The sequence below is a fragment of the Rhizobium sp. CCGE 510 genome (assembly GCF_000292525.1).
In the GTDB taxonomy this organism is placed as follows: Bacteria; Pseudomonadota; Alphaproteobacteria; order Rhizobiales; family Rhizobiaceae; genus Rhizobium.
This window is the reverse complement of the sequence record NZ_AEYF01000018.1, coordinates 1-55103: the sequence shown is the minus strand read 5'-3', so window position 1 is coordinate 55103 and position 55103 is coordinate 1. Positions and strand designations below refer to the sequence as shown.

Here is a 55103-nt window from a genome sequence, read left to right as displayed (position 1 = left end):
AGGGAGTGGCGCCACCGGAGCCGGCTGGACGCCTGGCGGTGTCGGCGTGCCCACAGGCACTTGCTGCACCGTGCGGGCCGCGTCGTTCACCGGCGGCTGCGGCTGCTGGTCCTTCATCAGAACCTCGACATCGGTGTTCCTGCCGGCGACGACGGTAAAATCGCGCTGGTAGATCTTGTCCTTGTTTCGGGCGACGGCGGAATATCCGCCTTCGGCGAGAACCATGGTCGGGAAGGCGCTGACGCTTTCGCCGACGCTGTCGCCGGCCGCCGTCAGGATCGACCATGCGGTATCGGCGATCGCCTCGCCGCCGGCATCGGAGACCAGCTTGAAAGTAACCTGCGCGGCGCGATGCTGGATCGTCGCTTCGGTCAGCTTGCCGGCCTCGACCTGGATGTCGGCTCGGATGACGGCATTGACGCTGCCATATTCGGAAACGATGTGATAGGTGCCGGCATTCAGGCGGACGACGGTATTCGGCGAGACATCGGCCATGACGAGGCCGCGCTCACCGTCTTCGCGCACTTCCGAGGAATAGATCGAAAAGCTCAACTGGTCGGGGCGGATGCGGGCATCGGTGCCGGAGACGGCATTGAGCAGCAGGCCGCCGGCATCGAGCACCATCACCTGCTTGTCGACCTCGCCGTCGGTGGGCACGGTCAGTTTCTTGGTGACGCCGGCGCGGCCGAAGGAGACATTGACGAAATAATCGCCGGGAGCGAGCTGGAAGGCAGCGGGTCCGCCCTTGGCGCTGGCGATCAGCGGCAACTTGCCGTCGGCTCCGGCGATCGGGCTGAAGACGTACCAGGAGAGACCCTCCTCGACCGGCGTGCCGTCCGCCGTCAGCTTGGCTTCCATCGCGACATCGCGCAGCTTGACCCCTTCGGGCGCCGTGCCGGGCGCGATGAAGGCATCGAGCTTCGGCATCTTCGGCGTCGATTCAAGTTGCTTGAACTCCTTGAAGGCATCCTGAGCGCCGGCGCCTGGAGGCGTCAGTATCATCAGGACGATGGCAAGGCCGATGCGTGCAAGAGGCGAAATGCCAAACATCTGTTTCGTGAACCGATTGACTTCTGAAATCGCAAAGGCCACTTCAAGACCAACGCGATGGCAAATTCAAGACCCGCCCTTTGCAGCAGCATAAAAATGAGAGTTTCTCCCGCATGAAATCCGATATCAAGCTGATCGACTATCTCGCCGTGCGTCGCTCCATCCCTGCTTTCCAGATGTGCGAACCAGGCCCCGAGAAGGCCGAGATCGAGGAAATCCTGCGCCTTGCCTCGCGTGTTCCCGATCACGGCAAGATCGCGCCATGGCGCTTCATCGTCTATCGCGGAGAGCAGCGCGTGCGTCTCGGTGAGGAGCTTCTAAAGCTGGCACTCGCGGTGAAGCCCGAGCTTTCCGAAGAGATGATCCTGGTCGAGCGCGCCCGTTTCACCCGCGCGCCCGTGGTCGTTGCCGTCGTCAGCAAGGCGGGGCCGCACATCAAGATCCCGGAATGGGAGCAGTTGATGTCTGCCGGCGCGCTTTGCCTCAACCTCATCCTGGCCGCCAATGCCAGCGGTTATGTCGCCAACTGGCTGACCGAGTGGTTTGCCTATGACGAACGTGCCTATCCTCTGCTCGGCGTCGGCCCGGATGAAAAGGTGGCGGGTTTCATTCATATCGGCTCGACGACATTTCCGGCGATCGAACGGCCGCGGCCGGAGCTTACCGATACGGTGACCTGGGTCGGCGGAGAGGACTGATGTTTTACACCACCGACATCAACCGGCATGGGCTGGCGCACGATCCGTTCAAGGCGATCGTGTCGCCGCGGCCGATCGGCTGGATCGGCAGCAAGGGCAGGGACGGCTCGATCAATCTCGCCCCCTATTCCTTCTTCAATGCCGTTTCCGACCGGCCGAAACTGGTGATGTTTTCCTCCAGCGGGCGCAAGGACAGCCAGCGCAATGCGGCCGAGACCGGTGTCTTCACCTGCAATTTCGTCAGCCGAAATCTCGCTGAGAAGATGAACCTTTCCTCGGCGGCGCTGCCCTACGGCAACAGCGAATTCGATTTCGCCGGCCTGACTCCGAAGCCGGCCGAACTGATCGACGCGCCCTATGTCGGCGAAGCTTTCGCGGTGCTCGAATGCAGGGTCACCGAGATCATCGAGCCTAAGACGCTGTCGGGCGCACCGTCCGAAAACGTCGTCATCTTCGGTGAGGTGGTCGGCATCCGCATCGACGAGGCGATCGTCAGGGATGGCCGCCTCGACATGTCGATCGCTCGGCCTCTCGCGCGTCTGGGCTATATGGACTACAGCGAAGCCAGCGAGGTCTTCGAAATGTTCCGACCGAAGCCACAGCAGGGATGAGCCGAACCCGCAAGGCGCACAAAGACTTAAGAAATATGGTGAACCAATCTTAAACCTTTTGTCGCTACGGTCGCAGCATTGAATGAAACGCGCGGGAATCGCGTTCAAGTACTGGGGCGTCGTGTGATCGTAGAAGCTTTCCTTCGTTGGATCGAAACGGCCAAGACCGGTGACCGGGCCCGGGCCGCAAACGCGCTCGGGCGAGCCTATCTTCAGTCCGAGATGACGGTGGAGGAGCGGGCGGCAGCCGAGATGGCGATGACCTTTCTGCTCGACGATCCGTCGCCGCGTGTGCGGTTGGCACTTGCCGAGGCGATCGCCTGGTCGCCCGATGCGCCGCGCAGCCTGATCCTTTCGCTTGCCGAGGACCAGCCGGAGGTTGCCTGCCATGCGGTGACCTGTTCACCGCTGTTGAGCGACGCCGATCTCGTCGATCTTGCCGCGCGCGGCAACGGCGCCACCCGCATGCTGATCGCGGTGAGGGCGCTTGTGACGCGCCCGGTTTGCGCAGCGCTTGCGGAGGTCGGCGACGAGGAAGAACTGCTTTGCCTGCTTGAGAACGATGGCGCGGCGATCTCCAGCCAATCCCTGAAACGCATCGCCGAACGGCTTGGCGACTGCTGCGACATCCGCAACCTGCTTCTCGACCGCAGCGATCTTCCCGCCGATGCCCGACAGCTGCTCACCCAGCACGTCAGCAATGCGCTGGTCGGGTTGCCTCTTGCACAGGCGGCCATCGGCCTGCAGCGGCTCCAGCGCATCAGCCGCGAGGCGACCGAGGCTGCCATCGTTTCGATCGCCGGCGACATCGCGCCGCGCGAGATACCCGATCTCGTCCAGCATCTGCGGCTCAACGGCCGGCTGACGCCGTCCTTCCTGATGCATGCGCTCTGCGCCGGCAAGGTGGATTTCTTTGCGGGCGCGATCGTCGAATTGACGGGCTGCGGCGAGCGCCGGGTGAGGTCGATCCTGGCAACAGGGCGCATGCATGCGGTGCGCGCGCTCTACGAATCCGCTGGTCTGCCCAGGGACATCAGCGTCATCTTCGTCGAGGCGACGCTTCTATGGCGTGAAGCAGCGAGAAAGGCGCCGGGCAGCGTGCTCGGCAATGTCTGCGGCCGTCTTCTCGAAAAATTCCGCCATCACGACGCGCACGGCGCGATCGGTGAGCTACTCGACATGGTGGAAAAGCTTGGCGTCACCGAACAGCGGCAATCGGCCCGCGTCTATGCGGCGCTGGCGGCCGCGTAGAACAGGACGCCATCAAGAACCGCTCACATTGTTCGGCATCCTGCTCTGGATAAGACTAATCCTGGCTGGAATATGTCATTCAATTGCATTACATTGAAGCATATCCAAGGAGACCCGGCATGGCATCAAACGCGCTCGTACAAACTCGCATAGATGCTGCCGTCAAAGATCGCGCTACGGCTGTTCTGGAAGATATGGGCCTGACAGTCTCGGATGTCGTTCGCATTTTATTGACCCGCACCGCGAATGAAGGGGCTCTGCCGCTCGAGCTTATCAGCAACAGCGACGCTTATGACGCATGGTTTCGGGGAAGGGTCCTTGAAGCTCTCAATGACACGCGAGCGGATGTCGATGATGCTGAGGTCGAGGCAGGCTTTGAGAAGAGACGCGCGGCAGCAATGCGGAAGAGCCAGGTAGCTGGATCGTGAGGCTTGTCTGGGCCAGGTACGCCTTATCCGACCGAGACAATATATTCACCTACATTGAGATCGAGAATCCAAGGGCGGCAGTTCATGTCGACCAGAAAATCGTTTTCGCCGTTCCCGCCTCGTCGAATTCCCGGAAAGCGGAAGACCGGGACGGATCGCAGGCACTCGGGAGTTGGTAATCCCAAGCACGCCCTATATCGCCGCATACGTCGTGCAGGAAGACCGAATCCGGATCCTTCGTATCCTCCACGGCGCCCAGGTTTGGCCCGACGACATTTCGACTGAATGAGTTTGCGACCACGCTCTGCTCAATCGGCCAGCCGCGTCACCACCCAGGAATAGCTGGCGGAGACGAAATGCACCGGTTTGGAAAGCGTGTCCTTGACGCTCCTGCCGGTGGGCAGATGGTCGCGGACCTGTCCGGCAATGTCGTCGGCAAAGCCAAGCAGTCCCTGCGGGCGCTGTTCGGCCGCTTCGGGGACAGCCGTCGGCACGGGCGCCGGCTTCGGCGGTTCGGCGGCAGCGACGGCTTTCGGCGCTTCGCAGACTGCGATCACCGAGGGATAGCTGACATTGGCATAGGTTTTCAGCCGACGCTCGGCTTCGGCATCGCAGGCGGCAACCGTCTCCCAGCGTTTGTCGACCGTCGCGACATAGCTGCACTGGCTGATGGAATCGTCGCAACCGAGAATGGTCATCGCGATCAGCACCGCTTGCATATTTTGCCTCCTTGGCTATTGAGCATGTCATCGTCTTTAAGGGCGCAATTCCAACCGAATGAAGGCAAGAGCATTAACTCTTGATCATCTCGGGAAAAGTTGTGCCCTGCAGCAGAAAGAGGCAGCATGTCCGTCACCATCGCCCTGGAGCCGCCGCGTCAGGACGGCGTCATCCGCCTTCTCGATCTGTCCGATGCCTATGCGCAGTCGCTCTATCCCGCCGAGAGCAACCATCTGGTCGACCTCTCCCTGCTGGAGAAGCCTTCGGTAAGCTTCCTGGTCGCGCGCAACGGTGATGCGATCGTCGGCTGTTGCGCGCTGGTCGCGGCCGGCGACGGCACGGCGGAGATCAAGCGCATGTTCGTCGATCCCGAGGCGAGGGGACTGAGGATTGCCAGCGGCCTGATGAACGCGCTCGAAGCGATCGCCAGGGAAAAGCGGCTGTCGGCTATCCGGCTGGAAACCGGGATCTACCAGCCCGAGGCGATCGCGCTCTACCGCAAATACGGATATGGGGACATCGAGCCTTTCGGCAGCTATCTGCCGGACCCGCTCAGCCTGTTCATGGAAAAGCGGCTGGGATGACGGGCTGCCAAGGCCGGTTCAGCCTTCGGCAACAAAACTTTTTCAGCCTTGGGCAACAAGGCCTTTTCAGCCTTCGGCAACGCGGGGGATCGCTTTCGGCGATCCGGGGATTGCCGGCGGGGCTTGCTCGTCGATCAGGACCTGCGGTCCCGTCTCGCTCTTGTCGGCGTTGCGGGCCTCGTGGATCCATTCGCGCCAGATGGCGACGATCAGCGCCATCAACACAGGGCCGATGAAGAGGCCGAGGAAACCCATCGTCTTGACGCCGCCGACAAGGCCGAAGAAGGTCGGCAGGAAGGGCAGCTTGATCGGGCCGCCGACGAGCTTCGGCCGCAGCGTCTTGTCGACGATGAAGAGTTCGACCGCCCCCCAGACGAAGAGACCGATGCCGGCCACGTGCGAGCCGCTTGCCAGCAGATAGATCGACACCAGCGTGAAGGAGAGAGGTGCACCACCTGGGATCAGCGCCATCACGCCTGTGATCACGCCGAGGGTCACCGGCGACGGCACACCGGCAATCCAATAGGCAAGGCCGAGCACGATGCCTTCGCCGATCGCAATCAGGGTCATACCCATGACGGTCGAGCTGATCGTCGCCGGCACGACACGGGAAATGCGCTCCCAGCGGTTCGGCAGGATGCGTTCGCCGAGCATGTCGATCTGCTTGGAGAATGAAAAACCATCGCGATAGACGAAGAACAGCGCGATCAGCATGAAGAGCAGCGTCAGCAGGAGGTGGAAGGCGCCGCCGCCGGCGGCAAGCACCGCCCGGTAGATGTTGCCGATATTGGCGCCGCTGACCGCCTGGATGACCTCGCCCAGGGCGCCCGGGCTGCCGATATATCTGGTCCAGACTTCATCGAGATAGGTCCCCGCCAAGGGCAGCGCGACAATCCAGGCCGGCGTCGGGGCGCCGGCGCGATTGGCGTGGATTGCCCAGGCAACCCAAGTGCGCACTTCACCCGTCGTATAGGTGACGGCAAGGCCGATCGGGATGACCAGGAAAGTGATGATCATGATGATGGCGATGGTCGCGGCGATCGTCGTATTGCCGCCGACGCGGGCAAGAAGCTTGCGGTAGAGCGGCCAGCTGGCGAAGCCGATGACCAGGGATGCCAGCACCGGCACGAGGAAGCCGTAGAAAAAGTAGACGCCGGCCGCGACGATCAGAACAAGCAGCCAGCGGGCCGCCGAGATGGAGGGGATCAGCGGCGTGCGTGTCGGCGCCGACGACCCGAGCCATCGCGGTTCATGATTGCTTTTCTGACGGTCGAACACACCCACACGCGCCTCTTCTTTTTCTTGTCCTCTGGTTATGGGCCATCGACCCGGCGGTTTCAAGGTCCGCACCCCGAAAGCGTATACAAAGCGTCGCTATTCGGCCGTCAGACCGAGCGTCTTACTGCTGCGGACGCCTGACAACCTTGAAGGCGTAGAATTGCGTCTTCTGGCCGGTCGAGAAATTGTTGTCGGAACCGAGAATGAGCACGTCGGTGCCGTCTTTGGCCTTGCCCAGTGACATGGCCTCGATATTGTCGGGGACGAGCCCGATTGCCCGCAGATCAAGGACTTGGCTCTTGTGGGCGGGGACGACGCGCTGATCGGTTTTGGCGAGCGAAGCGATGGCTGACACATCCGTGGCATCGGCCAGATCCATCATCATGATCTTTACGGTTCTTCGTCAGTTCCGTGAAATCGCGGATGCTAAAATGCGCCGTGCCGAACCACGTCTATCCCGCTCGCATATGTTTTAAATATCGAGGTTTTCGGCGAAGGCGGCGCGATCCTGGATGAAGCGGAAGCGGGCTTCCGGCTTGGTGCCCATCAGATCGTCGACGGCGCTGCGGGTGCCCTCGAAATCCACCTCGTCGATCAGCACCTTGAGCAGGGTGCGCTTGGACGGATCCATCGTGGTTTCCTTGAGCTGGGCGGGCATCATCTCGCCGAGGCCTTTGAAGCGGCTGATCTCGACCTTGGCCTTGCCCTTGAATTCCGTCTGCATCAGCTCGGCGCGATGATTGTCGTCGCGGGCATAGGCGGATTTCGAGCCTTGGGTGATCTTGTAGAGCGGCGGCACTGCGAGGAAGAGATGGCCGCCGCGCACCAGCTCAGGCATCTCCTGGTAGAAGAAGGTGATGAGCAGCGAGGCGATGTGGGCGCCGTCGACGTCGGCATCGGTCATGACGATGATACGCTCGTAACGCAGGTCTTCGTCGCGGTATTTCGAGCGGGTGCCGCAGCCGAGCGCCTGAATGAGATCGGCGAGCTGCTGGTTGGCGCCGAGTTTTTCACGGCCGGCGCTGGCAACGTTGAGGATCTTGCCGCGCAGCGGCAGAATTGCCTGATTGGCGCGGTTGCGCGCCTGCTTGGCCGAACCACCTGCCGAGTCACCCTCGACGATGAAGAGTTCGGCGCCCTCGGCGGTATTCTGCGAGCAGTCGGCGAGCTTGCCGGGCAGGCGCAGCTTGCGTACCGCCGTCTTGCGGTTGACTTCCTTTTCCTTGCGGCGGCGCAGGCGCTCCTCGGCGCGCTCGATCACCCATTCGAGCAGCTTGGCCGAACCGTTCGGATTGTCCGCCAGGTAATGGTCGAAAGGATCGCGCAACGCGTTCTCGACGATGCGCTGGGCCTCGACGGTTGCGAGCTTGTCCTTGGTCTGGCCGACGAATTCCGGCTCCCGGATGAAGATCGACAGCATGCCGACAGCCGAGATCATCACGTCATCGGTGGTGATCTGCGCGGCGCGCTTGTTCTGCGTCAGCTCGGCATAGGCCTTCAGGCCCTTGGTCAGCGCGATGCGCAGGCCCGCCTCGTGCGTGCCGCCTTCGGGTGTCGGGATGGTGTTGCAATAGGAATGAACCTGCGGATCGCCGCCGTACCAGGTGATCGCCCATTCCATCGAGCCATGGCCGCTGGTCTTCTCGGTCTTGCCGGCGAAGATCTCCCGGGTGACGGTGAACTCCTTGCCCATCGTCGCCTGGAGATAGTCCTTCAGGCCGCCGGGGAAGTGGAAGACGGCCTTGTCAGGCACCTCGGACCCTTCGGGCAAAACGCCGGCCTCGCAGCTCCAGCGGATCTCGACGCCGCCGAACAGATAGGCCTTCGAGCGCGCCATGCGAAAGACGCGAGCGGCATCGAACTTCATGTGATCCCCAAAGATCTGGGGGTCGGGATGGAAACGCACGCGGGTGCCGCGGCGATTGTGGACGTCGCCCAACTCTTCGAGGCCACCCTGCGGCAGGCCGCGGGAGAAGCGCTGGCGGTAGAGCTTACGGTTGCGCGCCACCTCGACTTCGAGGTCGTCAGAGAGCGCGTTGACGACCGAGACGCCGACGCCGTGCAGGCCGCCTGAGGTCTCGTAGGCCTTGCCATCGAATTTGCCGCCGGCATGCAGCTTGGTCATGATGACTTCGAGTGTCGACTTGCCGGGCACCTGCGGATGGTTCTCGACCGGGATGCCGCGGCCGTTATCGGAGACCGTCAGATATCCTTCGAGATCAAGATAGACCTCGATGAAATTGGCATGTCCGGCGACCGCCTCGTCCATGGCGTTGTCGATGACTTCGGCAAAGAGGTGATGCAGTGCCTTTTCATCGGTGCCGCCGATATACATGCCCGGTCGCATGCGCACCGGCTCGAGGCCTTCGAGGACGCGGATCGACGAGGCGCCGTATTCGTCCGAGTTCGACGCAGCGGGTGCCGGGCGGGCTGATGCTCCGGCAGCAGGCGGGGCTGCGGCAGCAGGTGGAGCAGCGGTGGGCGCAGCCGTGACCGGCGGCCGCTCGGCTGGAGCGGCAGGCTTCTGCGCCTCCTCGCGTTTTTCAGAGAGGGGCATTCCGGAAAAGAGGTCGTTGCTATCGTCCATGGATCCGTTCAGATCTTCATCCTGTCTTGGGCGAGCATCGCCGCCGACCCAAAATCACCGCATTTCATGCCACGTTTGCGAATCAGGCAGATTTTGCCAGAAAGCACCTCTATACGCGACACCGCCTGACTTGGCGGGCTTTTCCCAAATGATTTGCGTTGCCGGGCGCAGAATGGCAAGCGGCGGCAGGCCTCAGGAACCATCCGAATGCGAATGTCCACAAGTCATTGCACCATCATCACCGCAATTGCGGCGTTTTTCTTGTCCGCGGCCATTCTGTCTGCTGTCGGGCCGGCGCGGGCGGCCGATGCGCTGCCGCCGTTCAAAGACGATCTGTTTTCGAAGCAGGCCGTGCTGGAGACAGGCGATGACGGTGCCCTCGAGATCATCGATTATGATGAGATGCGCGATATCAACGGCCGCGACCAGATCCCGCAAAAGCGAGTGCAGCAGAAATATGTGGCGCTCGGCATCCGCAAGGCCCAGGTCGACGAGACCCTGTCTCTTGATGGTGTCAAGCTCGATGTCACCAGGGTGGGACCGGCCGCGAATGCTGGCTTCACGGTGATTTTCATCCATGGCCGCGACGGCGACCGCCGGCTCGGCGCCAACGACTACAGCTTCGGCGGCAATTTCAACCGGCTGAAGAACCTCGTCGCCGGCAATGGCGGCGTTTATTATTCACCGACGGTCAGGGGTTTCGACAGCAACGGCGTTGCGGCAATCGCTGGTCTCATCCGCTATGCCAGCGCCCAATCGCCCGGCCGGCCGGTGATCCTTTCTTGCGCCTCGATGGGCAGCCAGGTCTGCTGGGGCATTGCGCGTAACAGTGACAGCGTCAAGCGGCTGAAAGGCATGCTTGTTATGAGCGGCGTCGCCGATCCCGATTTCACCAGGAGCGCCTTCTACAAGGCGAAGCTGCCGCTCTGGTTCGCCCATGGCAGCCGCGACCCCGTCTATGCCGCCAGCGACCAGCAGGCGCTGTTCGAAAGTCTGCACAAGGCAAAATATCCGACGCGCTTCACGCTGTTTGAGACCGGAAATCACGGCACGCCGATCCGGATGATCGACTGGCGCCGGGTGTTGAACTGGATTCTCGCCGGCTGAGGTGGGCTGACTGGCGCTTTTCGGCAAAAATATAGGCGGGATCGCCGAGATTCCCCTTAGGTCAAGGGCATGATGCTTTTCTTTGCCGCGCGCTTTTGATATTGCCCAAGGCATATGCAGAATTTGGAAGGCTGGCATGACACCTGACGTGCGCCCGCTCGTGGCGGGAAACTGGAAAATGAATGGCATGCGTGCCTCCCTGGATCAGATCAAGACGATCGCTGAGGGTGTTTCCTCGCCGCTCGCCGACAAGGTCGAAGCGCTGATCTGCCCGCCGACGACGCTGCTTTACGTGGCGACGGCGCTCTGCACCGACAGCCCGCTGGCGATCGGCGCCCAGGACTGCCATCAGAACCCGTCGGGCGCGCATACCGGCGATATCTCGGCCGAGATGATTGCCGATTGTTTCGGCACTTATGTCATCGTCGGCCACTCCGAGCGGCGCACCGACCATGCCGAGACGGATCATCTGGTCCGCGCCAAGGCGGAGGCTGCCTTCGCCGCCGGGCTGACGGCGATCATCTGCATCGGCGAGACAGCGGATGAACGCCGGACAGGCCAGGCGCTCGACGTTATCAAGCGTCAACTTTCCGCCTCGGTTCCGGACGGCGCCACCGCCGAGAGCACGGTCATCGCCTACGAGCCGATCTGGGCGATCGGCACCGGTGTGACGCCGACATCAGGCGATGTCGAAAAGGCGCATGCCTTCATGCGCGCCGAACTCGTGGCCCGCTTCGGCAACGAGGGCCGCAAGATGCGTCTTCTCTACGGCGGCTCGGTCAAGCCGGCCAATGCCGGAGAACTGATGGGCATCGCCAATGTCGATGGCGCGCTGATCGGCGGAGCGAGCTTGAAAGCCGCCGACTTCCTCGCCATCTACCGGGCTTATGAGGCGCTGCTCGCCTGAGGCATTGTGAATTCCCAAGTTTATTCCGAGCCGAAGGGCTTGGAATAGACGAAAGCCTCATGTAAAGAGCCGCCAGAATTCTTAACTTTGTCCGTCTCCAGGCGGGCAGGACTGGACCCATGCAGACCGTATTGATTGTCATTCATCTCATGATCGTGCTCGCCCTTGTCGGCGTCGTGCTCATTCAGCGCTCGGAAGGCGGCGGCCTCGGCATCGGCGGCGGTTCGGGCTTCATGTCGGCCCGCGGCACCGCCAATGCGCTGACGCGCACCACCGCAATCCTGGCGACGCTGTTCTTCCTGACCTCGCTCGGCCTCGGCATACTGACGCGTTACCAAGGCCGTCCGAGCGACATTCTCGACCGCATTCCGGCAACGGGCGGGCAGGGCAACGGCATTCTCGATTCGCTCGGCGGCGGTGCGCAGGCGCCGGCAGGTCAGCCGGCCGGCAATGGCGTTCCGAGCAGCGGCGCGGCTACACCCGCACCGCAGGCTCCGGCAACGACAGCTCCGGCGGCTACCGCACCTTCGACGACGGCTCCGGCCGCAAGCGCTCCGGCGACGACTGCTCCGGCAACGCCCGCGGCTCCGGCCGCACCGGCTCAACCCGCCGGCGTCCCGACGGGACAGTAAACCGGTCTTCGACATAAACCGCCGGCAGGCCCTTGGGTCTGCCGGTTTTCTTTTGTTCAGATTCCTTCGCCACGCTCCGAAAATTCCGGAAAAGAATTTTTGGGGCTGGTGGAATCGTTTTTGAAAAGGTATCCGGTGAATCCCATGGCGCGATACGTATTCATCACTGGCGGCGTGGTTTCTTCTCTCGGAAAAGGAATTGCGGCCGCGGCTCTCGGAGCGTTGCTGCAGGCCCGTGGATATCGGGTCCGGCTTCGCAAGCTCGACCCCTATCTGAACGTGGACCCGGGCACCATGAGCCCGACCCAGCACGGCGAGGTCTTCGTCACCGACGACGGCGCGGAAACCGATCTCGATCTCGGCCACTATGAACGCTTCACGGGGCGTTCGGCGACCAAGACCGACAACATCACCACCGGCCGCATCTACAAGAACATCATCGACAAGGAACGGCGCGGCGACTATCTCGGCGCGACGGTGCAGGTCATCCCGCACGTCACCAACGAGATCAAGGATTTCGTCATCGAGGGCAATGACGACTACGACTTCGTCATCTGCGAGATCGGCGGCACGGTCGGCGATATCGAGGCGATGCCGTTCATGGAGGCGATCCGCCAGCTCGGCAACGACCTGCCGCGCGGCACCGCCGTCTACGTCCACCTGACGCTGATGCCCTACATTCCGGCGGCCGGCGAACTCAAGACCAAGCCGACCCAGCATTCGGTCAAGGAACTACAGGCGCTCGGCATTCATCCGGATATCCTGCTGGTGCGCGCCGACCGCGAAATTCCGGAAGCCGAGCGCCGCAAGCTGTCGCTGTTCTGCAACGTGCGCCCGTCCGCCGTCATTCAGGCGCTCGACGTCGCCAACATCTACGATGTGCCGATCGCCTACCACAAGGAAGGCCTGGACGACGAAGTGCTGGCTGCCTTCGGCATTGAGCCGGCGCCGAAGCCGCGTCTCGACCCCTGGGAAGAGGTCTGCAACCGCATCCGCACGCCGGAGGGCGAGGTGACGATCGCGATCGTCGGCAAATATACCGGCCTCAAGGATGCCTATAAATCGCTGATCGAGGCGCTGCATCACGGCGGCATCGCCAATCGCGTCAAGGTCAAGCTCGAATGGATCGAATCCGAGGTCTTCGAAAAGGAAGATCCGGCGCCCTATCTCGAAAAGGTGCATGGCATCCTCGTGCCGGGCGGCTTCGGCGAGCGCGGTTCGGAAGGCAAGATCCACGCCGCCCGCTTCGCCCGCGAGCGCAAGGTGCCGTATTTCGGCATCTGCTTCGGCATGCAGATGGCCGTCATCGAGGCGGCGCGCAATCTCGCCGACGTGTCCGGCGCGTCCTCGACCGAATTCGGTCCGTCCAAGGAGCCTGTGGTCGGCCTGATGACCGAATGGGTCAAGGGCAACGAGTTGCAGAAGCGCACGGCGGCCGGCGATCTCGGCGGCACGATGCGCCTTGGCGCCTACAAGGCGGCGCTTAAGAAGGGCACGAAGATCGCGGATATCTACGGTTCGACCGATATTTCCGAGCGTCATCGCCACCGCTACGAGGTTAATGTCGACTACAAGGACCGGCTCGAGAGCTGCGGCCTCGTGTTCTCCGGCATGTCGCCGGATGGTGTGCTGCCGGAGACGATCGAATATGCCGATCATCCCTGGTTCATCGGTGTGCAGTATCACCCGGAACTGAAGAGCCGGCCGCTCGACCCGCATCCGCTGTTTGCCAGCTTCATCGAAGCGGCGACGGAACAGAGCCGTCTCGTCTAACGAATGCAGGCACCAGATCGCGCGATTTCAAGCGCGATCTGGATCGAATTTGTTTTCAAGCAGCGGCCGGCAGCGGGCCAATATAAACTGAGCGTGGGCGAATCAGCCGGCCGTCGAGCGCCTGTTCGCGGGCATGCGCCAGCCATCCGACCGTGCGGCCGATCGCGAAGACGCCGGTGAAAGCCTGCCGCGGGAAGCCGAGCGTTTCCAGCAGCAGCGCGGTATAAAATTCGACATTGACGTCGAGCGGCCGGTTCGGCTTACGCAGCTTCAGGATTGCCAAAGCAGCAGCTTCCACGGCCTCCGCCAACGCGCCGCGGGCGCTGTCGACCTGTCCGATTGATATCAGCGGCTTCAGGGCGCCCTTCAGCGCATCGGCGCGCGGATCGCGGACGCGGTAGATGCGGTGGCCGAAGCCCATCAGCCGTTCGCCGCGATCAAGTGCTTCGCTGAGCCATGGCCCGGCATTCTCGGCCGTTCCGATCGCGTCCAGCATGTCGAGCACCGGACCGGGCGCGCCGCCATGCAGCGGTCCCTTCAGCGCGCTCAGTGCTGCCAGCACCGAAGAGGTGAGCCCGGCTTGAGTCGAGGCGATGACCCGCGAGGCGAAGGTCGAGGCATTGAGGCCATGGTCCGATATCGTCAGGAGGTAGGTGTCGAGTGCCGCCGTCTGCTCCCTGGTGGGCAGTTTATCGGTCAGCATGCGCAGGATATCGGCGGCCTGCGGCAGGGAGGCGTCGGGCGCGATCGGTTTTTCGCCGCGCTGCAGGCGCAGGACCGCCGGCAGGAAGACTGCGGGCGCGGCCAGAAGGCTGAGCGCGGTATCGAAATCCTCGCCGTCAGGCAGCCGCGCGAGCAGCGCTCGCATCGCATCGACCGGGGGCAGGGCGAGCAGGGCGGCATCAGTCGCCTTGATATGATCGAACACTTCAGTTCGCGCTTTCGCCAGCAAGCCGCGCAATTCGGTTTCGTCAAAGCTTCGTTCCATCAATCCGTTGAGCAATAATGCGGCGACGCCTTCATAGGTCCCGTCTGCGACCAGATGATCCAGCGATACGCCGCGGATGATCAGTCGTCCCGCTTCGCCATCGACATCCGAAAGCTGCGTTTCGGCGGCAATGACATCTTCCAAGCCGTTTTTCATATCGTTTTCTCCTTTACGGCTTGAATGATCCGACCTACTCTCATTGACGTCAATCTTGACGTAAATGATCAATATGAGGCTCCGATGTGGCTGACCGCCGAGGAGGCGTTGCGGGCGCTGAAGACCAAGCCGCAGACGCTCTACGCCAATGTCAGCCGCGGTCGCATCCGTGCCAAGGCCGATCCCGCCGACCCACGCCGCAGCCTCTACCAAGCGACCGACGTGCAGCGGCTTGCCGCGCGCCATGCCGGCCGCCGCAAGACCGAAACCGTTGCCGCCGAGGCAATCCGATGGGGCGATCCGGTTCTCTCTTCGGCAATCTCCACCATCATTGATGGACGGCTTTTCTATCGCGGACGAGATGCGGCCGATTTAGCCGAGGCAGCGACGCTGGAGCAGACGGCGGCACTGCTTTGGAACGGTGCGGAAGCGGTGTTCTCCGGCGCCGGCTATGACGCTCCGTCGCTTCAGGCTGCGTTCCTGGCACTGGCAGGGCGGGTAACATCGGATCTGCCGTCGCTCGGCCGATCGCCGGCAGCGCTTCGCCGCGAGGCGCAAGCAGTCCTCTCGACCTTCGCCGGTGCGCTGGCGCCGGGGCGATCGGATCGGCCGCTGCATCTGCGGCTTGCGGAAAGCTGGCAGCGGCCGGATGCTGCCGATTGCCTGCGCCGGGCGCTGGTGCTGCTTGCCGATCACGAACTCAACGCCTCGACCTTCGCGGCGCGGGTCACGGTATCGGCGGGCGCGGCTCTTTCGGCCGCCGTACTTTCCGGTCTGGCGACGCTGACAGGGCCGTTGCATGGCGCCGCCTGGCAGGGCGTCGACGCCTTGATCGAGGCCGCGGCCGCCCTTGGGGCCGAGCCGGCGATCCGCCGCACGCTTGCCCAGGGCCATCGCCTGTCGGCCTTCGGCCATCCGCTTTATCCCGATGGCGATATCAGGGCGCTGGCGCTGCTTTCGCATTTTCCGCTGTCACAGCAGTTTGCCGAAGTGCGGGAAACCGGCGAGGAGATGGTCGGCGAGAAGGTCAATGTCGATTTCGCGCTTGCCGCTATGGCGGCCGCTTTCGATCTTCCAAAGGAGGCGCCGATCATCATTTTTTCGCTCGCGCGCTCCGCCGGTTGGCTTGCGCACGCCATGGAGCAGATCGACAGCGGCGAATTGATCCGGCCGCGGGCGCGTTATGCCGGACCAGCGCCCGAAACCGGCACCAGCCGCTAAGAATCGGCTTGCGATTGTGGCGGTGTGTTTTTTTGCCTAGGGAAATATCCGAATTCGGCTATCATGCCTGCCATGGAAGAAGACGGTTGGCGGGCGCTTTCGCAAAAGCTGTCCGCACGGTCATGGGGGCTTTCCATGAATAAGACACTTCGCAGCATGTTTGCCGCCGCACTCGCTGTCGGCCTCATTCCACATGAGGCAGCTTTTGCGCAGTCTGCCGGCTGCACGATCGCGCGCGACGCCAGCGCCCGCCAGGTTTTTACGTGTCCCGGCGGGGTGAAGATCACGGCGGAGGCCGGCGCTTCCTTCCGGCTTGCCGACCGCAACCGTGACGGCAGCCCCGATTCGGCGTCGCTGAGGCGCAAGGCCATCCTTGTCGATGTCGACAGCAGCCAGCATACGGGCGGTTTTCAAGTGGTGACACCGCAGGCGATCGCTGCCGTGCGCGGCACCCAATGGGCCGTCGACGTCGCAAGCGGCAAGACCTCGGTGCTGGTGGTCAGAGGCAGTGTCGCGGTCCGCCGGCCGGCCGGCGAGCAAGTGGTGCTGTCGCCGGGCGAGGGCGTCGACGTCACGGGCGGAACGGAACCGCTCGTCGTGCGTCGCTGGCCAGCGCCGCGCGCCGCCGCCCTTCTTGCCCGCCTCGGCCAATAAATCCTATGAACCATCGCCTGCAGACTGTGGTCGCGCTGGTGCTCGCCGGTCTTTGGGGGGCGGCGCTCGGCTATGCCAATCTCAATGGCGGAAGCGGCCTTCTGGACCGGGTGGAAGCCACGCTTGCCGATATCCGCAGCGTCATCGTCGGCGCGAAGACACCGCCGCCCGTCGTCTCGATCGTCGCCATCGACGACCGCACTGCCGCCACCCACGGTTATCCGCTCGACCGGGCGACGCTTGCGCGCCTTGTCGGCGCGATCACCGCCTTGAAACCGAAGGCCCTGGCGCTCGACATTCTGCTGGTCGATCCCGGGCCGGAGGAGGGCGATGCGGCGCTGGCTAGTGCCCTTGCCCAAGGGCCGAGCGTGATTGCGGCCGCGGCCACTTTTCCCAGGAGCAGCCAGCAGGTCACCAATGCGACCAACGATCCGCTTGCCGCCATCCCCGAGGCAGGTCAGCTTCTGTTGCCGCTTCCCCGCTTTGCCGAGGCAGCCGCCGTCGGCATCGTCAATGTCGCAACCGATCAGACCGGCACGCCGCGCTACATTCCGCTGATCTCACGCGCCGCGGATCGGCTGGATCCGGCCTTCCCACTGCGTGCCGCATCGGTGGCCCTCGGCGTCGATCCCAGCATCGAACCCGATGCCATTATGCTCGGAAAACTGCGTGTTCCCACCGATATCGGCCAGCGGCTGCCGGTGACTTTCTATGGCGGGCGCGGCAGCATCGCCACCTTCAGCGCTGCCGATGCGCTGGACGGCAAGCTGTCGGCGGATGCGGTTGCCGGCCGCATCGTCGTCATCGGCTCGACGGTCACCGGCGGCGGCGACGTCTTCCCGACGCCGTTCGATCCAGTCATGCCCGGCGTCGAGGTGATGTCGACGGCGATCACCCATCTCGTTACCGGTGACGGCATGGTGCGCGACCACAGGATACGCCTGATCGATGCCGGCATCGCCATCGGGCTGCCGCTTCTGCTGGTTTCGCTGGTCGCCTGGCGGCGAAGTGCCGCAGGCTATCTCATCATCGTTCTGGCGCTGATCGTCTGGGCGATGCTCAATCTGTCGGCCTTTGCGCACGGCTACTGGTTGAGCGCGGCGCTGCCGATCGCCGCAGCGCTGCCGCCGGCGCTGATCTTCGGAGCGGCCGAACTGTGGCTCGACCGCGGTCGAGCCCGCCATTTTGCCGAGCAGAGCGCGTTGCTGCAGCGCATCGAGGCACCCGGCCTCGGCGAGTGGCTGGCGCGCGATCCAAATTTCCTCGCCGCACCGGTGCGCCAGAACGCTGCCGTGATCTTTATCGATCTCTCGGGTTTCACCGGTCTCAGCGAAAACCTCGGGCCGGTCAAGGTCAGCGAGGTACTGAGCGGATTCTTCGAAGTGATCGACGAAGAGGCGCGGGCCCATGGTGGCGCCATCACCAGCTTCATGGGCGACGGGGCGATGATCCTGTTCGGCCTGCCGGAGCCTGCCGATGACGATGCCGCCCGGGCCGCCGCCTGCGCCGTCAGCCTGTGCGAGCGCACCCGGGCCTGGCTTCAAGCGCATGCGGGCTTTGCTGAGAAGAAGATCGGCTTCAAGGTCGGCGCTCATTGCGGCCCGATCGTCGCCTCGCGCCTTGGGACCGGCGACCGGCAGCAGATCACCGCGGCAGGCGACACCATCAATGTCGGCAGTCGCTTGATGGAGGTCGCCGCCCGCCACGGCGTCGAGCTGGCGCTTAGCGCCGAAATCGTCCGCGCCGCCGGCCCCGACAGCGTGCTGCTGCAGGCCGGTCGGATGGAGGGTCCGTTGGAAACGGCGCTGCGCGGCCGGGCAAGCCATATCGACACCTGGCTGTGGCGCAGCCGCACACTTTGACAATCGCCGCGGGAGCGGCTAGGAACGGCGCAAATACCCCGCCGGCTGGATCCGGCCATGGCGCAGTAACGCGCCTGACAGCTCCGAAAGATCGAACTCATGACAGAATTCAACGGCGTCGTTCCGGCGATCGCCAAGGCGTTGCAGAAGCGCGGTTACGCCGAACTCACCCCGGTGCAGAAGGCGATGCTCGATCCGGCGCTTGCCGTTTCCGACGCGCTGGTCTCGGCCCAGACCGGTTCTGGCAAGACCGTCGCCTTCGGGCTGGCGCTGGCGCCGACCCTGCTTGAGGGCAGTGAGCGCTTCGGCAATGCCGGCGCGCCGCTCGCCCTCGTCATCGCCCCGACGCGTGAGCTTGCCCTGCAGGTGAAGCGCGAGCTCGAATGGCTGTTTGAGATGACCGGCGCGGTGATCGTCAGTTGCGTCGGCGGCATGGATATCCGCAGTGAGCGCCGGTCGCTCGAACGCGGCGCCCATATCGTCGTCGGCACGCCGGGCCGGCTCTGCGACCATATTCGCCGCAGGGCGCTCGATATGTCGGAACTGAAGGCCGCCGTCCTCGACGAGGCCGACGAGATGCTCGATCTCGGCTTCCGCGAGGACCTGGAATTCATTCTCGATGCGGCGCCGGATGAACGCCGGACGCTGATGTTTTCGGCAACGGTGCCGGCGGCGATCGCCAAGCTTGCCAAGAGCTACCAGCGCAATGCCGTACGCATCAGCACCGCAGCCGAGGAAAAGCAGCATATCGACATCGAATATCGGGCGCTGATGGTGGCCCCGAGCGACCGCGAGAATGCGATCATCAACGTGCTGCGTTATTACGAGGCGACCAACGCCATCGTCTTCTGCTCGACGCGCGCCGCCGTCAATCATCTGACCGCGCGCTTCAACAACCGCAATTTCGCTGTGGTGGCGCTGTCCGGTGAGCTGACGCAGAACGAACGCACCCATGCGCTGCAGGCGATGCGCGACGGGCGCGCCCGCGTCTGCATCGCGACCGACGTCGCCGCGCGCGGCATCGATCTGCCCGGCCTCGACCTTGTCATCCATGCCGATCTGCCGACCAATCCGGATACGCTACTGCACCGCAGCGGCCGCACCGGCCGGGCCGGACGCAAGGGCATCAGCGCGATGATCGTGCCGCTGAATGCACGACGCAAGGCGGAGCGCCTGCTCGAGAATGCCGGTATTTCGGCCGCCTGGGCGCGCCCGCCGTCGGCCGAGGAGGTCAGCGAGCGCGACGACCAGCGGCTGCTCGCCGATCCGATCTTCAGCGAGGCGCCGCAGGAAGATGAACAGGGGCTGGTACAGCAGCTGCTCGCCAGCCACGGCGCTGAAAAGCTCGCTGCCGCCTTCCTGCGCCTCTACCGCACCAATCATTCGGCGCCGGAAGACCTCCTCGAGGTTACCGTGCAGGACGGGGGCAGCCGCAAGCGCCGCGACAATGCCGAGCCGTTCGAGCCGGCACAGAGGGGACCGCGCGAGGATTTCGGCGACAGCGTCTGGTTCTCCGTTTCGGTCGGCCGCAAGCAGAATGCCGAGCCGCGCTGGCTGATTCCGATGCTCTGCCGCAACGGCAATGTGACGAAGCGCGAGATCGGTGCGATCAAGATGCAGTCTGAGGAAACCTTTGTGGAGATCGCAGCAGCCAGTGCCGAAAGCTTCCTGGCAGCGATCGGACCGAACAAGGCGCTCGAGCGCGGCATCCGTGTGACCAAGCTTTCCGGCACGCCGGATTTCAGCCGGGCGCCGTCGCCGAAGCCCTATGCCGGCAAGTCGTCGCGTGACGAGCGGCCGGGTGACACGTTCCGCGAGGAACGCCCGAACAACAAATTCGCTAAGGCTCCGGGCGCCGGATATGCTGCCGCCGACAATAGCGGCCAGCAAAGACAGGACACCAAGCCCTGGAGCAAGAAACCGGGCAAGCCCGGCTTCGACGGTCCGAGATCCGATAAGCCGAAGTTCGACAAGCCTAAGTACGACAAGCCGAAATTCGAAGGCGGGAAATCCGAAGGCGCCAAATCTGAACGCCCGAAATACGAGGGCAAGGGCGGCGCCGGGCCGAAGAACAAGTTTTCGAAGAAAAAGCCCGGCTGATTTAGCCGCAGCCCTTCGCCGGTCCAGGCGGAGGGCTTTATCTGACGATTGGCCGACAAGCGGAATTTCTCGACGGCGGCATGCCCCATCTCGCCATGAAGAACTATTGAAACTTTAGTTTTATAGCGGCCGGGAGCAGGACGACGATGAAACGCTCCGGCATGCCGCATCCCGATCCGGCCGCCTTCATCCAGGCCAATCTGCCGATCTCACCCGTTCCGGCCGTTCCTGAAATCCTGCTCCATACGGCAGGCCCTGCAAGCGGGCTCTGGCGGCTTGCCGGCCGAGGAGAAACCGATCCTCCGCCCTACTGGGCCTATCCTTGGGCTGGCGGTGCCGTTCTTGCCCGCCATCTTCTTGACCGGCCTGAAACAGTCGCCGGCCGCCGCGTCCTTGATCTCGGCGCCGGCTCCGGGCTCGTCGCCATCGCGGCGGTGAAGGCCGGAGCTGCTACGGTCACGGCGGTTGATGTCGATGCCAATGCCATTGCCGCAATCGGTCTCAACGCGGCACTCAACGGCGTGAAGATCGTAGCCGTCGCCGCCGATATCATCGAAGCGCCACCGCCGAACACAGATCTCATCGTGGTCGGCGACCTCTTCTACGATCCCGCGCTTGCCGTGCGGGTGATGAGTTTCCTGCAGCGCTGCCAGGCGGGCGGTATTGAGGTGCTGATCGGCGATCCCGAGCGCGCTCACCTACCGCAAAGACAACTTAAGCGAATCGCGACCCATCCTGTTGCAGATTTCGGCGGAGGTACCGGGGGCAAGGCGGTACAGGCGGGGATCTTTTCGCTTGCCGGAGCCGGCTGAAGGGCTTCGACTATGCCAGAAGATCCGGCCGCAACAGCATGACCGGGCAGGGCGCTCCGGCCGGTAGCTCCGGCGCATGCGGTGGGCGGATGATGAGGCAATCGGCTTGGGCAAACACCTTCATCATCGACGAATCCTGTTTGCCGGAGGGTTCGGCGAGCCAGTTCCCGGCAGCCGATTTCGCAAGTTTCGCCCGGATATAGTCCTGGCGGTGGTCATTGGCGCGCAACGGGACGGCTGCCTCCATCATTGCCTCGCGCCGCACCGGCGGCAGGGAGGCGAGCTTGCGGATCAGCGGCTCCAGGAAGAGCAGCGAGCAGACGAGGCTCGAGACCGGATTGCCGGGCAAGCCGAGCACATGGGTCTCGCCGAAGCTGCCGACCATCAGCGGTTTGCCGGGACGCATGGCGATGCGCCAGAAATCGAGCTGCATGCCGGACTCGATCAGCGTCGCCTGCACCAGATCGTGGTCGCCGACCGAAGCGCCGCCGAGCGTGACGATGACATCGGCCTTGGCGTCCCGCGCCGTGTCGATCGCCGCCGTGATTTTAGCCTTATCGTCCGGCACGATGCCGAGATCGAGCACCTCGGCGCCGGCCTTGCGGGCAAGGGCTGCAATACCAAACGTATTGGAGGCGATGATCTGCGAAGGGCCGGGCGTGCTGCCGGGCGGCAGCAGTTCGTCGCCGGTTGCGAGGATGGCGACCAGCGGGCGTTTGAGGACCTCGACATCGGGCCGGTTCATGCCGGCAGCGACCGTCAACCGGGAAAAATCAAGCACCGTACCGGCCGACAGCACGGCTTCGCCTTCGGCAAAATCCTGGCCGCGGGGACGCACATGCTGGCCCTGTCGCACAGGAAAATTGGTTCGGATGCCGCCTTCGATTTTCTCCGCATCCTCCTGCAGCAGGACGCTGTCGGCGCCTGCTGGAACGGGCGCGCCGGTGAAGATGCGGACGGTCTCGCCTTTGCCGACCTCGCCGTCGAAGGCGTGGCCGGCGGCAGCGGTGCCGATCAGCTTCAGCACGGCTCCGGGCTCGTGGGCGTCCTCGCGGCGTAGGGCGTAGCCATCCATGGCGGACGAATCGAAGGGCGGCTGCGTCAGCCTTGCCGTCAGATCGCCGGCAAGGACGCGGCCCTCGGCCTTGGCAAGGTCAAGCGTTTCAGAGGTTTCGATGGGTTTGGCGCTGGACAGAAGACGGTTCTGCGCCTCATTGACCGGGAGGAGGTTCATCTCGCCTCCGGATGGCGGAAATTGCCCGACTTGCCGCCGGATTTTTCCAGCAGCCTGACGCCGCCGATCTCCATTGCCTTGTCGGCGGCCTTGGCCATGTCGTAGATCGTAAGACAGGCGACCGAGACGGCGGTCAACGCCTCCATCTCGACCCCGGTCTTGCCGGTCAACTTGGCGGTTGCCGTGACGCGCAGACCGGGCAGGGCGGCGTCTTCCTCGATCTCGACCGTGACCTTGGTCAGCATCAGCGGATGGCAGAGCGGGATGAGATCGGCGGTGCGTTTTGCGGCCATGATGCCGGCAAGGCGCGCCGTGCCGATCACATCGCCCTTCTTGGCATTGCCCTGCCGAATGAGCGCAAGCGTTTCCGGCGCCATCTTCACATGGCCCTCGGCGGTGGCGATGCGCACCGTCTCGGCTTTGTCGGAGACGTCGACCATATGCGCCTCGCCGGAGGCATCGATATGCGTGAGGCCGGGCTTTTCGCCGCTCATCTCATTCGGCCGCGATGGCGGCTTCGCCAAAGAGCAGCGCGTGGGTGGCGGCCGTCACGTCGTCTTTTCGCATCAGGCTTTCGCCGACCAGGAAGGTGTTGATATCGACGGCCTGCAAGCGCTTGCAATCGGCATGGGTGAAGATGCCGCTTTCGCCGATGAGCAGCCTGTCTGCCGGAACCATTGAAGCAAGCGTCTCGCTGACCGTCAGGCTGACCTCGAAGGTCCGCAGATTGCGGTTGTTGATGCCGATAAGCGGCGAGGACAGTTTTAGCGCCCGCTCCATCTCCTCGGCGTCGTGGACCTCGACAAGCACGTCCATGCCGAGCGAGGAAGCTTCGTCCTGCAGACGCTCGGCCTCGTCATCTGTAAGCGAGGCCATGATCAACAGGATGCAATCGGCCCCCCAGGCGCGCGCCTCATGCACCTGATAGGTCTCGAACATGAAATCCTTGCGCAGGGCCGGCAGAGCGCAGGCGGCCCGCGCGGCCGTCAGGAATTCCGGCGCACCCTGAAAGCTCGGCCTATCGGTCAGCACGGAAAGGCAGGCCGCGCCACCGGCTTCATAGGCCTTTGCCAGCGCCGGCGGATCGAAGTCCGGACGGATCAGCCCCTTCGACGGGCTCGCCTTTTTGATCTCGGCGATCAGACCGAAATTGCCGGCGTCACGCTTGGCAGTCAGCGCGCGATGGAAGCCACGCGGGGCGGACTGGCCGGCCTGCATTGCCTTCAGATCGGCAAGCGACACCGCAGCCTTGGCGGCGGCGATCTCCTCGCGTTTATAATGTTCGATCTTCTTCAGGATATCGGTCATCGGGGCAATCCTAGTCGATATCGTTGGAAACGGCGATGAGTTTGTCGAGCGCGAGCGCGGTAGCGCCGGTATCGAGCGACTGCGCGGCGAGTGACATGCCGTCGCGAATCGTTTCGACCTTGCCGGCGATCACCAGCGAGGCGGCGGCATTGGCGAGCGAAATATCGCGATAGGCGTTCTTGGCGCCGCTGAGGACCTCGCGAAGCGCTGCAGCGTTGGCGACACCATCGCCGCCCTTGATGTCGGCAAGCACGCTGGGGCTGACGCCGAAATCGGCGGGCGACAACTCGAAGGTGCGGATCTTACCGTCTTCAAGTGCGGCAACCTTGGTGATGCCGGTCGTCGTGATTTCGTCGAGGCCGTCGCCATGAACGACCCAGACGCATTCGGAGCCGAGGTCACGCATGACTTCGGCAAGCGGCACCAGCCATTGCGGCGAGAAGACGCCGAGCAGCTGGCGGCGCACACCGGCCGGACTGGAGAGCGGGCCCAACAGGTTGAAGATGGTGCGGGTGCCGAGTTCGACCCGGGAGGGGCCGACATGGCGCATGGCGGAATGATGAAGCTGCGCGAACATGAAGCCGACGCCGGCCTCGGCAATGCAGCGGGAAATGATCTCGGGACCGACGTCGAGCTTGACGCCGAGTGCGGCCAGATTGTCCGCCGCGCCCGATTTCGAGCTCAGCGCCCGGTTGCCGTGTTTTGCGACGGGAACACCGGCGCCGGCCACGATCAGCGCCGCCAGCGTCGAGATATTGTAGGTGCCGCTGGCATCGCCGCCAGTGCCGACGATATCGATCGCATCGGCCGGCGCTTCGACGGTCAGCATCTTCGAGCGCATCGCGGTGACGGCGCCGACGATCTCGTCGACGGTTTCGCCGCGCACGCGCAATGCCATCAGGAAGCCGCCGATCTGCGAAGGTGTCGCCTGGCCCGACATCAGTATGTCGAAGGCGGCACGGGCCTCGTCACGCGTCAGCGGCTCGCGGCTTGCGGCCTTGGCCAGGAACGGCTTCAGATCGGTCATAAAACCTCCTAACGAAGCGTCGCCTGTTCGGCGAGCGTCTGGTTGATCTGCGCGCCGTACTGCGTCTGCAGCAGGTTGACCATCTGATCGAGAATATCGTCGCCGGCGGCATTGGCCATGGCGGTGATCTGGGCATCGCGGTTGTTCAGCGCGTCGCTGGTCGGCTCGCTGTTGACCTCGGTGACCTTCATCAGGATCTGCGTCGAGGGATCGGCGCCGACAGCGCTTGCGACCGTATCGATGGGACCGGAGAAGGCGGCGGTGACGCCGGCGCGGCCAAGCACCGGATCATCGGTGGAGCGGGTGACGCCGCTCTTGCTTTCGACGGCGATGCCGAGCGGCGTTGCGATATCGGCAAGCGCGGTGCCCTTGGCTGCCGCGGCCTTCAATTCGTCGGCCTTCTTGGCGAGTTCGGCTTTCTGCTGTTCCGCCGTCCAGTCCTCGACCGCCTTTTCGCGCACCTCGGCGACCGGGCGTTCGCGGGTCGGGGTGATTTCGCGGACGTTGAACCAGACATAGCCGTCATTGCCGATCGGGAGCGGCGGCGCATCGACGGCGACCTCGGTCTTGAAGGCTTCGCCGAGCAACTGCTGCTTGACGGGAATATCCTTGACCTCTTTGCCGTCCTTGTCGGCGCCGGTCATATCGACGGCGTCGACGGCCACGGCCGTCAGCTTCAACTGGCCGGCGATATCCTCGAGCGTGGCGCCACCGGCGCGCAGATCCTCGATGCGGTCATGAACGTTGATTACTTCCTGGGAGGCATTGGAAAGCGCCAGCTGCTTGCGGATGTCCTCCTTCACCTCGTCGAAATTCTTGGTCGTTTCCGGCTTAATGTTGGTGATGCGCAGGATGACGGAGCCGAAGGAGCCCTCGACGACAGGTGTCGTGCCGCCATCGTGTGAAACTGCGAAGGCCGCATCGGCAACAGCCTGGTCGGGAACCTTGTCCTTGGTGAACTCGCCGAGCAGCACGTCGCTTGCCGTCTTGCCCTGGTCGGAGACCAGTTGATCGAAGCTGGTGCCGCCCTTCAGCGCCATTTCGGCGGCGGCGGCAAGATCCTTGCTGGTGAAGGTCAACTGTTCGATGGTGCGGCTTTCCGGCGTGCGGTAGGTATCCTTGCTCTTGTCGAAGGCTTCGTGGATCTGGTCGTCGGTGACGGTCGCGGCGTCAGCGATATCGGCGGGCTGCAGCTTGAGATAGACGAGCTTGCGATACTCGGGCGCCTGGTAGCGCTGCTTCACCCCCTCGAACCACGCCGCCAGCACATCGTCGGCAGGCGCCTTGATCGGCTCGATATTGGCGTTGGTGAGCAGCAGATAGTCGACACTGCGGCTTTCACCGCCATAGAGCTTCAGGGCGTCGACCAGTATCTTCGGAGCGGTGAAGCCGTTCGAGATGGCATCGACGACTTGGCTGCGGACGGCAACCTTGCTGCGCTCTTTGATGTAATCGTCCTGGCGGATATTGGCATTGCGCAGGCGCGAGATGAAGAGTTCACGGTCGAACTTGCCGTTGACAGCCTTGAAAGCCGGATCGTCGGCGATCAGCTGGGCGAGGCGATCTTCGGACAGGCCGAGGTTCATGTCTTCGGCGAGCTGGTCGAGCGAGGCGCCGGCGACAAGCTGGGCAAGCACCTGTTGCTCGACGCCGAAGGCGCGCGCCTGTTCCGGGGTGAGGCGCGTACCGAACTGCTGGCCGAGGCTTGCTACCTGGCGCTGATAGGCGAGGTGGAATTCGTTGACGTCCACATGCTGATCACCGACGGTCACGACCGTGGTGCTGTTGCTGCCTGTGATCAGCGACCGGGAGACGCCCCAGATGCCGAAGGACGCGACCAGCAGAAGCATCAGCAGCTTGGCGACCCAGGTCTGAGCGGCTCTTCTCAGGATATGGAACATAGAAACGCAAACCTCGCAGTATCATTGACCCGCGCGCGGGCGGACATTCGACGTTCCTTAGAACAAACCCGACAGGAAATGAAGGGTTTGTCGTGCGAAAAGCTGCGCCGGGCGATGACGTCGGCGTGGCGGCTCTGCGGCGAACAAAAGATCGGTTGCGGCGGAACCTTTCGGGCCGTCATTTCGTTGAAGCGGCATCCCATGAAACAGGAGCAGACCATGGCTGAATTGAAAACCGCTTCCGCCGAATCCACCGCTGCGCGGGTCAAGGCCGATATCGCAGCAGACGATCTGTCGGCCCAGGTCGCAGCCCTTCGCAACGATCTCTCCCGGCTGACGGAAAGCGTGGTCGCGCTCGGGCAGGGGGCAAAGTCGGCGGTTACCGACGAGGCGTCGCTGATGACGGAACAACTGCGCGACAAGGTTCGTGAAGAACCGCTGGTGGCGCTCGCGGTGACGGCAGGCATTGCCTATGTCTTCGGCCTGCTGAGCCGTCGCTGATCACGACTTCGGACCAATGAAACGCCGAGGGAACAATGAAAAGCCGGGCGCAATAATAGCCCGGCTTTTGGTGTTTCGAAGACCAGCTAGGGACCGGTCCAGTTAGCGCGACCGTCAGCGGCGGACGACGCGCCCGATGAAAATCAGGATGCAGGCACCGATAAAGCCGGTGATCAAATAACCCAGCCAACCCGCAAGCGGCTGGATGTGCAACAGACCCAGAATCCAGTTGGCGACGATAGCGCCGACGATGCCGAGCAATATGTTCATGAGCAAGCCCATATTGCTGCTCATGACCTTTTCCGCCAGCCATCCGGCGATGCCACCGATGATGATGGCTGCAATCCAACCCACGCCTGCGTTTTCCATGATTATCTCCCTCCTGGCAAAACGAGTCACAGAAAGCACGAAACGACGGGAAATTCCACTCCCAGTTACCAGATTGCTTGCAGGTTCAGCAACTTATGTGACTCACGGCTGCAGCATGGTAACGGGGGAGTGCAGCGTGTGAGTAGCAATCTGAAACAAGAGGCCGGCAATGGCGAGCATTGCAAATCCGAACGGCATGATCAGGCTTTTGCTAAACATCGTTCCTCTCCCCTTTGCATAAAGCATAAGAGGAAGTGGATGGCGTGCAAGGATATTGTTAATAGTTAGTTAAGTACGACATTTAATTAGAATTTAATACATTCACGTACGGTAGAAATTCTTGTATAAATTGAAGCCATTCTTATTTAATATTTAAAGGTGTACCGGCAGGTGAGGCCCTTCATTTGTGCCGAGCCGTAATCTCGGCGGTTTCGTTGGCGCGGAAATGACGCTGGAACGTCGAAAGCGCGTCGCATCAAATTGATTGATGCAACGCGCTTAAGCGCTTTGGTTTTATTGATGTGACCTGCCGGAACCGCTGCACCCTTCCGGGCGACATAGTTTATGTCCGGTGAACGACGAGCATGAAGACGAGGAAGGACGCGGTCGCGACGGTCGCGGCGAAGGCAATCTGATAATCCATGTCGTTGACCCCGGTTGGATGGCTTCTGTAAACGCCGATCGCGCCATAGAGTTCCATATGCGATCCACGCTGAAGGCTGGCGGATTGATTTTGGCGCGGAATGCATCATCTTTCCCTGATAGCCACTCCATCCTGGGAAAACTCGATGTCAAAAGCTGCAATCGCCATCGCCTGCGTCTGTCTGTTCACGCTTTCCGGCTGCTGCAATACCGCATACGGGCTGAAGAAGGATGGACAGGAGGCGAGCCACGCAATGGACAATGCGACACATCGGGTGCTTTCGGCCGGCGCCAAGAAGTGAGGCCGGCGCCGATACTGCGGCAGGCGAGGAAAGATCAACGGCGAAAAAAGCCCGCCTGGGGTGAGGCGGGCTTGCAATAACAGGGAGAATGGACGGATAGACGCCGTCTCGGCTAATGAAGCATTTCCTTAAGCGCGTGGCTTTACGTCATTCGACGTATCCGCCAATCAGAAGTTGCCCCAGTTCTGGGCGCGGGCACGGGCGCGAATGATCCGATATTCGCGACCGCCATAGAGCGAGCCGATTGTCAGCAGAAGCGTCAGAACGTCCCAGATGATATGCATTTTATCCTCTTAGGTTGGACGGCTCTGCCGTCGATCGGTTGATGTAGAATAGCAATCTTTCGAATGTGCTTATATGACAAGAAATCGGGATGAGCGGGGAAGCGGCGAGGGCGCCTCCGTAGAGGAAAAGCGGCGCCGCCGTCTGGAGCAAGGAAGTGAAAAGATTACCGGGCGGCGGCCGATGACGATTTTTTCCGTCCGCCACATCACGTCCTATCGGTACGTCAGAGAGGTCGATTTCGGCGAGCATCGGCTGATGTTCCGGCCGCGCGACAGTTTCGACCAGCGGTTGATCGAAGCGTCGTTGACGATATATCCTGAGGAAAGTCATGTGCGCTGGATCCACGATGTTTTCGGCAATTGCGTGGCGCTCATCGATTTTTCGAAGCCGGCGTCCGAGCTTCGTTTCGAAACCTGGATCACGCTCGATCATACGCCCCAGGTCGCCCTGGATCTCAAGGTGGACGACCAGGCCCTGACCTATCCATTTTCCTACGACAAGGACGAAATTGCCGATCTGACGCCGGCGATGCAGCGCCATTATCGCGACCCCAATGACGATGTCGGACGCTGGGCGCGTCAGTTCGTGCGGCAGGGACGTCCGACAGAGACCGGGCATCTGCTGATGACGCTCTGTTACGCCATTCGGGAAAGCTTCGTCTATGCGCGCCGGATGGAGCACGGAACGCAGACGCCGCAGCAGACTTTGCAGCTTCGCTCCGGCACCTGCCGGGATTTCGCGCTGCTGATGATGGAGGCGGCACGCGTCCTCGGCCTCGCGGCGCGGTTTGTCACCGGTTATGTCTATGTACCCGATCGCGACGGCTCCACCGTGCTCGGCGGCGGTTCCACCCATGCGTGGTGCCAGATTTATCTTCCGGGCGCCGGCTGGGCGGAGTTCGATCCGACCAATGGGATCGTTGGCAACCGCGATCTCATTCGTGTCGCCGTTGCCCGCGATCCGCGCCAGGCAGTCCCGTTGAGCGGCAGTTATGACGGGGATGGGACGGATTTCGACAGCATGACGGTGCAAGTCAACGTCACCACGAGGTAATCTCGATTACCTCCGAAGTAATGTAGGACATCCCGAGGTTTGGGCGCGGCGACAATCGCGGCTGCGGGAACCGGGCAGCGCGATCGACGTTGCATAGTCACGCCACCTCTGTGGGACGCGAGGAAGCCACAATGAAGATACGCGCCGGGTTTCATCTGGGCTATGAATGCATACAACCGACGCCGATGCTGCTTGCTCTCAGCATTCATCCTTCCCGCCGTACCGATCTTCTCACTGAGCAGGTCCTGACATTCGACCGGCCGATCGAGGCCTGGGAATATACCGACGGTTTTGGTAACGCCTGCAGCCGGATCGTCGCCCCGGCGGGAGTGACGACGATTTCCACGGAATTCGAGATCTACGACAGTGGCCAGCCCGACGTCGTTCCCGACGATGCCATCCAGCATGCGATCAACGATCTGCCGGACGATGTGCTCGTCTTCCTCCTCGGCAGCCGCTATTGCGACACCGACAGGCTTGGCGATTTTGCCTGGGCAACATTCTCGTCGACGCCGCTCGGCTGGGCGCGCGTCCAGGCGATCTGCGATTTCGTTCATGACCACATCACCTTTGACTACCAGAAGGCCGATCTGCTGCGAACCGCGCATGGCGGCTTCACCGACAAGGCAGGCGTCTGCCGCGACTTTGCCCACCTCGCCATCGCGCTTTGCCGATGCATGAATATCCCAGCCCGATACTGCACCGGTTATCTCGGCGATATCGGCGTCCCGATCGATCCCAATCCGATGGATTTCAGCGCCTGGTTCGAGGTGTTTCTCGGCGGCCACTGGCATACGGTCGATGCCCGCCACAATACGCCGCGCATCGGTCGAATACTGATGGGGACCGGCCGCGACGCCACCGACGTCGCAATGTCGACGGCCTTCGGCCCGGCAACGCTCTCCCGCTTCGAGGTGATCACCAAGGAAGTGCCGCAGGAGGGGGCTGATAAGGCCGATCCTACGTCTTCTTGAGGAATTCCGTTTTCAACACCAAGCCTTTGACCTGCTTGGTGTTGCACTCGATCTCGCCGGGATTGTCGGTCAGGCGAATGCCCTTGACCAGCGTTCCGCGCTTCAGCGTCTCCGAAGTTCCCTTGACCTTGAGGTCCTTGATCAACGTTACGGAATCGCCGTCGTGAAGCTGGCTTCCATTGCTGTCCTTTACGATGATGTCGTCGGCCATGATGTTCTCGCCTGATGGTTCGCCTGATGATCTCGGGCGGAAAATCACGTCGGCACGCGATAGTCAATCATTGCGAACGGATCGGTCGTTCGCCTCTCGGTCCAACATGGCCCGTCGATCACGTCGCCGCGCAGACATCGCGGACGCAGCCGCGCAGCCAGCGATGGTCCGGATCGGCATCCATCCGGGGATGCCACAGCAGTGAAACGGTGATCTCAGGGGTCGGAAACGGTAGGGCAAAACTGTGCATCCCCTGGCGCAAAGCTCCGGTGTGCCGTTCCGGCACGCTGGCGATCAGATCCGAGGCGCGGGCGAGAGCCAGCGCGGTGGAAAAGCCGCCGACGATGGTGGCAATCTGCCGTTCCAGCCCGAGCGCCTCAAGGGCTTCATCGATCACCCCCTTGTCGAGCCCGCGCCGCGAGACATGGATGTGCCGGCCAGCCGCATATCGGGAGGGTGTGACATCGTCCCGGCAGAGCGGATGCCCCGTTCGAACGACACCAATGAAGCGATCGCGGAACAGGGCCTGCGCCCGCACCTCCGGTCCCATCGTCTCGCCGACAACACCGGTTTCCAGGTCGACGCTTCCGTCGCGCAATGGGGCGCTGTCCTTGTCCGGCTTCTGAACGAAACGCAGCCGCACGCCGGGCGCCTCATCACTGAGACGGGCGATAAGATCGGGTCCGAAGCTCTCGGCGAAGCCCTCGCTGCCGCGCAAGGTGAAGGTTCGGACCAGGCGCTGAAGGTCGAGCGCCTCGGCAGGGCGCAGGACCGCGTGCACATCCTCAACGATCCGGCCAACCCGCTGGCTGAGTTCGAGCGCCCGGGGCGTGGGAACGAGGCCGCGGCCGGCGCGCACCAGCAGCGGATCGCCCGTCGTCTCGCGCAATCGCGAAAGCTGCCGGCTCATCGCCGACGGGCTGAGTCGCAGTCTTTGGGCCGCGCGCGCAACGCTGGCTTCGGCAAGCAACACATCCAGAGTGACAAGCAGGTTGAGATCGGGCGTCGACATGCATCCGATATAACACTGTTTGATGCGGCGCCAAACGCAAGAATAGAATGCAAATGCTGCGCGTTCCGCCATGCCTTGCGGAGAGTTATGTTGGTTTCGCTCCGTTTCAGGAGCGGGTAAACGAGGAGTTCCCGGTGAAATCGATCATTGCAGAGCCAGGCGAGGCCGGCGTCGAACGCACATATTCCGTCCGCTGGGCACTCACCAGTCTTTCCCTCTCCATGTTGCTGCCATCGCTCGGCACCAGCATCGCCAATGTCGGCCTGCCAAGCCTGGCGCGGGCGTTCAACGCGTCCTTTCAGGACGTCCAGTGGATCGTGCTCGCTTATCTCCTCGCCATCACTACGCTGATCGTCAGCGTTGGGCGGCTTGGTGATGTCACCGGCCGGCGACGGCTGCTGCTCATCGGCATCCTGCTCTTCACACTGGCCTCGGTCCTCTGCGGCCTGGCGCCGACGCTGTGGCTAATGATTGCAGCGCGCGCGCTGCAGGGTCTGGGCGCGGCGATCATGATGGCGCTGACCATGGCCTTTGTCGGTGAAACGGTGCCGAAGGCGAGGACCGGGAGCGCCATGGGGCTGCTCGGAACGATGTCGGCGTTCGGCACGGCTCTTGGGCCGTCGCTCGGCGGGCTTGCGATCGCCTCTTTCGGCTGGCCGGCAATCTTCCTCGTCAACGTGCCGCTCGGCATTGCGACCTTCGTTCTCGCCTATCGTTATCTCCCAGACGATATCGGCGGCCAGAAGCAGAAGGATCGGGCCGGCTTCGATACAGTGGGCACGTTACTGCTTGCCCTGACGCTTTCAGCCTATGCGCTGGCAATGACGATTGGACATGGCAGCTTTGGTCTGTCGAACATGGCCTTGCTGTTCGCCGCCGGTCTCGGCGCCGCTCTCTTCGTCTTTGCCGAGGTCAGAACGGCATCCCCGCTGATCCAGCTGGCGGTGTTCCGCAATCGTGTGCTCACCGGCAGCCTGGCGATGAACGCGCTCGTTTCGACTGTCATGATGGCGACGCTGGTGGTCGCGCCCTTCTATCTCTCCCGTGCGCTCGGGCTCAACGAAGCGCTGGTTGGAGCCGTCATGTCGATTGGTCCCGTCATCTCCATCCTTAGCGGTGTCCCGGCCGGTCGCCTGGTCGATCGTCTGGACGCGCCCTTGGTCATTGCCACAGGGCTCGTTGCCATGGCCATCGGATCCATCGCTCTCGCCGTGCTACCCGGAATCGCCGGCTACATCGCCGCCATCGCCGTGCTGACACCTGGCTATCAGCTGTTCCAGGCAGCCAACAACACGGCTGTTATGGCGGATGTCCCCGCCGACCAGCGGGGCGTCCTCTCGGGCATGCTCAACCTGTCGCGCAATCTCGGACTGATTACCGGCGCATCCGTCATGGGGGCGATTTTCGCGCAAGCGTCGGTGACATCCGAGATCGCCGCGGCGCATCCCGAGGCCGTGCATTCAGGCATGCAGATCACCTTCGGCGTCGCAGCGGCATTGATCGCCATCGCGCTCACCATCGCAGCCGGGACCTGCCGGCGCCGAACCAATTCCGAAGGAGAATGACGGCGCTTGGTATGAACATGCGAGCCTGCTGTGCGCTCGGACCGGATCTATCGAGCACAAGCCGTCGGGAATTCAATCTGCCTCAAGCTTACCTGTAAAGCGGTTTCGCCCATTCCAATAGGAGCAATCCGGACAAGCCTCGCCGAGCGGATAGTCGATTCCCTCTTCGTGAGGGCAACCGAGGATTCCATCCATCGCCGCCACCGATTTCACGTCGTTCTCGCGCAGGAATGCCGCGATCTCGGCGATAACGGCTTCGTCTCTTCTCAGATCGCCGGTTTCGGCAAACCATCGGCGCATATCGGTCAACTCCGCATTCGGCGCCGGGATGATGCTGACGGCCGCCTTCGTGGCGCGGCTGGCGTCGGGACCATAGTAAGCGATCGTACCGACGGGGTAGCCGCGGATACCTCGCTTGGTCTTTTTCTCGAGCCATTTCCGTGGTTGCCAACCCAACTTCATCGTACTCGCCCTTCGGTGGTTTGCTATTCTATCCCGCCTGGTTGGTGGGATACAATTCGGCACCAAGAATATGGGTCGAGGATATAGCGCGCAAGAAACAATGGAACAGGATATCCCCAAGGGAGAAACCGGCTGCCGCCAACGTTCTTGAGAACCGGGCTATTATTGTTGCCTGCGAGGCCTTCATTCGCAATATCCTGAAGCCAGGTTTCCTGGCCAAAATCCGACAGACTGCATTTAATCTTTGAACGCCACGGTGGGAAAGGGCGCTTCATCGCGCGGCTGAATGCTTTCGCACTCTGAACTGCTGCAATTCCCTCCGTCGATCCGATTTGACTAAGCAATAAGCGATCGAAACTTAGACCAAGGTCCGATCGGTCCCGGACTTCGTGCCCATGGCAACTCACGGTCACCGTAATAGATTTCGCAGCATTGGTAGTGTTGCGGAGTTCTGCGGTGACAAAGATTTTCGTTTTGGGAATGATACTGATGCCGGTTATCTTCTGGGGTTCTGTTGGCCTCTGGGTCTACTCGCTGTTTTCGTGAGTGGGGCGGCGTCTTCAGCTGCCGGTCACCCTAAATCCAGGCCCTCAATCGCGTTAATCGGATTGCACCGCGACCCTACAAACATGTCGGACACACCCGCCGGCGTTGCAAAGCTATTGCCCGGCCATCAACTTGCAAGCTTTTCCGGCCATCTATGATTTCAGGTCGGATCGACCGTCATTCTGAGATCATGCGAGGGAGCAAAACCCTGCCGTGGCAGTATGGCGGAAGAGGTGGGATTCGAACCCACGGTACGGTCTCCCGCACGCCGGTTTTCAAGACCGGTTCCTTAAACCACTCGGACACTCTTCCATCTGATTGAAAGGGTGAGAAATCGACATTCCGTTGATTTCTGCGAACCGGCTATTGTTTCCGGTTTGCGACCCAATCACTCGATGGCTGGCTTTTTAGCAGCTTTGGTAGCAGCGTCAACTTACCCGGCAGCATTTGTCGGCATCTGCACCGATTGCAATTCCGGCGCATAAGTCTTTGCCCGTTCCGCACATTGGAAATGACTGGCGTTCTCGCCCGCTTGAGCGTTTACTGTGTTGTTCTGGCGGAGGAAATAACCATGGCCATGTATCTCACGCGCTTCAGCTACACGCCCGAAACATGGGCGCGCATGATCGAAAACCCCGAGGACCGCCGAGAGGCGGCCCGTCGTTACATTGAATCGGTTGGCGGCAAGCTTCATGGATTCTGGTACGCCTTTGGCGAGCATGATGGCTGGAATCTGTGGGAGGCGCCCGATAACATCTCGATGGCGGCTGTCGCGCTTGCGATCGGGGCGGGAGGAGCAGTCAGTTCCATGGAAACCACTGTCCTGCTCAGCGTCGAGGATACGATCGAAGCCTTGGGGAAGGCGAAGTCAGTTCGGTATCGCCCACCGGCAGCGTAGAGGCGCGGACCTGGCTTTAAATCATCCTGTTTTAGCCTCCGTCGGATCCGAGGCCTTTCGGACCGTTGAGTTGATCCATATCCTCGCAGAGAGATCGCACCGCCTCCATCGTCACCGCGAGTGCCGCCATCAGCATTGCGATGTCGTTGTCCATGTCGGGCTGAGAAAGCGCGCGAGATCGCGCATGCAATTGCTGGCTGACTGTTTCGAGCTGCGTCATGGTTTCAGCGTTCATGGTAATCCTCCGAAGGCCTCTATCTTCAAAGCCCGCAGCGGACATTTCGTTCCCATGCGCCCACCAAGTGTCAAATCAGCTATCCGCGTTGCGCAGGGATGGGCAGGTGGGGCCGAACCGCTGTGTTGCCGCTTATGACGGACCCGCCTGCGGTGTCTCAATCTGGCGCTTTTCGGGATCTTCGGAGACGGCGGATGCTTACCATATGCCCCGCATCGGCACGGAAATTTCGGGCCTATTTGCGGCGGCGGCAGGGCAGGGCGGCAAGCGTCGCGTTAGCGATTTATAAACCATAATCATTAGAATTGTCGCTATCGATGCGAAATCGTTCGCAAATTTGCCACGAACTTAGCAAGATTAAACCCTCGTTAGGCGGGTGGGGATAAGGCGTGTTGGCCCAGTATGGGGCAAAGTTCCTTAACCATAACGATCGTTGAGCGGCGTGGGACATATGAAATTGGGATACGGGGCGGCGTCTTTCGCAACGACAGCACGGTGGCTGGCGATATCGGCGATGTGTGCGACGGTTGCGGCGTGCGGCACAACGCAGGCGGTGCCGAAGAAAAAAGCCCACGGCAAAGAATACTTCTCCGAATCCGAATATGGCGTGAAGGCGAGCCCACGGGTCGCCACCGGCAACAATATCCCCAAGGGCGGCGGCCGCTACATCGTCGGCAACCCTTACGAGGTGAAGGGCAAGTGGTATTATCCGAAGGAAGACTTTGCCTATAGTAAGGTTGGCATTGCTTCCTGGTATGGCTCGGCCTTTCATGGGCGCCTGACGGCGAACGGCGAAGTCTACGATCAGATGCATCTTTCCGCGGCGCATCCGACCTTCCCCTTGCCGAGCTATGCGCGCGTGACCAATCTCGAAAGTGGTTCCTCCGTCATCGTGCGCGTCAACGATCGCGGCCCCTATCACGAAGGCCGCATCATCGACCTCTCGAACAAGACGGCCGACATGCTGGATCTGCAGCACAGCGGCACAGGCAAGGTGCGCGTGCAATATGTCGGTCGTGCCCGCATGGACGGCCACGACATGCCCTATCTGATGGCCTCCTACGCGCCGAAAGGCAGCCGTATTCCCGGCGTCAATCCGGAAGGCCAGATCGCAACCGGCGTGATGGTCGCCTCCAACAGCCGCAAGATCACCCGCGACCAGCTGCAGAGTTCGGAAGATTACGAGACGCCGGCCAACGTGCCGGTGCCGATGTCGGCGACCTCCTATGCCGGCTCGACGCCGAGCGCGCGCTATAATGCGGCACCCGCTCTCGCTCCGGGTGCCCATGTCCTGGTGGCGCCGCCTGCGCCGTCCGTCAACAATGCCCCGCAGGCCTTCGACCAGATGGTCGTGCTGCCGGAGATCGGTCCCATGCCCTACGAACGGCCGCTGGGCTCTCTCGCGCTCGGTTACCAGAACGAGGATGTGAAGACGGTGACCGTCGATCTCGCCTTCGACGCGGTGATGGTCCGCAATGACGGGCTGACGCAGGAGTCGATCCTTGCTTCGGCCAAGCGCCAGCAGGCCAAATTCGCCGCGCGCTGAGCGCGCCAATTGCATCGGATATCCTCTCGCTCTAACTTCCTGACGACACGCCGCTCGATCGATGGAAACTCTTGATGCTGAAGCCTGTGCTTTGCCTTATGGAGCGGTTCAGCTTCTCATCGAAGCGCAGACCCGCTCTAACCTTTTGTTTCCACGCAATTCCGGACGCAAAACCGCTGCGCACTTTTGCTGGAATTGCTCCATCTCGTTTTTTCGCCGCAATTCCGGACACAAAACCGCTGCGCACTTTTGCTGGAATTGCTCCATCTCGTTTTTTCGCCGCAATTCCGGACACAAAACCGCTGCGCACTTTTGCTGGAATTGCTTCATCTCTTTTTTTCGCCGCAATTCCGGACGCAAAACCGCTGCGCACTTTTGCTGGAATTGCTCTGGCATGCCTGATGCCATTTGCCACGGACGCGCTTGCGGCCGATAGCGGTGCCGCCGGTTTCGCCACCAAGGCGACGCAGGCCTATATGATCGAGGCCGCCACCGGCACCGTGCTTCTCGCCAAGAACGAGGACCAGGACTTTTCGCCGGCTTCGCTCGCCAAGCTGATGACGATGGATCTCGTCTTCGAGGCGGTGACGAAGGGCCAGATCACCTTCGATACCGAATATCCGGTTTCCGAGTATGCCTGGCGGACCGGCGGGGCTCCGTCGAGGACGGCAACGATGTTTGCCAGCCTCAAATCGCGCGTGCGCGTCGAGGACCTGATCAAGGGCATCGCCATTCAGGGCGCCAATGACAGCTGTATCATCCTCGCTGAAGGCATGGCCGGAAGCGAGCAGCAATTTGCCGTGTCGATGACGCGGCGCGCCCGTGAGCTCGGCATGGCGAAGGCCGAGTTCGGCAATTCCACCGGCCTTCCCGATGGGAAGAGCAAGGTGACGGCGCGCGAGATGGTGACGCTGGCCACCGCTCTGCAGCAGTCCTATCCGAACCTCTATCCCTATTTCGCGCAGCCGGATTTCGAGTGGAACAAGATTTTCCAACGCAACCGCAATCCGCTGCTCGGGCTCGATCTCGGCGCCGACGGGCTGGCAACCGGCTTTACCGAGGGGGAGGGTTATTCGATCGTCGCCTCGGTCGAGCGCGACGGCAGGCGGCTGTTTCTGGCGCTTGCCGGCATCGCTTCCGACAAGGAGCGCACGGAGGAGGCTAAGCGGGTGCTCGAATGGGGGCTGACCGCCTTTGAGAACCGGCAAATCTTCGCCGACAAGGAAGTGATTGGAGCCGCCAGTGTCTATGGCGGCACGGCGCGCACCGTCGATCTCATCGCCAGGGCGCCGGTCAGCGTCTACATTCCGATCAGCAATCCCGACAGGCTTTCTGCACGCATCGTCTATCGCTGGCCGCTGACGGCGCCGGTGACGCCGGAAACCCAGGCAGGCACACTCAGGATTTTCGCGGGCAGCCGGCTGCTCAGGGAAGTCCCACTCTACACTGTGCAAGCGATCGGTGAGGGTTCGCTTAGCAGCCGGGCGGTCGACGCCATGCTGGAACTCGGCGAATCGCTGTTCTTCTCCTGGCTCTGGGACAAGTCCGCGCCCGGCTGAACGCCTGGGCTTGAACGCCCGACCTTCTGATACAATTTGCCGGGAAAGGTGAATATGTCGCCGCGGCGAAAGGTTTTCCTCGCTGATATCTTCGGATAGATAGAAGAGATGGCGCGCGCGTGCGGCGCCTGGAATGCGGGAAGTTGTCATTGTCAGCCGGTACGGGATTGTTCGTTACGTTTGAAGGCGGGGAAGGCGCTGGGAAATCCACGCAGATCCGCCGCCTCGCCGAGGCACTGAAGGGCGAAGGTCGCGACGTGCTGATGACGCGCGAACCCGGCGGATCGCCGGGTGCCGAGGCCGTGCGCCATGTGCTGCTGTCAGGGGCTGCCGAAGCGTTCGGCACGCGGATGGAGGCGATCCTTTTTGCCGCGGCGCGAAACGACCATGTCGAAGAGGTAATCCGACCAGCGCTGGCCGCCGGCAAGATCGTACTCTGCGACCGCTTCATTGATTCCTCCCGCGTCTACCAAGGCATCACCGGCAATCTCGAGCCCGATTTCATCGAAACGCTGCAGCGTATCGCCATCAACGGCGTGATACCGGATTGCACTGTGATCCTCGACATCCCCGCCAAGATCGGACTGGAGCGGGCGCAGAAGCGCGCGGCCGCCGACGCTCCCGATCGCTTCGAGAAAGAGCGGCTCGAAACGCACGAGAAACGCCGCGAAGCCTTTCTCGATATCGCAGCTCACGAGCCGGAGCGCTGTCACGTGGTCAACGCCATGCAGGTGGAAGAGGCGATTGCCGGCGAGATCCTGGCGATCGTCCAACAGCTCATGTCGCCCGCAGCCCGTGCCCGCACGCCGGAAGCCGCACATCATGAGTGACGCCCGTTATGAATGAGGAAAGGCCGGGACTGATCGACGGCGCCATCTGGCCGGGGGAAAATACCAGGCTATTCGGCCATGAGGAAGCGGAAGCCTTCCTTGCGCAATCCTACCGGTCCGGCAAGGGCCACCACGCCATCCTGATCGAGGGGCCTGAGGGCATCGGTAAGGCGACGCTCGCCTTCCGCTTTGCCAATCACGTGCTCTCGCATCCCGATCCCGAGAGAGCGCCGGAGACGATCGGCGATCCGGATCCGGCCTCTCCCGTCAGCCGGCAGATCGCCTCCGGCGCCTCGCATAATCTCCTGCATCTTGCCCGGCCGGTCGACGAAAAGACCGGCAAGGTGAAGTCGTCGATCACCGTCGACGAGGTGCGCCGCGCCGGCAAGTTCTTCTCGCAGACCTCAGGCACCGGCAACTGGCGGATCGTCATCATCGATCCGGCCGACGACATGAACCGCAATGCGGCCAACGCCATCCTGAAGATCCTGGAAGAGCCGCCGAAGCGGGCGCTGTTCCTGGTGCTCTCGCATGCGCCGGGACGATTGCTGCCGACGATCCGCTCGCGCTGCCTGCCGCTGAAACTGGCGCCGCTGGCCGACGATGCGCTGGTGGCGGCGCTTGCTCATCTCGGCATATCAGGCGAGGGCGGGGCGGTGCTTTCGGCCGCCAAGGGCAGCGTCGGCGAGGCGCTGAAACTTTTGAACTACGGCGGCGGCGAGATCATCGCCGCCTATGACGAGATGCTGGCGGCGGAAGGGCCGACGGCGCGCAAGGCGATGCATCGGCTGGCCGACGCGCTTTCGGGCAGGGAAAGCGACACGATCTTCGATTTCTTCGTCAGCCATGTCGGCGACGACATCATGAACCGGGCTCGCGCAGCGGCAGGCGAAGGCGAGATCGCTGTCGCGGAGCGGCTGGCGCGGCTCTATTCCGAGATCACCGAGCGGCTCACCATTTCGGACGCCTATAACCTCGATCGCAAACAGACGATCATCAGCATTCTCGCCGATATCAAGCAGCCGGGCCTCTAAGGCGCACCGCGATCAGCCGGCCAAGAGCTTGGCTGCGACGACGGCGAGCGTCACGGCAAGGACGATACGGATGGTGCGTTCGTGCAGCTTCGGCGCCAGAAGGCTGCCGATGATGATGCCGGGGATAGAGCCGATGAGCAGGGCAAACAGCATCGGCCAGTCGATTTCGCCGATCAACCAATAGCCCGTGCCGCCGATCAGGGTCAGCGGAACCGCATGGACGATGTCCGAACCGACGATCTCGCGCACGTCGAGCCTGGGATAAAGGACCAGCAGGATCGTCACACCCAGCGCGCCGGCACCGACGGAGGTCAGGGTGACGAGAACGCCGAGAAGAAATCCGAGACCGACGGTGAGAGCGAGGATGGTCGCCGGCTTTGGCGGTGTGCGATCGCCGAGGGCGCGCCGCGCCAATTCAAGTATCTGGGCCCGGAAGATCAGCATGATCGCGGTCATGACAAGCAGCCAGCCAAGCGCCGAGGTGATCGTGTTGGTCACGCCGATGCTTTTGCGATCGACGCCGGCCAGCAACCAGAGCATCAGCAAGGCGGCCGGCAGGCTGCCGGCTGCGAGGCTGCCGACGATCTTCCAGTTGACGCGCCCGTGCATGCCGTGAACGGCGGTACCGGCGGTCTTGGTGATCGCCGCATAGAGAAGATCGGTGCCGACGGCGGTTGCGGGATGGACGCCGAAGAGCAGCACCAGCAACGGTGTCATCAGCGAACCGCCACCAACGCCGGTGATGCCGACGAGCGCGCCGACAAACAGGCCCGAAAGCGAATAGAGAGGCTCAAACGTCAATCAAGCGCCTCCGACGGCGCGCGGCCACGACAAACCGGATAGATGAAAACTGGCACTTCGTTCTGTCCCGCCCTCTTTTCCATGACGGGTAGATTGCTGCAGAAGCTGAGTCAAGTTCGCCACGCCGACGTCCCGGAAATCATTGGCGGCGGTAAAACTTGATGTTTCGCTTGACGGTGACATGCGCTAAGAGCGGCTGACCATTTTTATAGACTTAGCCGGACATTGGCCGCCATGACAGACAAGACCCCCTTCTACATCACCACCGCGATTTCCTACCCCAATGGCAAGCCGCATATCGGCCATGCCTATGAGTTGATCGCAACGGATGCGATGGCGCGCTACCAGCGCCTTGATGGCAGGGACGTGTTCTTCCTGACCGGAACCGACGAACACGGGCAGAAGATGCAGCAGACAGCGCGCGCCGAGGGGATCACCGCGCAGGCGCTCGCCGATCGCAACTCCGGCGAATTCCAGGCGATGGCCAAGCTGCTCAATGCCTCGAATGATGACTTCATCCGCACCACGCAGGAGCGTCATCGCGAGACATCGCGGAATATCTGGAACCTGATGGCCGACAACGGCGACATCTACAAGGATAGCTACGCCGGCTGGTATTCGGTGCGCGACGAGGCCTATTACCAGGAAAACGAGACGGAGCTGCGCGCCGACGGCGTGCGCTACGGGCCGCAGGGCACGCCCGTCGAGTGGGTGGAAGAGGCAAGCTATTTCTTTAAGCTATCCGAATACCAGGAGAAGCTGCTTGCCCATTACGAGGCGAACCCCGATTTCATCGGCCCGGCCGAGCGCCGCAACGAGGTGATCTCTTTCGTCAAGTCTGGCCTCAAGGACCTCTCGGTCTCGCGCACGACCTTCGACTGGGGCATCAAAGTGCCGAACGATCCGGCCCATGTCATGTATGTCTGGGTCGACGCGCTGACCAACTACATCACCGCGACCGGCTATATCGAGGACAGGAACGGTCCGCTGGCAAAATACTGGCCGACCGACGTGCACATCATCGGCAAGGACATCATCCGCTTCCATGCGGTCTATTGGCCGGCCTTCCTGATGTCGGCAAAACTGCCGCTGCCGAAGCGGGTCTTTGCCCATGGCTTCCTGCTCAACAAGGGCGAGAAGATGTCGAAGTCGCTCGGCAATGTCATCGATCCCGTCAATCTGGTGAACCATTTCGGCCTCGACCAGGTGCGTTACTTCTTCCTGCGGGAAGTGTCCTTCGGCCAGGATGGCAGTTACAGCGAAGAGGCGATCGGTGTCCGCATCAACTCCGACCTCGCCAATGGCATCGGCAATCTCGCCAGCCGCTCGCTGTCGATGATCGTCAAGAACTGCGACGGCAAGATCCCCGAATGCGGGCCGCTCAGCGACGAGGACAGGGCCATGCTGGCGCAGGCCGATGCGCTGCACGCCTCGACGCGCGAAGACATGGGCAAGCAGCAGATCCACCGGGCGCTCGCCTCGATCATCTCGGTCGTGTCCGAGACCGACCGCTATTTCGCCGGCCAGGCGCCATGGGCGCTGAAGAAGACCGATCCCGAGCGGATGGGCACGGTGCTCTATGTCACGGCAGAAGTGGTGCGCCAGATCGCCATCCTGCTGCAGCCGTTCATGCCGGAATCATCGGGCAAGCTGCTGGACCTCGTCGCGGCATCCGAAGACAAGCGCGACTTCGCCGCTCTTGGGCAAGCCGGCCGCCTCGTGTCCGGAACGCCGCTCGAAGCGCCGACGCCGGTCTTCCCGCGCTATGTGGCTCCGGAGGCTTGAGGCCGTGCTGATCGATACGCATTGCCATCTTGATTTCGCCGACTTCGAGGCGGAGCGCGACGAAATCGTTGCGCGCGCCCATCAAGCCGGCATTGGGCAGATGGTGACGATCTCGACGCGGGTGCGCAAGCTCGACGCGCTGCTTGAAATCACCGAAAAATATCCATCGGTGTTTTGCTCGGTCGGTACACATCCGAACAATGCCGATGAAGAGCTGGATATCCAGACGGAAGAGTTGGTGCGGCTTGCCAATGCCCATGACAAGGTGGTGGCGATCGGCGAGGCCGGTCTCGACTATTTCTACGATACGCAGAAGCCCGAGGACCAGCAGACCGGCTTCCGCCGTCATATCGCGGCGGCGCGCGAAACGCAGCTGCCGCTGGTCATCCACAGCCGCAGCGCCGATGAGGATATGGCAGCGATCCTGACCGAGGAAACGGGGAAGGGGGCCTTCCCCTTCATCCTGCACTGCTTCTCGGCTGGCCCGGAACTGGCACGGACCGGCGTCGAACTCGGCGGCTATGTTTCCTTTTCGGGCATCCTGACCTTCCCGAAGTCGGAAGAGCTGCGCGAGATCGCCAAGACGGTTCCGCAGGATCGGCTGTTGGTGGAAACCGACGCGCCGTATCTGGCGCCGAAGCGTTGGCGCGGCAAGCGCAACGAACCGTCCTATGTCGTCAACACCGCAGAGGTGCTCGCCGAGACGATCGGCCTTTCCTATGCAGACGTCGCGCGGATCACGACAGACAACGCATTGCGCCTGTTTACGAAGATGCCGAGGGTCTAACGGCGTGCTCTACCGGCGGCGCTTCACCATTCTCGGCTGTTCGTCGTCACCCGGCGTGCCGCGCATTACCGGCGACTGGGGCGCCTGCAATCCCGACAATCCGAAGAACCGGCGCACCCGCGCCGCATTCATGGTGCAGCAATTTTCGCCGGATGGCGGTGTCACCACCGTCGTCATCGACACCGGACCGGATTTTCGCGAGCAGATGATCAGGGCAGGGGCCGACCATGTCGATGCCGTGCTCTACAGTCACCCGCATGCGGATCATATTCACGGCATCGATGATCTGCGCGGCTATTTTCACAACACCCGCCGCCGAGTGCCGATCTTTGCCGACCAATACACGATGGACAGGCTGCGGGAGGCCTTCGGCTATTGCCTGGAAACGCCGCCGGGCAGCAATTATCCGCCGATCGTGCTGCCTGTTGTCATCGAAAACCTCGACGAACCGGTCGAAATCCGCGGCCCCGGCGGCAAGATACAGTTTCATCCGCATATCCAGCAGCACGGCGATATTCACTCGCTCGGTTTCCGTATCGGCGATGTGGCTTATTGCAGCGATATCAGCGATTTTCCGCCGCAGACCGTCAACAAGCTGCAGAATCTCGATGTGCTGATCATCGACGCGCTGCAATATACTTATCATCCGAGCCACCTGTCGCTGGAACAGTCGCTGGACTGGATCGGCCGGCTGAAGCCGAAACAGGCGATCCTCACACATATGCACACGCCGCTCGATTACGACGCGGTGATGGCTGAGACGCCGGACAATGTGGTGCCGGCCTATGACCAGATGAGTTTCGAAATCGAAGTGAGGATCGGGGTCTGAACCCCGACCCCCGACCCTACACATAGGGTCACTGCATGTAAGGCATAACCTCGACGGCGCCGCGATAGATCATGTCGATCGAAACGTAGAGAATGATCAGCAAGCCGACATAGGCGATCCAGCGGTGATTGGTGAGCAACCGGGCGATCAGGTTGGCAGCGATGCCCATCAGCGCGATCGACAGGGCAAGACCGATGACCAGCACGCTCGGATGTTCGCGCGCGGCGCCGGCAACAGCCAGCACGTTGTCGAGCGACATCGAGACGTCGGCGATGACGATCTGGGTCGCCGCCTGGAAGAAGGTCTTTCTCGGCGCGCCTTCGGCATCCGCGGCATCGTGATTGTCACCATGGCCGGCACGAATCTCGCGCCACATCTTCCAGCAGACCCACAGGAGGAGCAGGCCGCCGGCCAGCAGCAGGCCGACAACCGCCAGCAGATAGACCGCGACGCTGGCAAAGAGAATACGCAGGATGGTCGCTGCCAGAATGCCGACGATAATCGCCTTGCGCCGTTGGGTGGCCTCGAGGCCGGCGGCGGCAAGACCGATAACCACGGCGTTGTCGCCAGCGAGAACGAGGTCGATAGCAATGACCTGCAGCAAAGCCGTCAGACCGGCTGCCGTAAAGATGTCCATATGAATTATCCCCGATGCGTCAAGAGCCGTGCTAGCGTCTCGAAGGTTAGACGTCAACCGCAACAGCGCTTTGAATTGCGGCAGCGCCGGACAACGATCCTCGATGCCAAAACGTTCCTCATTTCGATATCGGGGAGCCGCCGGTATCTCCTCCGCGTTCGCTTGGAACATTCCTGTGGTCCACCTGTTTTTCTGATCAGGAAACCAGCCGGCGGATCGACGGCGTGGGTCTATGCATCGAGAGGAGATTCCTATGAGCAGCATTTACAACGATACCAATCCAGCTTTCTCAGGCCCGACAGGGAGCGGCAGCCTCACGGCATTTTTCGATAGCCGCTCGGAAGCCGAGTCCGCCGTGTCCCGTCTGGAAGACGCCGGCGTGCCGGTTGCGAGGATCAGGTTGATGCCGGGGTATGAGGCGGATGGAAAGACCGCCGGCACGATGAGCGACGACCGAAGCGGTTTCTTCGACGCGCTGGCGGACTTCTTCTTTCCCGACGAGGATCGTGCGGTCTACGCAGAAGGACTGCGGCGAGGCGGCTTCCTCGTCCAGGTCAATGATATCGATAACGCGCTCTATGAGACCGTCCACGATATTCTGGACGACGAGGGCAGCATCGATATGGATGAGCGGGCGGACCTCTGGTCTTTGGAGGACGGGCAGCAAGCCGCATCCAATACCGGTTTTGCCGGCCAATCCTCTGGCGGTAAAGCGTCGGAAGACCTCGCGTTGTCCGAAAGTGCATTCGACGCGTCGCCTTCCGACGATGCACCTCCGGTCGCGATGCGCGACGCCGCGCATGGAAGCGCCAAGGTGCGTGCCTACACATTGAGCGGCAGTGGCGGCGCGCCATCGGAGGATGGCAATCGCCAATCGCAAACCCAGGCGCAAACCCAGTCGCAAGGCGGATCGCATCAGAGCCAGGGTTTCCGACGCGACCATTGAGAGACACCTGAATATCCCGAGGCCCGGCGGCAATGCCGGGCCTTATTTTCTCCCACCCGTCATTGGAGGACATGTCCATGCAATCATCAATCAACCGGGACGGCCACCTGCCGCTCGACCCCGATGAACTGATCGCCGAAGGTGAACCGCCGTTTGCCGATGCTGCCGCCGAGACCGCGCGTGAAAAAGCCGATCAAGACCTGACCGCCCTGCGCCAGGAGCTAAGGCTGCTGCGCGTCCGCATATCCGCGCTGCGCGAGGATGCCGAGGCGGCTCTCAAAGCCAAGGCCACATCGGTCGATGCAAACGCCCATGTTCAGCTCGGCGACTATCCTTGGGCGAAGCTCGCCGCGGCGATCGCTGCGACCTTCGTTGCTGCCAGACTAGTTCGACGCCTGCCGTTCGACCTGCTGTTTGCCGGATCTGCCGGCCATGCCTGGGAGGCAAGGCGGCGGTGACCGGTTGAGGGACCAGCGGTAGGGGTAAGAGCTGAATCAGCGAAACCAGTGCGGGAGGGGAATCAATGAATGGGCATAACCTCGGAAGGTTTCTGCTTGGCAAGCTCATTCAGAATCGCTTCAAGCGCAGCGGCCGTCGTCTGCAGGCCGGATGACTGCGCAATTTTCAGCGCCTCCCTGCAGTGAGCAAACAAGTCGTCTTGCTGGACGTGATCATTCGACCGAAACACGATGCCCGCATAGTGCGACGGGTTTCCGGCTGCATCCCTGAAGCAACGGCCGAAGGCGGCCACGGCTACGATTTGCCCGCTTCGGTCAAATACCCGATAGTCATGGCGATAGGGATTTCCAGTGATCACAGAGTCTGAAATCGCCTTGGCCACAGATGCCTTGTCGTCCGGGTGAATCCTGTCGAGGTATTTTATGATCGGCAGCCCCGAGATGGTCTGCTCCGTATCAAGCCCAAAGAGGTTTGCCAGCGCCGAATCCGCGTAAACCGTGTCGGTCGCCAAATCCCACGTGAAGATGCCAGGCTCTTCGGCAAGGTCCATTCCGTATCCCCAGTCTGACCTGCCGGTTGACCACGTCACGCGGCTGGTGCCACCCGATCTTAATCGCCTTTCGACCGGACGCAAATCGACTTTTTTAATCTTCGTCGTCCGTGCGGCCCGAGACCGCCATACAGGCTCGCGACGCGTAGCCGCTCGGCCCTCATGCGCAGCGAAGGAACCCGGGGACGACGATAGACGCTTGGAGCCGCCGTTCCCTCGAAGTAGTGTTTGGAAAAACGCCATTCAGTTCGGGGGACACCATGGATTTTTTGAACGTCGCGGCGATCGTATTCTTTCTTCTCGTCTGGGTGGCACTCGAGCCCTTGATGGCAATGGGGTGGCCGCGGCGGAACGACAGTCTTTCCGTCGACATGGTGCGCATTCGAGCGGCCTGGATGCGCGAGGTGCTGACGCGAGACAACAACTTCATCGGCGACGCGGCGATCCTCGGGCACACGATCAATTCGGCATCCTTCTTCGGATCGGCCAATCTCATCGTCATCGTCGGGCTCAGCGGTGCGCTGTTCATGGAACCGAATTATGGATCGGGCGGCGGCCTGATCGCGATGTTTGCGGCGCAGGATCCCGCCTGGTTTTTCCAGTGCAAGGTTCTCTTGATCATGGCGACGCTGTTGCGTGGCCTGTCCGATTTCATCTGGGCGGTCCGGCAGATCAACTATTGCCTTGCGGCGATCGGGGCGAGCCCTTCGCGCGATGAGGACAGGGACATCGTCAGCTGGACAAACGCCCTGACCTTGGTCTTGAACCCGGCTCTTCGATCGTTCAGCGTCGGCGTCCGGTCCTACTACTTCACCGTCGCTGCCGCATTCTGGTTCATTGGACCAATCCCCTTCATTGTCGCGACCGTGCTCAGCGTCGGCGTTTTGATCTGGCGTCAATCCTGGTCGGATGCTGCAAAGGGGATCATGGCCATACGCAGGCTGCTGGATTAGGATTGCCTGCGGTTCGGGGCAACGTCATAGTCTGCTGACCGATGATGAGCAGAAGCGATATCTTAGGGGCGGTGGCCGATGGATCGTCTCGAAGCGATGCGCATATTGCTGGCCGTCGTCGACGCCGGAAGCATCTCGGCCGGCAGCAGGAGGTTGAACGCGCCCTTGCCCAGCGTCAGCCGCAAGGTAGCCGAGCTTGAACGCCATCTTGGCGCAAACCTCATCGTCCGAACCAGCCGCAATCTTCAGCTCACCGATGCCGGCCGCGACTATGTCGACGCTGCCCGAAAAATCATTGCGGATCTCGAGGAGGCGGAGCGAAGGGCGTCGGGCGAATACCAGACGCCCAGAGGCGCGCTGACGATCACGATGCCGATCGAATATGGGAACCGCTACGTCCTGCCGGTTGCGCTCAGCTTCATGGATAAATATCCGCAGGTGTCGCTGAATCTGCTATCGCTCGACCGCACAGTCGATCTCGTGTCCGAGCAGGTGGATATCGCCATCCGTCTCGGCGACCTCGCTGACAGCTTCCTCCATGCGGTCAAAATCGGCGAATTCCGCCTGCTGACCTGCGCGAGCCCTGCCTATCTCGCGCGACATGGCGAACCTCAGTGCCCGGGCGATCTCATCGATCGCGACGGGATCGTCTTTAACAAGCGGACATTCTTCTGGACATTTGACGTCGACGGCAGGCCGGTGGAGGTGGTACCCCGCAACCGGTTGGAAGTGAATACCGCGGCGAACTGCCTCGCAGCAGCCGTCGCCGGAGCAGGAATCGCGCGGCTCTTCGACTACCAGGTTCCGGACCAGCTGGCGTCCGGCGCGCTCGTGCCCATTCTGCGGGATTTCGATGGAGCACCACAACCGATTCATATCGTCTACGCGCGCCAGGGGATTCTTGCGCTGAAGGTACGCGCTTTTGTCGACTGGGCTTTACCCAGATTGCGCGCACGATCGGAGAAGGAAGATAATCAAGCCTTATCTGAATGATGCGCGAATCTTTTCAACCGTATGTTCCGGATTTTGAAGATGTGGAAAGTGGCCGATACCCGGCAGGATATCGATTTTCTCACCGATCCTGGCAGCGAACTCCATGCCCATTTCCTTTTTGATATAGACGTCCTTTTCGCCCCAGATCAACTTGACCGGCGTCTTCAGTCGGTCGAGGTTGGCCTCGAGGACGTTCTGGTCGCGCGTGAAATTTGCGTAGTAGTAGGCAAAGGCGTCCGCTGACGTCATATCGTCAAGGCTCCACGAATGGGCCATGTCCCGCTGGACGTCGGTCGGCAGATCGAATTGCTCGACGGGCGACAGGCCGCGTCTGTGCACGTTCTGAAGGATCTCGTCGCTTGTCTTGTTCATATAGGCTCGGGTCGGCGAGGCGGTCGGCTCGGCCTTGAGGTTTTGCAGGCTCTCCCACATGTATTGCGGCCGGTCGAACGGCGCGAAGTCTCCGACGATGATCCGCCTGGCAATCGCCGGCTCATCGAGATCAAGAAGAAGAACGGGGAGGGCGGCAATATCGGTCGCATAGATCACGAGGTTCGACCGGTCGATGCCTGCCCTCTCGATATAGGCCTTCAACACCGCCGCGTAGGCTTGCGGCGCGTAGGAAAACCGTTGCAGGATCGGGCGCGACGACTGGCCGTAGCCCGGCCAATCATAGGCGTGAACGTCATAGTCGCGAGCAAGCGTGCTCGCGATATGCTTCCAGACCGTCAGCGTTTCCGGAAACCCATGCAGGAAAAGCACAGTGCCTTTTGAGTCCGGGGCGCGAACAATCATTCTTCTCAGCGTGAGGAACTTATCGATCTCGATGAAGTCGATGTCGCAGTGCGGCGTTTCTGCGGACGCCAAGACTTCGCCGAGGGGGAGGGATGAAGCAGCTCCGGCCGATGCGGGGATATTTGCGGCTTTGTTTTCAAACATACGAGATCCTTTCCTGAGCGACGGGCCCCACTGCGCCCGGTCTAGGCAAATATATGGCCACGTCATCAGCGCGAGGTAGCCGAGGAAAATGAGAGGAAACCTCTCGATTTCCCAAGGTGTCGGCGCTCCGTCGACCCACCCAAATAAGCTACCGGCCGCCAATTTGAGAAAGCTCGTTGGCGCATGGATGCGGAACGCAGAGCGTCGGGCGACAGTATAAGGAATAACTGATATGTCTGACCGAATTGAACCATGTGGTCACCAAGGGCACAGCCCTTGTCGAACCTGTCCGTTGACCCTCGATGTCATGAAAGGACACACGTCATGGCACTGCTGACTTCTTTGAACCACAGGCCTATGTCGCGACGCTCGCTGCTGCGGGGAAGTGCCGCGGTCGGCATATCCACCGTTCTCCTTCCGCTTGCGTCAGAGGCTGCCGAGGTCACCGCCGCCGCAGCCGCGGAGATCCGACCGTTCAAGGCCGAGGTTTCCGAGGGAGCGCTCGCCGATCTTAGGCGGCGACTTGCCGAAACTCGATGGCCCGACGGCGAAACCGTCACGGATCGTTCGCAGGGCGTCCAGCCCGCGAGGCTAAAGGAGCTGGTGGGCTACTGGCAGTCGTCCTACGACTGGCGCAAGGCAGAGAGCAGGCTGAATGGTTTTCCGCAATTTCTCACAAATATCGACGGACTGGACATCCATTTCATTCATGTCCGTTCCCGCCATGAAAACGCGCTGCCGTTGATCATGACCCATGGCTGGCCGGGTTCGGTGTTCGAGTTGCTTGATGTCATCGGACCGCTCACGGACCCGACGGCGCACGGCGGCTCGGCGGAGGACGCCTTCCACCTGGTTATCCCTTCGATTCCGGGGTTCGGCTTCTCCGGGAAACCTCCGGCGACGGGTTGGAACCCGCAGCGGATAGCGGCTGCCTGGGATGTGCTGATGAAGCGGCTCGACTATATCAGCTATGTCGCGCAAGGCGGCGACTGGGGCGCGATTATCAGCGACGCCTTGGGGCGCCAGGCGCCCGATGGGCTGCTCGCGATCCACGTCAACAGGGTCGAGCGGGCCACGACGTTCCCATCCGATGCAGCCCAAGCTCTAAAAAATGGAGGACCGGCTCCGGACAGCCTGTCTGCGGACGAGAAGGTCGTCTTCGACGAGGCGCGGGACTTCCTCAACAATGGCTTCGGCTATGCGGCACTCATGAGCACGCGTCCGGAGACGGTCGGTTACGGCATTGCGGATTCTCCGGTTGGCCTCGCCGCCTGGCTTTACGACAAGATTGCTGACTGGGTGTTTACCCGAGGCGATCCGGAACAGGCGCTTGGCAAGGATGCCATTCTCGACAACATCACGCTGTACTGGCTGACGAACACGGGTACCTCAAGTGGCCGTATCTATTGGGAAAACGCCATGGCGGGCGCGCAGCTCACGGCGGTCAAAGTACCGGTCGCCGTCACCATATTCCCCGGAGAGGTCTACAAGCCGCCAAAGAAGTGGTTGTCGAAGGCCTATCCGAAGCTCATCTACTACAACCGCGTCTCCGAGGGTGGCCACTTCGCGGCCTGGGAGGAGCCGGAACTCTTCAGTCAGGAGATCAGGGCAGGGTTCAAGACCGTGCGGTCGTGAGCCGCCGATGGGGGCGGGGCGACATAGCGTTGACCGCCAGTGATCAAGCGACGAGTTCACGGACCAGTCGCTGATCCTCGCATCGGGCATTGATCAGGTTTGTGTCCGCAGACGGGTTCGTCGATTGACGTTGATTGTGCAACGCTTCACAAAGTCCGAAGTTGCTACCAACCAAGCAGAAGCGACGCCAACTTCGCGGGGACCACGGCTACATGCGCATCAACGACGACCGTCATTTTTTCGGCAAAGTGTTCCCATTCCTGGCGGTGGTATTTTCGACGCTTCTGCTCGCGAGCGTAACAGGCGCCACAGCGGCCGAACCGACCAATTCCTCGGGACCGATCCGGGTTATCATCGAATTGCCGAATGATGATGCCGGACGTGCGCTGGTCAATCGGATCGTCCCCGGCACTCAGGAACCGACACAACCGGCAGCAGACCCGCAAGAGGCGGAATCGCCGTCGATTGCCACCGCATTACAGGATTTGCGCCAAAGGTTGCTCATACTCGTCGATGCAGTCCCGACCCTTCCTGGGCAGATCCAAACAGCGATCCGGGTCTTCCAAACGGATGATCGTATCGATGCTGTCGGACTGGTCCTGGCGGTTACGCTGTTCATAGCAGGCGGATTCGCTGCGCAGCGCCTTGCCTGGTGGTCCGGGCGAGGGCTGCTTCATTTTGTGCTGACCGCGCCTGCCGACACCGTGCGGCAGCGGATCAAGCTGCATGCGAGCCGGCTTTCAATGGGCCTTCTCGCGTTGGCCGGTTACCTGATCGGCAGCCTCGGCGCGTTTATCCTCTTTCCATGGCCTGCCGTCTTTCGCGATATTGCGCTCATTCTGCTATCAGCGGCGCTGATGATGCGCCTTGGCGTGCTTGTGGGCCGCATCGTCATCGCGCCCGGCGCACGGCTGCCGCATATGCGGCTTCTGACACTTGCTACCTCGCTTGCCTGGTTCTGGTACTATTGGCTCCTCGCAATCGTCGCCGTGCTGGCGGCTGGCTGGGCGATAATGGAGGTGTTCCAGACCATCGGGGCTTCGCCCATCCTGGTCGACCTCTTTACTGCGGCGTGGCTCGGCGTCGTTTCGATCACGCTGATCGCCATGATTTGGCTGCGGCATTTTCGTACTGATGGGCCGCCGGTGAACCGGCTGGTCTGTGTCGGCTTCAGCGCGAGCATCGTACTATCATGGCTGTTATGGGTGTCCGGGCTCCGCGGAGCGTTCTGGACGTTGATCGTCATGGCGCTTCTGCCGCTCACCGTTGCCGTGGCTCGTGATATCATTGGTCGCATTATACGATCCGGCGGCGAGCACGCCGTCGAGGATCCAGCCATCGTCGGATGGTCGGTGGTCATCATGCAAACGCTGCGTAACGGCCTCATCGTGGTCGCCGCGCTGCTCATTGCCCGTTCGTGGAATGTCAATCTCAGTGACCTTGCCGCAGCCGAAACGGTGACCACACGTTTGATCCGCGCAGGAATCCGTATCGTTATCGTGCTGCTGGTGACCGACGTCATCTGGAAGCTCGCAAGCACGCTGATCGACAGCCAGATGGCGGTAGCGTCGCGAAGTGCGGAGGCGGGGCATCAGGATGGACCCGACGTGCGTCGACGTCAGCGGTTGAATACGCTGCTTCCGATCCTTCGCAACGTGCTGTTTCTGGCGATCGGGGCTGTCGGCTTCCTGATGATCCTGGATGCCGTCGGCATTCAGATCGGACCGCTGCTGGCCGGCGCCGGCGTCGTCGGCATAGCCGTCGGTTTCGGTGCACAAACACTGGTCAAGGACATCATCTCCGGCGTCTTTTATCTGTTCGACGATGCCTTTCGCATCGGTGAGTACATTCAGGCGGCAAAATACAAAGGGACGGTCGAAGGTTTCTCGCTGCGATCCATCCGCCTGCGACACCATCGCGGTCCGGTCACCATCGTTCCCTTCGGCGAACTCGGCGCGGTGCAGAACCTCAGCCGCGACTGGGTGATCGACATCATTACGCTTACCCTGAACTATGACAGCGACCTTGAGGAAGTCCGCAAGACCATCAAGCGCATCGGCGTCGAGCTTCTGGAAGATGCCGAACTCGGACCCAACATCATCGAGCCCTTGAAAATGCAAGGCATCGAGCAGATGGCCGATTACGGTGTGCAAATTCGGCTGAAATTCATGGCCAAACCCGGCGAACAATTCGGCGTTCGCCGCAAGGCCCTTGCCATGCTCAAGAAGACATTCGCGGAAAAAGGCATCCAGTTTGCAACGCCGACCGTCCATGTTTCCAGCGGAACGGGAGATGCAGCAGCTTCCGCCGCTGCCGCGGAACTACAAAGGCCATCAAAAGTCATCCCAACACCTGAGGAGTAACCGCGTCGAGCCACGGGCAGCTTTCCATCGAACGCTAGTGAAGCAACAGTCTGACCTACGAGGGATCGTCCGGACGATGTGCTTCAAAAGGCAAACTCGCGAAAACTGGTTTGAAAGAGTGGGACGCTCAGATGGATGACGACGGTATGTGATTGTAATCAAATGGCATCCTATTGTTCCATAATCTGTCTTATGCGATATTGGTATGTAGCCGGGCACATTCTATCTCGAACTGCAACAAAGGCGCTAAGCTGCCTGCTTTTCGGGAGCCATGGTTTGAGCCGTACCTTTTCGCATTTGAGTTTTGACGAACGCCGATCGATTTCCAGGATGTTGGATCAGAAGTTTAGCCAGTCTGAGATCGCCAGACGCCTTGGCCGGGACCGTGCGACCATCTCCCGGGAGATCAAACGCAACTACTGGCACGATCAGGAATTGCCCGATGCCGAGGGCTATTGGGCGATGACCGCCAACGACATGGCGCACGAAAGGCGCCGGCGGATCGGCAAGCTC

The 55103-nt window shown here is 61.8% G+C and carries 55 protein-coding genes, 1 tRNA gene and 2 pseudogenes (1 of these 58 running past the window's edge); 35 read left to right on the top strand and 23 right to left on the bottom strand.

The window, feature by feature from the left end; all coding sequences use genetic code 11:
- Positions 1-1050: the 5' portion of a hypothetical protein gene (locus tag RCCGE510_RS08765; protein WP_007629147.1), read on the bottom strand. The gene continues 51 nt to the left of window position 1, outside the view; only the first 1050 of its 1101 coding nucleotides appear in the window; it begins with the start codon at positions 1048-1050; its stop codon lies beyond the left edge, outside the window.
- A 113-nt stretch (positions 1051-1163) separates the two neighbouring features.
- Between RCCGE510_RS08765 and RCCGE510_RS08760 the strand changes: the two genes are divergently transcribed.
- The 5 genes and pseudogenes from RCCGE510_RS08760 (at position 1164) to RCCGE510_RS08740 (ending at position 4327) form a co-directional block, all read left to right on the top strand.
- On the top strand, positions 1164-1748 hold the full coding sequence (locus RCCGE510_RS08760; protein ID WP_007629145.1) for a nitroreductase: 585 nt from the start codon (positions 1164-1166) through the stop codon (positions 1746-1748).
- On the top strand, positions 1748-2359 hold the full coding sequence (locus tag RCCGE510_RS08755; protein ID WP_007629142.1) for a flavin reductase family protein: 612 nt from the start codon (positions 1748-1750) through the stop codon (positions 2357-2359). The genes RCCGE510_RS08760 and RCCGE510_RS08755 overlap by 1 nt, the downstream gene beginning before the upstream one ends.
- Before the next feature lie 123 nt (positions 2360-2482).
- Entirely contained in the window at positions 2483-3610 is a 1128-nt protein-coding gene (locus RCCGE510_RS08750; RefSeq protein ID WP_007629141.1) for a DUF2336 domain-containing protein, read from the top strand.
- Positions 3611-3729: 119 nt separating this feature from the next.
- Positions 3730-4038, top strand: a complete 309-nt coding sequence (locus tag RCCGE510_RS08745; RefSeq protein ID WP_007629139.1) for a type II toxin-antitoxin system RelB/DinJ family antitoxin — start codon at positions 3730-3732, stop codon at positions 4036-4038.
- Positions 4035-4327, top strand: a pseudogene (locus tag RCCGE510_RS08740) (type II toxin-antitoxin system RelE/ParE family toxin). The gene RCCGE510_RS08745 and the pseudogene RCCGE510_RS08740 overlap by 4 nt, the downstream one beginning before the upstream one ends.
- 19 nt (positions 4328-4346) lie before the next feature.
- On the opposite strand, the gene RCCGE510_RS08735 reads toward RCCGE510_RS08740, so the two are convergent.
- Positions 4347-4757, bottom strand: coding sequence for a hypothetical protein (locus RCCGE510_RS08735; protein ID WP_007629135.1), 411 nt, complete (start codon positions 4755-4757; stop codon positions 4347-4349).
- Between the two features lie 126 nt (positions 4758-4883).
- Here RCCGE510_RS08735 and RCCGE510_RS08730 point away from each other — a divergent pair, with 126 nt between their 5' ends.
- Positions 4884-5342, top strand: a complete 459-nt coding sequence (locus RCCGE510_RS08730; RefSeq protein ID WP_007629133.1) for a GNAT family N-acetyltransferase — start codon at positions 4884-4886, stop codon at positions 5340-5342.
- Between the two features lie 66 nt (positions 5343-5408).
- Here RCCGE510_RS08730 and RCCGE510_RS08725 read toward each other — a convergent pair whose 3' ends face one another.
- The 3 genes and pseudogenes from RCCGE510_RS08725 to parE all read right to left on the bottom strand — a co-directional run bounded on the left by RCCGE510_RS08725 (position 5409) and on the right by parE (position 9207).
- On the bottom strand, positions 5409-6626 hold the full coding sequence (locus RCCGE510_RS08725) for an AI-2E family transporter (RefSeq protein ID WP_007629132.1): 1218 nt from the start codon (positions 6624-6626) through the stop codon (positions 5409-5411).
- Between the two features lie 115 nt (positions 6627-6741).
- Positions 6742-7014: pseudogene (locus tag RCCGE510_RS08720) on the bottom strand (esterase-like activity of phytase family protein); the annotation flags it as partial.
- Positions 7015-7092: 78 nt separating this feature from the next.
- The gene (gene parE / locus RCCGE510_RS08715; RefSeq protein WP_007629130.1) at positions 7093-9207 is read right to left on the bottom strand and encodes a DNA topoisomerase IV subunit B; all 2115 of its coding nucleotides are present in this window, start codon (positions 9205-9207) and stop codon (positions 7093-7095) included.
- A gap of 207 nt (positions 9208-9414) precedes the next feature.
- Here parE and RCCGE510_RS08710 point away from each other — a divergent pair, with 207 nt between their 5' ends.
- The 4 genes from RCCGE510_RS08710 to RCCGE510_RS08695 all read left to right on the top strand — a co-directional run bounded on the left by RCCGE510_RS08710 (position 9415) and on the right by RCCGE510_RS08695 (position 13626).
- On the top strand, positions 9415-10314 hold the full coding sequence (locus RCCGE510_RS08710; protein ID WP_007629129.1) for an alpha/beta hydrolase: 900 nt from the start codon (positions 9415-9417) through the stop codon (positions 10312-10314).
- 136 nt (positions 10315-10450) lie between these two features.
- A complete protein-coding gene (tpiA, locus tag RCCGE510_RS08705; protein ID WP_007629128.1) occupies positions 10451-11221 on the top strand; it encodes a triose-phosphate isomerase in 771 nt (256 codons plus the stop codon).
- A gap of 119 nt (positions 11222-11340) precedes the next feature.
- Positions 11341-11853, top strand: a complete 513-nt coding sequence (gene secG / locus RCCGE510_RS08700) for a preprotein translocase subunit SecG (protein ID WP_007629127.1) — start codon at positions 11341-11343, stop codon at positions 11851-11853.
- A gap of 144 nt (positions 11854-11997) precedes the next feature.
- The gene (locus RCCGE510_RS08695) at positions 11998-13626 is read left to right on the top strand and encodes a CTP synthase (protein ID WP_007629126.1); all 1629 of its coding nucleotides are present in this window, start codon (positions 11998-12000) and stop codon (positions 13624-13626) included.
- Between the two features lie 55 nt (positions 13627-13681).
- Here the strand turns inward: RCCGE510_RS08695 and RCCGE510_RS08690 are convergent, their stop codons facing one another.
- Positions 13682-14770: a citrate synthase/methylcitrate synthase gene (locus RCCGE510_RS08690; RefSeq protein ID WP_007629125.1), complete on the bottom strand. Its 1089-nt coding sequence runs from the start codon at positions 14768-14770 to the stop codon at positions 13682-13684.
- An 84-nt stretch (positions 14771-14854) separates the two neighbouring features.
- Here RCCGE510_RS08690 and RCCGE510_RS08685 point away from each other — a divergent pair, with 84 nt between their 5' ends.
- The 5 genes from RCCGE510_RS08685 (at position 14855) to RCCGE510_RS08665 (ending at position 21419) form a co-directional block, all read left to right on the top strand.
- Positions 14855-15991, top strand: coding sequence for a citrate synthase (locus RCCGE510_RS08685; protein WP_007629124.1), 1137 nt, complete (start codon positions 14855-14857; stop codon positions 15989-15991).
- A 135-nt stretch (positions 15992-16126) separates the two neighbouring features.
- Positions 16127-16645 (top strand): FecR domain-containing protein, encoded by a 519-nt coding sequence (locus tag RCCGE510_RS08680; RefSeq protein WP_037078250.1) that lies wholly within the window; start codon positions 16127-16129, stop codon positions 16643-16645.
- A 5-nt stretch (positions 16646-16650) separates the two neighbouring features.
- Positions 16651-18507 (top strand): adenylate/guanylate cyclase domain-containing protein, encoded by a 1857-nt coding sequence (locus tag RCCGE510_RS08675; protein ID WP_007629122.1) that lies wholly within the window; start codon positions 16651-16653, stop codon positions 18505-18507.
- A gap of 99 nt (positions 18508-18606) precedes the next feature.
- The gene (locus RCCGE510_RS08670) at positions 18607-20607 is read left to right on the top strand and encodes a DEAD/DEAH box helicase (protein WP_007629121.1); all 2001 of its coding nucleotides are present in this window, start codon (positions 18607-18609) and stop codon (positions 20605-20607) included.
- A gap of 146 nt (positions 20608-20753) precedes the next feature.
- Positions 20754-21419, top strand: a complete 666-nt coding sequence (locus tag RCCGE510_RS08665; protein WP_007629120.1) for a 50S ribosomal protein L11 methyltransferase — start codon at positions 20754-20756, stop codon at positions 21417-21419.
- Between the two features lie 10 nt (positions 21420-21429).
- Here RCCGE510_RS08665 and glp read toward each other — a convergent pair whose 3' ends face one another.
- Genes glp through RCCGE510_RS08640 form a run of 5 tightly spaced genes read right to left on the bottom strand, consistent with a single transcriptional unit; the run spans position 21430 to position 26889 of the window.
- The gene (gene glp / locus RCCGE510_RS08660) at positions 21430-22653 is read right to left on the bottom strand and encodes a gephyrin-like molybdotransferase Glp (protein ID WP_007629119.1); all 1224 of its coding nucleotides are present in this window, start codon (positions 22651-22653) and stop codon (positions 21430-21432) included.
- Entirely contained in the window at positions 22650-23147 is a 498-nt protein-coding gene (gene moaC, locus RCCGE510_RS08655) for a cyclic pyranopterin monophosphate synthase MoaC (protein WP_007629118.1), read from the bottom strand. Before moaC ends, glp begins: the two co-directional genes overlap by 4 nt.
- Before the next feature lies 1 nt (position 23148).
- Positions 23149-23961 (bottom strand): indole-3-glycerol phosphate synthase TrpC, encoded by an 813-nt coding sequence (gene trpC, locus RCCGE510_RS08650; RefSeq protein WP_007629116.1) that lies wholly within the window; start codon positions 23959-23961, stop codon positions 23149-23151.
- 10 nt (positions 23962-23971) lie between these two features.
- On the bottom strand, positions 23972-24988 hold the full coding sequence (trpD, locus tag RCCGE510_RS08645) for an anthranilate phosphoribosyltransferase (RefSeq protein ID WP_007629114.1): 1017 nt from the start codon (positions 24986-24988) through the stop codon (positions 23972-23974).
- A gap of 8 nt (positions 24989-24996) precedes the next feature.
- The gene (locus RCCGE510_RS08640; RefSeq protein ID WP_007629113.1) at positions 24997-26889 is read right to left on the bottom strand and encodes a peptidylprolyl isomerase; all 1893 of its coding nucleotides are present in this window, start codon (positions 26887-26889) and stop codon (positions 24997-24999) included.
- 219 nt (positions 26890-27108) lie between these two features.
- Here RCCGE510_RS08640 and RCCGE510_RS08635 point away from each other — a divergent pair, with 219 nt between their 5' ends.
- Positions 27109-27390, top strand: a complete 282-nt coding sequence (locus RCCGE510_RS08635; RefSeq protein WP_007629112.1) for a hypothetical protein — start codon at positions 27109-27111, stop codon at positions 27388-27390.
- A gap of 114 nt (positions 27391-27504) precedes the next feature.
- Here RCCGE510_RS08635 and RCCGE510_RS08630 read toward each other — a convergent pair whose 3' ends face one another.
- Both RCCGE510_RS08630 and RCCGE510_RS35145 read right to left on the bottom strand, forming a co-directional pair.
- The gene (locus RCCGE510_RS08630; RefSeq protein ID WP_007629111.1) at positions 27505-27759 is read right to left on the bottom strand and encodes a GlsB/YeaQ/YmgE family stress response membrane protein; all 255 of its coding nucleotides are present in this window, start codon (positions 27757-27759) and stop codon (positions 27505-27507) included.
- Between the two features lie 562 nt (positions 27760-28321).
- Positions 28322-28459, bottom strand: a complete 138-nt coding sequence (locus RCCGE510_RS35145) for a hypothetical protein (RefSeq protein ID WP_007629109.1) — start codon at positions 28457-28459, stop codon at positions 28322-28324.
- A gap of 88 nt (positions 28460-28547) precedes the next feature.
- On the opposite strand from RCCGE510_RS35145, the gene RCCGE510_RS08625 reads away from it, so the two are divergent.
- The 3 genes from RCCGE510_RS08625 to RCCGE510_RS08615 all read left to right on the top strand — a co-directional run bounded on the left by RCCGE510_RS08625 (position 28548) and on the right by RCCGE510_RS08615 (position 31015).
- Positions 28548-28703 carry a hypothetical protein gene (locus RCCGE510_RS08625; RefSeq protein ID WP_007629108.1) on the top strand — a complete coding sequence of 52 codons (156 nt, stop codon included), beginning with the start codon at positions 28548-28550 and terminating at the stop codon, positions 28701-28703.
- A 465-nt stretch (positions 28704-29168) separates the two neighbouring features.
- Positions 29169-30041 (top strand): transglutaminase family protein, encoded by an 873-nt coding sequence (locus RCCGE510_RS08620; protein WP_007629092.1) that lies wholly within the window; start codon positions 29169-29171, stop codon positions 30039-30041.
- 131 nt (positions 30042-30172) lie between these two features.
- Positions 30173-31015, top strand: a complete 843-nt coding sequence (locus RCCGE510_RS08615; protein WP_007629091.1) for a transglutaminase family protein — start codon at positions 30173-30175, stop codon at positions 31013-31015.
- On the opposite strand, the gene RCCGE510_RS08610 is transcribed toward RCCGE510_RS08615, so the two are convergent.
- Positions 31002-31226, bottom strand: a complete 225-nt coding sequence (locus tag RCCGE510_RS08610) for an alkylphosphonate utilization protein (protein ID WP_007629090.1) — start codon at positions 31224-31226, stop codon at positions 31002-31004. The genes RCCGE510_RS08615 and RCCGE510_RS08610 overlap by 14 nt on opposite strands.
- A gap of 118 nt (positions 31227-31344) precedes the next feature.
- Positions 31345-32238, bottom strand: a complete 894-nt coding sequence (locus RCCGE510_RS08605; RefSeq protein WP_007629087.1) for a LysR family transcriptional regulator — start codon at positions 32236-32238, stop codon at positions 31345-31347.
- Between the two features lie 134 nt (positions 32239-32372).
- Between RCCGE510_RS08605 and RCCGE510_RS08600 the strand changes: the two genes are divergently transcribed.
- Positions 32373-33803, top strand: a complete 1431-nt coding sequence (locus tag RCCGE510_RS08600) for an MFS transporter (RefSeq protein WP_037078249.1) — start codon at positions 32373-32375, stop codon at positions 33801-33803.
- Positions 33804-33875: 72 nt separating this feature from the next.
- Here RCCGE510_RS08600 and RCCGE510_RS08595 read toward each other — a convergent pair whose 3' ends face one another.
- Together RCCGE510_RS08595 and RCCGE510_RS08590 are read right to left on the bottom strand one after the other, a co-directional pair.
- Entirely contained in the window at positions 33876-34265 is a 390-nt protein-coding gene (locus RCCGE510_RS08595; protein ID WP_007629084.1) for a hypothetical protein, read from the bottom strand.
- Positions 34266-35033: 768 nt separating this feature from the next.
- Positions 35034-35123: transfer RNA gene (locus RCCGE510_RS08590), tRNA-Ser, on the bottom strand.
- A gap of 259 nt (positions 35124-35382) precedes the next feature.
- On the opposite strand from RCCGE510_RS08590, the gene RCCGE510_RS08585 reads away from it, so the two are divergent.
- Positions 35383-35709 (top strand): GYD domain-containing protein, encoded by a 327-nt coding sequence (locus RCCGE510_RS08585; protein WP_007629083.1) that lies wholly within the window; start codon positions 35383-35385, stop codon positions 35707-35709.
- Positions 35710-35740: 31 nt separating this feature from the next.
- On the opposite strand, the gene RCCGE510_RS08580 is transcribed toward RCCGE510_RS08585, so the two are convergent.
- Positions 35741-35944, bottom strand: a complete 204-nt coding sequence (locus RCCGE510_RS08580) for a hypothetical protein (RefSeq protein ID WP_007629082.1) — start codon at positions 35942-35944, stop codon at positions 35741-35743.
- 451 nt (positions 35945-36395) lie between these two features.
- Between RCCGE510_RS08580 and RCCGE510_RS08575 the strand changes: the two genes are divergently transcribed.
- The gene (locus tag RCCGE510_RS08575; RefSeq protein ID WP_007629081.1) at positions 36396-37490 is read left to right on the top strand and encodes a septal ring lytic transglycosylase RlpA family protein; all 1095 of its coding nucleotides are present in this window, start codon (positions 36396-36398) and stop codon (positions 37488-37490) included.
- Between the two features lie 31 nt (positions 37491-37521).
- Here the strand turns inward: RCCGE510_RS08575 and RCCGE510_RS35140 are convergent, their stop codons facing one another.
- Positions 37522-37905 carry a hypothetical protein gene (locus RCCGE510_RS35140; RefSeq protein ID WP_192815293.1) on the bottom strand — a complete coding sequence of 128 codons (384 nt, stop codon included), beginning with the start codon at positions 37903-37905 and terminating at the stop codon, positions 37522-37524.
- Between RCCGE510_RS35140 and RCCGE510_RS08565 the strand changes: the two genes are divergently transcribed.
- The 3 genes from RCCGE510_RS08565 to RCCGE510_RS08555 all read left to right on the top strand — a co-directional run bounded on the left by RCCGE510_RS08565 (position 37892) and on the right by RCCGE510_RS08555 (position 40913).
- A complete protein-coding gene (locus RCCGE510_RS08565) occupies positions 37892-39049 on the top strand; it encodes a D-alanyl-D-alanine carboxypeptidase family protein (RefSeq protein ID WP_007629079.1) in 1158 nt (385 codons plus the stop codon). The genes RCCGE510_RS35140 and RCCGE510_RS08565 overlap by 14 nt on opposite strands.
- A 149-nt stretch (positions 39050-39198) precedes the next feature.
- Positions 39199-39879, top strand: a complete 681-nt coding sequence (tmk, locus tag RCCGE510_RS08560; protein ID WP_037078183.1) for a dTMP kinase — start codon at positions 39199-39201, stop codon at positions 39877-39879.
- Positions 39880-39887: 8 nt separating this feature from the next.
- Complete coding sequence (locus RCCGE510_RS08555) at positions 39888-40913, top strand: DNA polymerase III subunit delta' (RefSeq protein ID WP_007629075.1); 1026 nt, start codon at positions 39888-39890, stop codon at positions 40911-40913.
- 12 nt (positions 40914-40925) lie between these two features.
- Here RCCGE510_RS08555 and RCCGE510_RS08550 read toward each other — a convergent pair whose 3' ends face one another.
- A complete protein-coding gene (locus RCCGE510_RS08550; protein WP_007629073.1) occupies positions 40926-41714 on the bottom strand; it encodes a sulfite exporter TauE/SafE family protein in 789 nt (262 codons plus the stop codon).
- Between the two features lie 234 nt (positions 41715-41948).
- On the opposite strand from RCCGE510_RS08550, the gene metG reads away from it, so the two are divergent.
- Genes metG through RCCGE510_RS08535 form a run of 3 tightly spaced genes read left to right on the top strand, consistent with a single transcriptional unit; the run spans position 41949 to position 45115 of the window.
- A complete protein-coding gene (gene metG / locus RCCGE510_RS08545) occupies positions 41949-43499 on the top strand; it encodes a methionine--tRNA ligase (protein ID WP_007629068.1) in 1551 nt (516 codons plus the stop codon).
- A gap of 4 nt (positions 43500-43503) precedes the next feature.
- Positions 43504-44286, top strand: coding sequence for a TatD family hydrolase (locus RCCGE510_RS08540; protein ID WP_007629067.1), 783 nt, complete (start codon positions 43504-43506; stop codon positions 44284-44286).
- 4 nt (positions 44287-44290) lie between these two features.
- Positions 44291-45115 carry an MBL fold metallo-hydrolase gene (locus tag RCCGE510_RS08535; RefSeq protein WP_007629066.1) on the top strand — a complete coding sequence of 275 codons (825 nt, stop codon included), beginning with the start codon at positions 44291-44293 and terminating at the stop codon, positions 45113-45115.
- Positions 45116-45143: 28 nt separating this feature from the next.
- Here RCCGE510_RS08535 and RCCGE510_RS08530 read toward each other — a convergent pair whose 3' ends face one another.
- Positions 45144-45752: a TerC family protein gene (locus RCCGE510_RS08530; protein WP_007629065.1), complete on the bottom strand. Its 609-nt coding sequence runs from the start codon at positions 45750-45752 to the stop codon at positions 45144-45146.
- Between the two features lie 253 nt (positions 45753-46005).
- On the opposite strand from RCCGE510_RS08530, the gene RCCGE510_RS08525 reads away from it, so the two are divergent.
- Together RCCGE510_RS08525 and RCCGE510_RS08520 are read left to right on the top strand one after the other, a co-directional pair.
- Positions 46006-46698 carry a hypothetical protein gene (locus RCCGE510_RS08525; RefSeq protein ID WP_007629064.1) on the top strand — a complete coding sequence of 231 codons (693 nt, stop codon included), beginning with the start codon at positions 46006-46008 and terminating at the stop codon, positions 46696-46698.
- A gap of 77 nt (positions 46699-46775) precedes the next feature.
- Positions 46776-47156, top strand: coding sequence for a hypothetical protein (locus RCCGE510_RS08520; protein WP_007629063.1), 381 nt, complete (start codon positions 46776-46778; stop codon positions 47154-47156).
- 62 nt (positions 47157-47218) lie between these two features.
- Here the strand turns inward: RCCGE510_RS08520 and RCCGE510_RS08515 are convergent, their stop codons facing one another.
- On the bottom strand, positions 47219-47707 hold the full coding sequence (locus RCCGE510_RS08515) for a PAS domain-containing protein (protein WP_007629062.1): 489 nt from the start codon (positions 47705-47707) through the stop codon (positions 47219-47221).
- A 260-nt stretch (positions 47708-47967) separates the two neighbouring features.
- Between RCCGE510_RS08515 and RCCGE510_RS08510 the strand changes: the two genes are divergently transcribed.
- A complete protein-coding gene (locus RCCGE510_RS08510) occupies positions 47968-48660 on the top strand; it encodes a DUF599 family protein (protein WP_007629059.1) in 693 nt (230 codons plus the stop codon).
- 78 nt (positions 48661-48738) lie between these two features.
- Positions 48739-49653 (top strand): LysR family transcriptional regulator, encoded by a 915-nt coding sequence (locus tag RCCGE510_RS08505; protein WP_007629057.1) that lies wholly within the window; start codon positions 48739-48741, stop codon positions 49651-49653.
- On the opposite strand, the gene RCCGE510_RS08500 is transcribed toward RCCGE510_RS08505, so the two are convergent.
- The gene (locus RCCGE510_RS08500) at positions 49642-50592 is read right to left on the bottom strand and encodes an alpha/beta hydrolase (protein WP_007629056.1); all 951 of its coding nucleotides are present in this window, start codon (positions 50590-50592) and stop codon (positions 49642-49644) included. The two genes, RCCGE510_RS08505 and RCCGE510_RS08500, sit on opposite strands and share 12 nt — an antisense overlap.
- Before the next feature lie 324 nt (positions 50593-50916).
- Here RCCGE510_RS08500 and RCCGE510_RS08495 point away from each other — a divergent pair, with 324 nt between their 5' ends.
- From RCCGE510_RS08495 to RCCGE510_RS08485, 3 genes are all read left to right on the top strand, one after another.
- Positions 50917-52227 carry an epoxide hydrolase family protein gene (locus RCCGE510_RS08495; protein ID WP_037078179.1) on the top strand — a complete coding sequence of 437 codons (1311 nt, stop codon included), beginning with the start codon at positions 50917-50919 and terminating at the stop codon, positions 52225-52227.
- Between the two features lie 212 nt (positions 52228-52439).
- Positions 52440-54590, top strand: coding sequence for a mechanosensitive ion channel family protein (locus RCCGE510_RS08490; protein ID WP_007629051.1), 2151 nt, complete (start codon positions 52440-52442; stop codon positions 54588-54590).
- A gap of 276 nt (positions 54591-54866) precedes the next feature.
- Positions 54867-55103: helix-turn-helix domain-containing protein (locus RCCGE510_RS08485; protein ID WP_037078244.1), on the top strand; the 237-nt coding region annotated here is incomplete at its 3' end.

Excerpts from the sequence above, each read along its gene's own strand:
- RCCGE510_RS08505 (WP_007629057.1), top strand. The coding sequence starts at position 48,739 with ATGGATCGTCTCGAAGCGATGCGCATATTGCTGGCCGTCGTCGACGCC.
- glp (WP_007629119.1), bottom strand. The coding sequence starts at position 22,653 with ATGAACCTCCTCCCGGTCAATGAGGCGCAGAACCGTCTTCTGTCCAGC.
- RCCGE510_RS08595 (WP_007629084.1), bottom strand. The coding sequence starts at position 34,265 with ATGAAGTTGGGTTGGCAACCACGGAAATGGCTCGAGAAAAAGACCAAG.
- trpD (WP_007629114.1), bottom strand. The coding sequence starts at position 24,988 with ATGACCGATCTGAAGCCGTTCCTGGCCAAGGCCGCAAGCCGCGAGCCG.
- parE (WP_007629130.1), bottom strand. The coding sequence starts at position 9,207 with ATGGACGATAGCAACGACCTCTTTTCCGGAATGCCCCTCTCTGAAAAA.
- RCCGE510_RS08685 (WP_007629124.1), top strand. The coding sequence starts at position 14,855 with ATGTGGCTGACCGCCGAGGAGGCGTTGCGGGCGCTGAAGACCAAGCCG.
- RCCGE510_RS08640 (WP_007629113.1), bottom strand. The coding sequence starts at position 26,889 with ATGTTCCATATCCTGAGAAGAGCCGCTCAGACCTGGGTCGCCAAGCTG.
- RCCGE510_RS08630 (WP_007629111.1), bottom strand. The coding sequence starts at position 27,759 with ATGGAAAACGCAGGCGTGGGTTGGATTGCAGCCATCATCATCGGTGGC.
- RCCGE510_RS08695 (WP_007629126.1), top strand. The coding sequence starts at position 11,998 with ATGGCGCGATACGTATTCATCACTGGCGGCGTGGTTTCTTCTCTCGGA.
- trpC (WP_007629116.1), bottom strand. The coding sequence starts at position 23,961 with ATGACCGATATCCTGAAGAAGATCGAACATTATAAACGCGAGGAGATC.
- RCCGE510_RS08520 (WP_007629063.1), top strand. The coding sequence starts at position 46,776 with ATGCAATCATCAATCAACCGGGACGGCCACCTGCCGCTCGACCCCGAT.
- RCCGE510_RS08605 (WP_007629087.1), bottom strand. The coding sequence starts at position 32,238 with ATGTCGACGCCCGATCTCAACCTGCTTGTCACTCTGGATGTGTTGCTT.
- RCCGE510_RS08665 (WP_007629120.1), top strand. The coding sequence starts at position 20,754 with ATGAAACGCTCCGGCATGCCGCATCCCGATCCGGCCGCCTTCATCCAG.
- RCCGE510_RS08625 (WP_007629108.1), top strand. The coding sequence starts at position 28,548 with ATGTCAAAAGCTGCAATCGCCATCGCCTGCGTCTGTCTGTTCACGCTT.
- RCCGE510_RS08610 (WP_007629090.1), bottom strand. The coding sequence starts at position 31,226 with ATGGCCGACGACATCATCGTAAAGGACAGCAATGGAAGCCAGCTTCAC.
- moaC (WP_007629118.1), bottom strand. The coding sequence starts at position 23,147 with ATGAGCGGCGAAAAGCCCGGCCTCACGCATATCGATGCCTCCGGCGAG.
- RCCGE510_RS35145 (WP_007629109.1), bottom strand. The coding sequence starts at position 28,459 with ATGGAACTCTATGGCGCGATCGGCGTTTACAGAAGCCATCCAACCGGG.
- RCCGE510_RS08500 (WP_007629056.1), bottom strand. The coding sequence starts at position 50,592 with ATGTTTGAAAACAAAGCCGCAAATATCCCCGCATCGGCCGGAGCTGCT.
- RCCGE510_RS08525 (WP_007629064.1), top strand. The coding sequence starts at position 46,006 with ATGAGCAGCATTTACAACGATACCAATCCAGCTTTCTCAGGCCCGACA.
- RCCGE510_RS08620 (WP_007629092.1), top strand. The coding sequence starts at position 29,169 with ATGACGATTTTTTCCGTCCGCCACATCACGTCCTATCGGTACGTCAGA.
- RCCGE510_RS08615 (WP_007629091.1), top strand. The coding sequence starts at position 30,173 with ATGAAGATACGCGCCGGGTTTCATCTGGGCTATGAATGCATACAACCG.
- RCCGE510_RS08745 (WP_007629139.1), top strand. The coding sequence starts at position 3,730 with ATGGCATCAAACGCGCTCGTACAAACTCGCATAGATGCTGCCGTCAAA.
- RCCGE510_RS08580 (WP_007629082.1), bottom strand. The coding sequence starts at position 35,944 with ATGAACGCTGAAACCATGACGCAGCTCGAAACAGTCAGCCAGCAATTG.
- RCCGE510_RS08675 (WP_007629122.1), top strand. The coding sequence starts at position 16,651 with ATGAACCATCGCCTGCAGACTGTGGTCGCGCTGGTGCTCGCCGGTCTT.
- tpiA (WP_007629128.1), top strand. The coding sequence starts at position 10,451 with ATGACACCTGACGTGCGCCCGCTCGTGGCGGGAAACTGGAAAATGAAT.
- RCCGE510_RS08495 (WP_037078179.1), top strand. The coding sequence starts at position 50,917 with ATGGCACTGCTGACTTCTTTGAACCACAGGCCTATGTCGCGACGCTCG.
- RCCGE510_RS08755 (WP_007629142.1), top strand. The coding sequence starts at position 1,748 with ATGTTTTACACCACCGACATCAACCGGCATGGGCTGGCGCACGATCCG.
- RCCGE510_RS08680 (WP_037078250.1), top strand. The coding sequence starts at position 16,127 with ATGAATAAGACACTTCGCAGCATGTTTGCCGCCGCACTCGCTGTCGGC.
- RCCGE510_RS08670 (WP_007629121.1), top strand. The coding sequence starts at position 18,607 with ATGACAGAATTCAACGGCGTCGTTCCGGCGATCGCCAAGGCGTTGCAG.
- RCCGE510_RS08760 (WP_007629145.1), top strand. The coding sequence starts at position 1,164 with ATGAAATCCGATATCAAGCTGATCGACTATCTCGCCGTGCGTCGCTCC.
- RCCGE510_RS08565 (WP_007629079.1), top strand. The coding sequence starts at position 37,892 with ATGCCATTTGCCACGGACGCGCTTGCGGCCGATAGCGGTGCCGCCGGT.
- RCCGE510_RS08730 (WP_007629133.1), top strand. The coding sequence starts at position 4,884 with ATGTCCGTCACCATCGCCCTGGAGCCGCCGCGTCAGGACGGCGTCATC.
- RCCGE510_RS08690 (WP_007629125.1), bottom strand. The coding sequence starts at position 14,770 with ATGAAAAACGGCTTGGAAGATGTCATTGCCGCCGAAACGCAGCTTTCG.
- RCCGE510_RS08575 (WP_007629081.1), top strand. The coding sequence starts at position 36,396 with ATGAAATTGGGATACGGGGCGGCGTCTTTCGCAACGACAGCACGGTGG.
- RCCGE510_RS08710 (WP_007629129.1), top strand. The coding sequence starts at position 9,415 with ATGCGAATGTCCACAAGTCATTGCACCATCATCACCGCAATTGCGGCG.
- secG (WP_007629127.1), top strand. The coding sequence starts at position 11,341 with ATGCAGACCGTATTGATTGTCATTCATCTCATGATCGTGCTCGCCCTT.
- RCCGE510_RS08555 (WP_007629075.1), top strand. The coding sequence starts at position 39,888 with ATGAATGAGGAAAGGCCGGGACTGATCGACGGCGCCATCTGGCCGGGG.
- RCCGE510_RS08490 (WP_007629051.1), top strand. The coding sequence starts at position 52,440 with ATGCGCATCAACGACGACCGTCATTTTTTCGGCAAAGTGTTCCCATTC.
- RCCGE510_RS08735 (WP_007629135.1), bottom strand. The coding sequence starts at position 4,757 with ATGCAAGCGGTGCTGATCGCGATGACCATTCTCGGTTGCGACGATTCC.
- RCCGE510_RS08635 (WP_007629112.1), top strand. The coding sequence starts at position 27,109 with ATGGCTGAATTGAAAACCGCTTCCGCCGAATCCACCGCTGCGCGGGTC.
- metG (WP_007629068.1), top strand. The coding sequence starts at position 41,949 with ATGACAGACAAGACCCCCTTCTACATCACCACCGCGATTTCCTACCCC.
- RCCGE510_RS08515 (WP_007629062.1), bottom strand. The coding sequence starts at position 47,707 with ATGGACCTTGCCGAAGAGCCTGGCATCTTCACGTGGGATTTGGCGACC.
- RCCGE510_RS08510 (WP_007629059.1), top strand. The coding sequence starts at position 47,968 with ATGGATTTTTTGAACGTCGCGGCGATCGTATTCTTTCTTCTCGTCTGG.
- RCCGE510_RS08585 (WP_007629083.1), top strand. The coding sequence starts at position 35,383 with ATGGCCATGTATCTCACGCGCTTCAGCTACACGCCCGAAACATGGGCG.
- RCCGE510_RS08530 (WP_007629065.1), bottom strand. The coding sequence starts at position 45,752 with ATGGACATCTTTACGGCAGCCGGTCTGACGGCTTTGCTGCAGGTCATT.